The organism is Alteromonas sp. 07-89-2 (genome assembly GCF_013113925.1).
Lineage (GTDB): Bacteria > Pseudomonadota > Gammaproteobacteria > Enterobacterales > Alteromonadaceae > Alteromonas > Alteromonas macleodii.
In genome coordinates, this window is the sequence record NZ_VTYM01000005.1 from 1 (window position 1) to 57,671 (window position 57,671).

At 41.7% G+C, this 57,671-nt stretch carries 48 protein-coding genes (1 of these 48 running past the window's edge); 5 read left to right on the plus strand and 43 right to left on the minus strand.

Features of this window, described 5'->3' with window-relative positions:
• The first annotated feature begins 617 nt into the window (after positions 1 to 617).
• Positions 618 to 1,427 carry a hypothetical protein gene (locus tag F0261_RS05045; protein ID WP_171337366.1) on the plus strand — a complete coding sequence of 270 codons (810 nt, stop codon included), beginning with the start codon at positions 618 to 620 and terminating at the stop codon, positions 1,425 to 1,427.
• Between the two features lie 166 nt (positions 1,428 to 1,593).
• Here the strand turns inward: F0261_RS05045 and F0261_RS05050 are convergent, their stop codons facing one another.
• The 3 genes from F0261_RS05050 to F0261_RS05060 are packed head-to-tail and all read right to left on the minus strand — an operon-like array spanning position 1,594 to position 5,798.
• Positions 1,594 to 3,105: a TolC family protein gene (locus tag F0261_RS05050; RefSeq protein WP_367613853.1), complete on the minus strand. Its 1,512-nt coding sequence runs from the start codon at positions 3,103 to 3,105 to the stop codon at positions 1,594 to 1,596.
• Positions 3,018 to 4,070 carry an HlyD family efflux transporter periplasmic adaptor subunit gene (locus tag F0261_RS05055; protein WP_171337367.1) on the minus strand — a complete coding sequence of 351 codons (1,053 nt, stop codon included), beginning with the start codon at positions 4,068 to 4,070 and terminating at the stop codon, positions 3,018 to 3,020. The genes F0261_RS05050 and F0261_RS05055 overlap by 88 nt, the downstream gene beginning before the upstream one ends.
• Positions 4,071 to 5,798: an ABC transporter ATP-binding protein gene (locus tag F0261_RS05060; RefSeq protein WP_171337368.1), complete on the minus strand. Its 1,728-nt coding sequence runs from the start codon at positions 5,796 to 5,798 to the stop codon at positions 4,071 to 4,073.
• Positions 5,799 to 5,995: 197 nt separating this feature from the next.
• On the opposite strand from F0261_RS05060, the gene F0261_RS05065 reads away from it, so the two are divergent.
• Positions 5,996 to 6,886, plus strand: coding sequence for a LysR family transcriptional regulator (locus tag F0261_RS05065; RefSeq protein WP_171337369.1), 891 nt, complete (start codon positions 5,996 to 5,998; stop codon positions 6,884 to 6,886).
• A gap of 46 nt (positions 6,887 to 6,932) precedes the next feature.
• On the opposite strand, the gene F0261_RS05070 is transcribed toward F0261_RS05065, so the two are convergent.
• Together F0261_RS05070 and F0261_RS05075 are read right to left on the minus strand one after the other, a co-directional pair.
• On the minus strand, positions 6,933 to 7,607 hold the full coding sequence (locus F0261_RS05070) for a YkgJ family cysteine cluster protein (protein ID WP_069945023.1): 675 nt from the start codon (positions 7,605 to 7,607) through the stop codon (positions 6,933 to 6,935).
• A 360-nt stretch (positions 7,608 to 7,967) separates the two neighbouring features.
• Positions 7,968 to 10,334, minus strand: a complete 2,367-nt coding sequence (locus tag F0261_RS05075) for an Ig-like domain-containing protein (protein ID WP_171337370.1) — start codon at positions 10,332 to 10,334, stop codon at positions 7,968 to 7,970.
• A 344-nt stretch (positions 10,335 to 10,678) separates the two neighbouring features.
• Between F0261_RS05075 and F0261_RS05080 the strand changes: the two genes are divergently transcribed.
• The gene (locus F0261_RS05080) at positions 10,679 to 12,085 is read left to right on the plus strand and encodes a mannose-1-phosphate guanylyltransferase/mannose-6-phosphate isomerase (RefSeq protein WP_171337371.1); all 1,407 of its coding nucleotides are present in this window, start codon (positions 10,679 to 10,681) and stop codon (positions 12,083 to 12,085) included.
• Positions 12,086 to 12,183: 98 nt separating this feature from the next.
• On the opposite strand, the gene F0261_RS05085 is transcribed toward F0261_RS05080, so the two are convergent.
• From F0261_RS05085 to F0261_RS05145, 13 genes are all read right to left on the minus strand, one after another.
• Positions 12,184 to 13,371, minus strand: coding sequence for a nucleotide sugar dehydrogenase (locus F0261_RS05085; protein ID WP_171337372.1), 1,188 nt, complete (start codon positions 13,369 to 13,371; stop codon positions 12,184 to 12,186).
• Positions 13,372 to 13,530: 159 nt separating this feature from the next.
• Positions 13,531 to 15,210: a glycosyltransferase gene (locus F0261_RS05090; RefSeq protein WP_171337373.1), complete on the minus strand. Its 1,680-nt coding sequence runs from the start codon at positions 15,208 to 15,210 to the stop codon at positions 13,531 to 13,533.
• An 88-nt stretch (positions 15,211 to 15,298) separates the two neighbouring features.
• The gene (gene rfbB, locus F0261_RS05095) at positions 15,299 to 16,381 is read right to left on the minus strand and encodes a dTDP-glucose 4,6-dehydratase (RefSeq protein ID WP_171337374.1); all 1,083 of its coding nucleotides are present in this window, start codon (positions 16,379 to 16,381) and stop codon (positions 15,299 to 15,301) included.
• 35 nt (positions 16,382 to 16,416) lie between these two features.
• Entirely contained in the window at positions 16,417 to 17,286 is an 870-nt protein-coding gene (rfbD, locus tag F0261_RS05100) for a dTDP-4-dehydrorhamnose reductase (RefSeq protein WP_171337375.1), read from the minus strand.
• A gap of 35 nt (positions 17,287 to 17,321) precedes the next feature.
• Positions 17,322 to 17,867, minus strand: a complete 546-nt coding sequence (rfbC, locus tag F0261_RS05105; protein WP_171337376.1) for a dTDP-4-dehydrorhamnose 3,5-epimerase — start codon at positions 17,865 to 17,867, stop codon at positions 17,322 to 17,324.
• 75 nt (positions 17,868 to 17,942) lie between these two features.
• Positions 17,943 to 18,827, minus strand: a complete 885-nt coding sequence (gene rfbA, locus F0261_RS05110; RefSeq protein WP_171337377.1) for a glucose-1-phosphate thymidylyltransferase RfbA — start codon at positions 18,825 to 18,827, stop codon at positions 17,943 to 17,945.
• A gap of 12 nt (positions 18,828 to 18,839) precedes the next feature.
• Positions 18,840 to 20,180, minus strand: coding sequence for a phosphoglucosamine mutase (glmM, locus tag F0261_RS05115; protein ID WP_171337378.1), 1,341 nt, complete (start codon positions 20,178 to 20,180; stop codon positions 18,840 to 18,842).
• A gap of 66 nt (positions 20,181 to 20,246) precedes the next feature.
• Positions 20,247 to 22,079, minus strand: coding sequence for a glutamine--fructose-6-phosphate transaminase (isomerizing) (glmS, locus tag F0261_RS05120; RefSeq protein ID WP_171337379.1), 1,833 nt, complete (start codon positions 22,077 to 22,079; stop codon positions 20,247 to 20,249).
• A gap of 126 nt (positions 22,080 to 22,205) precedes the next feature.
• Positions 22,206 to 24,548 (minus strand): glycosyltransferase, encoded by a 2,343-nt coding sequence (locus tag F0261_RS05125; RefSeq protein WP_171337380.1) that lies wholly within the window; start codon positions 24,546 to 24,548, stop codon positions 22,206 to 22,208.
• Positions 24,549 to 25,032: 484 nt separating this feature from the next.
• The gene (locus tag F0261_RS05130; protein WP_171337381.1) at positions 25,033 to 25,854 is read right to left on the minus strand and encodes a hypothetical protein; all 822 of its coding nucleotides are present in this window, start codon (positions 25,852 to 25,854) and stop codon (positions 25,033 to 25,035) included.
• A 63-nt stretch (positions 25,855 to 25,917) separates the two neighbouring features.
• Positions 25,918 to 28,938, minus strand: a complete 3,021-nt coding sequence (locus F0261_RS05135; protein WP_171337382.1) for a glycosyltransferase — start codon at positions 28,936 to 28,938, stop codon at positions 25,918 to 25,920.
• A gap of 54 nt (positions 28,939 to 28,992) precedes the next feature.
• Positions 28,993 to 29,319 carry a hypothetical protein gene (locus tag F0261_RS05140; RefSeq protein ID WP_171337383.1) on the minus strand — a complete coding sequence of 109 codons (327 nt, stop codon included), beginning with the start codon at positions 29,317 to 29,319 and terminating at the stop codon, positions 28,993 to 28,995.
• Positions 29,320 to 29,349: 30 nt separating this feature from the next.
• Entirely contained in the window at positions 29,350 to 30,621 is a 1,272-nt protein-coding gene (locus F0261_RS05145) for a hypothetical protein (protein ID WP_171337384.1), read from the minus strand.
• Positions 30,622 to 30,795: 174 nt separating this feature from the next.
• On the opposite strand from F0261_RS05145, the gene F0261_RS05150 reads away from it, so the two are divergent.
• The gene (locus F0261_RS05150; protein WP_171337385.1) at positions 30,796 to 31,491 is read left to right on the plus strand and encodes a sulfotransferase family 2 domain-containing protein; all 696 of its coding nucleotides are present in this window, start codon (positions 30,796 to 30,798) and stop codon (positions 31,489 to 31,491) included.
• Between the two features lie 18 nt (positions 31,492 to 31,509).
• The gene (locus tag F0261_RS05155; RefSeq protein WP_171337386.1) at positions 31,510 to 32,835 is read left to right on the plus strand and encodes a hypothetical protein; all 1,326 of its coding nucleotides are present in this window, start codon (positions 31,510 to 31,512) and stop codon (positions 32,833 to 32,835) included.
• Positions 32,836 to 32,842: 7 nt separating this feature from the next.
• On the opposite strand, the gene F0261_RS05160 is transcribed toward F0261_RS05155, so the two are convergent.
• The 25 genes from F0261_RS05160 to rplE all read right to left on the minus strand — a co-directional run.
• Positions 32,843 to 34,150 carry a glycosyltransferase gene (locus F0261_RS05160; protein WP_171337387.1) on the minus strand — a complete coding sequence of 436 codons (1,308 nt, stop codon included), beginning with the start codon at positions 34,148 to 34,150 and terminating at the stop codon, positions 32,843 to 32,845.
• A gap of 93 nt (positions 34,151 to 34,243) precedes the next feature.
• The gene (locus tag F0261_RS05165; RefSeq protein WP_171337388.1) at positions 34,244 to 35,947 is read right to left on the minus strand and encodes an FkbM family methyltransferase; all 1,704 of its coding nucleotides are present in this window, start codon (positions 35,945 to 35,947) and stop codon (positions 34,244 to 34,246) included.
• A gap of 46 nt (positions 35,948 to 35,993) precedes the next feature.
• Complete coding sequence (locus tag F0261_RS05170; RefSeq protein WP_171337389.1) at positions 35,994 to 37,490, minus strand: D-glucuronyl C5-epimerase family protein; 1,497 nt, start codon at positions 37,488 to 37,490, stop codon at positions 35,994 to 35,996.
• A gap of 23 nt (positions 37,491 to 37,513) precedes the next feature.
• Positions 37,514 to 42,070, minus strand: coding sequence for a glycosyltransferase (locus F0261_RS05175; RefSeq protein ID WP_171337390.1), 4,557 nt, complete (start codon positions 42,068 to 42,070; stop codon positions 37,514 to 37,516).
• Between the two features lie 77 nt (positions 42,071 to 42,147).
• Positions 42,148 to 43,365, minus strand: a complete 1,218-nt coding sequence (gene wecC, locus F0261_RS05180) for a UDP-N-acetyl-D-mannosamine dehydrogenase (protein WP_171337391.1) — start codon at positions 43,363 to 43,365, stop codon at positions 42,148 to 42,150.
• Positions 43,355 to 44,485, minus strand: a complete 1,131-nt coding sequence (gene wecB / locus F0261_RS05185) for a non-hydrolyzing UDP-N-acetylglucosamine 2-epimerase (RefSeq protein ID WP_171337392.1) — start codon at positions 44,483 to 44,485, stop codon at positions 43,355 to 43,357. Before wecB ends, wecC begins: the two co-directional genes overlap by 11 nt.
• A gap of 1 nt (position 44,486) precedes the next feature.
• The gene (locus F0261_RS05190; protein ID WP_171337393.1) at positions 44,487 to 44,816 is read right to left on the minus strand and encodes a hypothetical protein; all 330 of its coding nucleotides are present in this window, start codon (positions 44,814 to 44,816) and stop codon (positions 44,487 to 44,489) included.
• A 100-nt stretch (positions 44,817 to 44,916) separates the two neighbouring features.
• Entirely contained in the window at positions 44,917 to 47,214 is a 2,298-nt protein-coding gene (locus F0261_RS05195) for a hypothetical protein (protein ID WP_171337394.1), read from the minus strand.
• Between the two features lie 12 nt (positions 47,215 to 47,226).
• Positions 47,227 to 48,546: a hypothetical protein gene (locus tag F0261_RS05200; protein ID WP_171337395.1), complete on the minus strand. Its 1,320-nt coding sequence runs from the start codon at positions 48,544 to 48,546 to the stop codon at positions 47,227 to 47,229.
• Positions 48,547 to 48,720: 174 nt separating this feature from the next.
• Entirely contained in the window at positions 48,721 to 50,067 is a 1,347-nt protein-coding gene (locus tag F0261_RS20185) for a flagellin (RefSeq protein ID WP_171337396.1), read from the minus strand.
• Between the two features lie 205 nt (positions 50,068 to 50,272).
• Positions 50,273 to 50,674: a 50S ribosomal protein L17 gene (gene rplQ / locus F0261_RS05210; protein WP_012519212.1), complete on the minus strand. Its 402-nt coding sequence runs from the start codon at positions 50,672 to 50,674 to the stop codon at positions 50,273 to 50,275.
• Positions 50,675 to 50,715: 41 nt separating this feature from the next.
• The gene (gene rpoA, locus F0261_RS05215; protein WP_039226687.1) at positions 50,716 to 51,705 is read right to left on the minus strand and encodes a DNA-directed RNA polymerase subunit alpha; all 990 of its coding nucleotides are present in this window, start codon (positions 51,703 to 51,705) and stop codon (positions 50,716 to 50,718) included.
• 19 nt (positions 51,706 to 51,724) lie between these two features.
• Positions 51,725 to 52,345: a 30S ribosomal protein S4 gene (gene rpsD, locus F0261_RS05220; RefSeq protein ID WP_012519214.1), complete on the minus strand. Its 621-nt coding sequence runs from the start codon at positions 52,343 to 52,345 to the stop codon at positions 51,725 to 51,727.
• 24 nt (positions 52,346 to 52,369) lie between these two features.
• Positions 52,370 to 52,762 carry a 30S ribosomal protein S11 gene (rpsK, locus tag F0261_RS05225; protein WP_012519215.1) on the minus strand — a complete coding sequence of 131 codons (393 nt, stop codon included), beginning with the start codon at positions 52,760 to 52,762 and terminating at the stop codon, positions 52,370 to 52,372.
• A 14-nt stretch (positions 52,763 to 52,776) separates the two neighbouring features.
• Entirely contained in the window at positions 52,777 to 53,133 is a 357-nt protein-coding gene (gene rpsM, locus F0261_RS05230; protein ID WP_012519216.1) for a 30S ribosomal protein S13, read from the minus strand.
• Positions 53,134 to 53,308: 175 nt separating this feature from the next.
• Positions 53,309 to 53,425 (minus strand): 50S ribosomal protein L36, encoded by a 117-nt coding sequence (gene rpmJ, locus F0261_RS05235; RefSeq protein WP_012519217.1) that lies wholly within the window; start codon positions 53,423 to 53,425, stop codon positions 53,309 to 53,311.
• A gap of 38 nt (positions 53,426 to 53,463) precedes the next feature.
• Positions 53,464 to 54,783: a preprotein translocase subunit SecY gene (gene secY / locus F0261_RS05240; protein WP_012519218.1), complete on the minus strand. Its 1,320-nt coding sequence runs from the start codon at positions 54,781 to 54,783 to the stop codon at positions 53,464 to 53,466.
• A gap of 5 nt (positions 54,784 to 54,788) precedes the next feature.
• Positions 54,789 to 55,223 (minus strand): 50S ribosomal protein L15, encoded by a 435-nt coding sequence (gene rplO, locus F0261_RS05245; protein ID WP_014950906.1) that lies wholly within the window; start codon positions 55,221 to 55,223, stop codon positions 54,789 to 54,791.
• 3 nt (positions 55,224 to 55,226) lie between these two features.
• Positions 55,227 to 55,406 carry a 50S ribosomal protein L30 gene (gene rpmD / locus F0261_RS05250; RefSeq protein WP_171337397.1) on the minus strand — a complete coding sequence of 60 codons (180 nt, stop codon included), beginning with the start codon at positions 55,404 to 55,406 and terminating at the stop codon, positions 55,227 to 55,229.
• 6 nt (positions 55,407 to 55,412) lie between these two features.
• Complete coding sequence (gene rpsE / locus F0261_RS05255) at positions 55,413 to 55,913, minus strand: 30S ribosomal protein S5 (protein ID WP_012519221.1); 501 nt, start codon at positions 55,911 to 55,913, stop codon at positions 55,413 to 55,415.
• A gap of 9 nt (positions 55,914 to 55,922) precedes the next feature.
• The gene (rplR, locus tag F0261_RS05260; RefSeq protein WP_014999707.1) at positions 55,923 to 56,276 is read right to left on the minus strand and encodes a 50S ribosomal protein L18; all 354 of its coding nucleotides are present in this window, start codon (positions 56,274 to 56,276) and stop codon (positions 55,923 to 55,925) included.
• A gap of 12 nt (positions 56,277 to 56,288) precedes the next feature.
• Positions 56,289 to 56,822 (minus strand): 50S ribosomal protein L6, encoded by a 534-nt coding sequence (rplF, locus tag F0261_RS05265; protein WP_014950909.1) that lies wholly within the window; start codon positions 56,820 to 56,822, stop codon positions 56,289 to 56,291.
• Positions 56,823 to 56,835: 13 nt separating this feature from the next.
• Positions 56,836 to 57,228, minus strand: a complete 393-nt coding sequence (gene rpsH / locus F0261_RS05270; RefSeq protein WP_012519224.1) for a 30S ribosomal protein S8 — start codon at positions 57,226 to 57,228, stop codon at positions 56,836 to 56,838.
• A 13-nt stretch (positions 57,229 to 57,241) separates the two neighbouring features.
• A complete protein-coding gene (gene rpsN, locus F0261_RS05275; protein ID WP_014950910.1) occupies positions 57,242 to 57,547 on the minus strand; it encodes a 30S ribosomal protein S14 in 306 nt (101 codons plus the stop codon).
• Between the two features lie 12 nt (positions 57,548 to 57,559).
• Positions 57,560 to 57,671 carry the 3' end of a 50S ribosomal protein L5 gene (rplE, locus tag F0261_RS05280; RefSeq protein ID WP_014950911.1) on the minus strand. The gene runs 428 nt beyond the window's last position, so only the last 112 of its 540 coding nucleotides appear in the window; its start codon lies beyond the right edge, outside the window; it ends in the stop codon at positions 57,560 to 57,562.

Consider the following 57,671-nt stretch of genomic DNA (forward strand, 5'->3'; position numbering starts at 1 on the left):
GAATCGTCGTTGTGACACTCTTAACGAGTGCCCACACAGATTGTCTTGTCTAAATTTTTAAAGAACATTCACTAAAAGCCGTTGCTTCTTAGTGACTCACCCTGCTCGAGTGAGGTGCGCATTATACGCTGGAAGTTTTCATTGTCAACACTTTTTGAAAATTTATTTTCTGAAGCGCTTCTTCTAAACCCCCGTCTTTACTGACCTATAAAGGTAGTAGAGACTTACTTCAGGAGGGTTGCTGTTTTGCTTTTCCCCCGAAGCGGATGCGCATTTTAGGGAAATGAGCGCTCACGTCAACACTTATTTTGAAAAAGTTGAAAAAACTGAACTAACCGTCTATTTTTCGTTCAAATGTGATAATTAGTAGACAATATGGACTAATTACTAATAGGATAGGAATTCAGATCCTATAAAGTAGTAGTTCTTAAAGTAGTATTTGATCCTGCCGTTATTATATTAATGCTTAATATCAGATATAGATATTCAAGCTTGCGTAAGGGAATGCGTATAAGAATGTATATAAGCGTAATCAATCCACGCTTTGCGTTCTTTGTAAGTGCATTAATACTGGTAGTGTCAGAAATTGACTACGCAATAATTATAAAGGTGGGTTTATGTTAAAAACTCTTACACTGTTGTCAGTGGCATTACTAACTACCCAGGTTAGTTATTCAGCATTGGCACAAGACGCTTCTTCAAATGAAGCCATTCAGCCCCCTGTTTCAACGAGTGTTGAAGTCGTTGACGATTCAAACCATTTCCAAACAGCTTTTTTACGACGCCAGGTCGACCAGACAATGTCTGTTGGCAGAGCAATCAGTTCAATTGCTGGTCATTATCCGCAAGAAATAGTGTCTATTGTGGATATTGCTTTAGATACCTATCCAGACAAATACAGAGAGATCATTTTTGCTGCTATCTCTGCACAACCTGCGTCTACTGAAGAGATTGTACAGCTGGCTATTGAGAAAGAAGTAAGTAGCTGCCCTAACATTGTTCAGTTAGCGATAAAAGCAGAGCCGACTTATGTCGACTTTGTTGTGCAGGCTGCTGCGGTTTCAACACCTGAAGAGCTAGATGAGATTGTACGCGTTGCCGTGCTTACTCAACCTGACGCAGCAGACAGTATTGTTCAGACATTGTCGCAAGAACATCCAAATAAGATTGTCGATATCATGACAAGCGCATTGAATGCTGTTCCTTTTGTTGGTGAGTATGTAGTGGATGCGCTTCTGGCCGTGTTTCCTAACGAAGCAGAAACGGTAGTTGAAACGGCGGTGAGAGAATCTGCGCAGCAGCGTGAACAAGTAATGCGTATTTTAAATACTGCGCAACATGCGGGCGTATCTCAGGATAAGTTAAAAGAATACGCTATGTCTGCCGGACTAAGCGAAGACGACTTTAATAGTGCACTGGGCAATTAACCCCCTACTAATTGATTTTTAAAAAACGGCGTATTGATTTCTCAATACGCCGTTTTTGTTTATAGCTGTACTAGTATCTTCAACCCTTACCTGCTTTTTAACAACAAGCAGCAAGCGATAGCAACCAAGCCTACTTCACAATTAAACCTGATGTTTTCAAAAAAGCTCAGTTGTTAAGGGAGTGCAACATAGCGGCTTCTTTATAAAGGGTTAGTTCTGCCTTTAGTAAGTCCACTTTCGCTTTTATCTCTTTTATTTGGGCCTTAATTTCATTTTGTGCGCGCGCATTTAACACGAACATATCACTGTCACCTGCATCGAAACGTGTTTTTTCTACTTTAGAAAGGGTTTTCGCTAGCGCCGCATTTTCACTTTGAAGAGCAACAATGTCTTTCGCCTGCCCCCAATAAACTAGCGCTTGTTCAAAACGCTGAGTTATCGCTTGCTCAGTAGAGGTTAGCTTGTGCTCTAGCTCTCTTTGCTTTGACTGTAATTGGGCTTGTTCAGCTTTCGCCTTCCTGTTTCCTAAAGGGTAGGAAAACGACAGACCTACTTTTGTTTCGGTACCGTCTAAATTTGACGGACCAGAACCTATATCTCTTGCAACCGATGCTTTTAAATCTAACTTCGGCAATAACGCGTTGCTAGCCAACGCAGCCTTGTTATTTACCACCTGCTGTTCTAATTTCATCACATCAAGTTCAGGGTGATTACGAAGGGCACTGCGAAGAGTCATAAGCTGACCGTTACCAACCCAGAAAGGCCAGTTTATATCTTTCGGCGGGTTCGCTTCATCCACTATCAACATATCTCCCTTAGGTGAACGCCAATAAAAAGAAAGCATTTGAGCATGTGCGTCTCGCTTTTGCTTAAGCTCGGCAAGCAAAAGGCGCTGTTGCAAAATGTTGGCTTTAAATTCTGTCAGCACAACATTGGCTAAATCTCCTTTCTCTACGCGGGTCACCAACGCTCTTTCACGTTGTGTTGCGGTGTTTAGCAACTCTGTAACGGCATTGACCTGCAATGCGCTTTCGTACCACGCAACATATTCACTAACCCCTTTGTAAACAAAGTCATTAATTAAACTTGTCGCTAACGCTTGCCATTGTGAAGTCGCTAGCCCTGCATTGGCTAACTCCGTTCTACGTTTATCCAGTTCTCTATTTTTAAGTAGGGAGATGGCAATGCCCACACTAGCCTCGCCACCAGACAAGGTTTCGTAATCGGCTTCGTACACCGGGAAATCACCGTCTGATATACGGTACTCGGTATAAACCGAGCCATTAAAGTCTTCGAACGGATTAGAAAAGCGCTGCGTTAAATTAGTACCATCGTAATATCCGCTAACGCGGCTACTGGTTTTCTGCTCTATAAACGGATCAAAACTGCTTCTTGCTATTTCTAACTCGGCTGCAGCTTGATAGTTTCCTTCATTTATCGCCCTAACGTAGGGATGATAGTTCACCATACTCTGGATAAGTGCATCGATTGATGGTGCTTGCCTAGTATTTTTGTTTTGCGCTACTGCATCAGAAACATGAGTGCTAATAACCGCAACAGTTGCAAGCACTGCTAATGTAAATCTTCGAATTACCATATTGATGCCCCAGCCCCCTTGGCTCCACCGGTAGTAGGCTCTTGCGTTGGCAATGGCGGGAAGTTGTTCAACTGTCGCCACATCTCGTAACCTAGACGCACCTCTTCTAATAGCACCCACGCTTTAACCCGGCTTCCCAAACGCGCAGAGCTTTCAGCTGGCCATGGAATATCAGACTCGTCAGGTCTAATCCACACGTTAAAATCGCCAGTAGCATTAGCAACAGGCTCTACATACACAACTTCACCACCAAAGGTACCTATTGCACTACCCGGCCATCCACTAAACTGAAAAACGGGCCAGCCATCAAATTGCAAACGCGCCTTTGCACCAGGCTTAACCAGCGGTGCGTCTAACCCTCTCACGGTAACGCGAACGCTGCGTTTTGCATCTGCTGGAATAAACTGCCCAAGAATATCGCCCGACTTTACGAACGTAGACACACCGCCTGATAGCAATCGAACAACCGTACCATCAACGGGTGCGTATTTAGTCTGCGTCGATTGACGAGATAAAATCATGCTTACTTCATTAATTTCCGAAACAGAGGCGGCAGCTTTTGCTCGCAGTTCCTGCACTTTTATCTCGGCCTGTTCTACTTCTTTACGTGATACCAGCCCTTGCTCTTGCAGAGACTTTTGACGCGCCAGGTTGTTCTCAGCATTTCTTACTGCTGTTTCATTTGCTTGATTCTTTAAGTTCGCTGCTGAAAGCTGAGATCGCAGCTTCTCAAGTCGCTGCGCATCAATATCGATTAACGTAACGATTGGCTCGCCGGCTTTTATTTGTTGACCTTCCCTTACGTGCCACTGCTTTACTTGTCCATCAACTAACGCATTTATCGGTTGGGTTCTGTCTTTAGGATCGAGCGAGTCGACCATACCGGTGCCGTAAGCCGTTTGGATCCATGGTGTGAAATACAAAATTAATCCAGCTGCCAACACCAAGAAGATGATAACTCCGGTAATTACACGATGAAGCTTTGGCACTTTCAATGAAGGCAATGAAGTGATGTTGTCTAAAAAGCGACGTTCTGCGTTATTCACTTACTCACCCTCCTTATTGTTCTTTGAAGCCGTGCTGCTCTCGCTTGCGTTAGCAGCACTAATCGGTGACTCACCATTTGAATACTCATTTAACATTGCCGTTGCGTTATCGTGCAGATGCAACACACCTTCGAAACAATCTGGCAGTGGCATATTGGTAAAATACATGACGGTAAAATCATATCTACTTAAGCGTCGCAGGAGTCGCACCCTCAACTCTACCGGTATTGCGTCGAAGTGCTGATTCAAAATGAGCAGCTTAGGTTTACCGATGATAGCGGCGGCAAGTTTAAGCAACAAAAACTCCAATGGCTGCAGCGGTGCCCCTAAAACGGATACTTTAGTCTGCAAACCCTCTGGTAAGCTATCTATCACTTTGGTCATTTCTACTTCCTCAAGCGCTGCGCGAATGTCAGCGATGGTTGCCTGAGGATGTGCCAATTTTAAGTAGCGCTCTACAGAAACTTCGATAATTAAAGAACGATCTAGAATGGTGACAGCCTGCCGTAACTCATGGGTGTCGTAATCGTTTAGACTAAGCTCTCCTAACAAGATGTCGCCCGATTTAACGCGGTCATATTGCTTCAGCAATCCTAGCAGTTGCTTCTGCACCCAACTTTTATCAGTAGTAACAAAATACTTAGTGCCAGGTTCGAAGATAACATTGAGGTGGCACGCATCATTACCATGTTTAAGTTCAACATCGTTAAACACCAATTTAGAAGAAGCCGGTATGTGTTCCGATGCATTAAGCTCTTCCTGCGGCATGGCAAGGGCGCCACCCAGCTTCTCGGCAGCGCCATATAACTCATAGTAAAGTTTTAAATATTGGGTAAAGCGAGACAACCCAAAGAAAACAGCAGACATCACAAGCTCAGCAGCCACTAGCTGACCGATAGAAAGCTCGCCTTGGACAACCAGAACACCACCGATACCAAGTAGCGAAGCACTCGCCACGGCATACATCAATAGAAACATAACCACCTGCGAAAAGGTGTAGTGAAAGTGGCTTTTGTGCTTTTTCACATAATTACTGATATAACCTTCGGTGCTGCGCCCTGCGTATTCAACATGATCAGCTGACTTAAAGAATTCGTGAGCAATTGCAATATCGTGTAGCCACTTTGCAGAATCGTATTTTGCGTTAGACAATTCAATAGCCGTGCGCTTAGCACCACGCCCCCAAATTTTCCAAACCGCATACATGGTAAGTAAAAGCACCACATTAAACGCGAAAAGCGCTGGGTGGTAGAATGATACTAGAGTGAAACCTACCAGCATCTGTAGTACAAGCGCGAAACCATCAATCATTAAAGACGGCATATTCTTTTGAAACGTCATTATGTCGAAGTAGCGCTGTGTAATGCTAACGTTTTGTCGACCTTCAAAAAAACTGTGGGGCGCAAGAATAGTTTTTAGCCCTAAGTCTGCGGTGAGGCGGGCGTAAACTTTACGCTCGTAGAACTCCATCACTCGCATACGCAGCGCGTTAAACACGCCAGATATAAATAAAGTAAGAAATAGAATGACGGCCAATATGATAACTGCCCGAGTTGAACCGATATTGGCGATACTGTTGATCAGCGTTTGAACCGCTATAGGTACCGCAAGGGTCATTAAACTTATTGCTACACCGTATGCGATAGCAACCCAAAAAAAGCCAGCCTCTGGTTTCAATAGCGAAAATAAGGTCTTTCGCGTTTTACGTAAATCAATTGGTTTAGCCATAGTTATGTCTTCAATATACCGCTAGCTTAAAAATCAGTGACGCGCCGTTTTTAATCGTACAAAAACAACGCTAGATAGTGTATTGCAATAGTTAGTTAGAATAAATCTGTTATATTCTTAATAGTTCATCGAAAAAAATGGGGTCAGAGTACATTTTTTGCCCCTAATACCTTAATAATCGAGTAACTTGTTGAAGTATGCATCACCTAAACTACCATCATTTATATTATTTCTATCTTGTTGCCCGTGAGGGTAGCATTGCGAAAGCCGCTAAATTACTCCACGTTACCCCGCAAACCGTAAGCGGGCAACTAAGCACCTTCGAAAATCAGCTAGGTTATTCTCTCTTTGATAGAATAAATAAGCGCCTATACCTAAACGCGAGAGGTAAAGTAAGTTATCAGTATGCCAGCGAAATATTTCATAAAGGAAATCAACTAGCTGAAATACTTAACAATAGCGATGAAGTGAATACGAAAGAATTTGTGATAGGTATTACTAATGGTATTCCAAAAGTGCTTTTTTACGACTTTGTGCATGCCACCATGCGTAGGTTTTCACAGGTTAAATACGTGATAAAAGAGGATAGCTTCGACGGTTTGTTGAAAGAGCTCGCCATCAACGCAATCGATTTCATTCTAGCAGACAGAGGCATAGCCCCTGGTACACAAATAAGCGCCAATAGTTTTTTCTTGGGCGAAAGTTCGTTGAGCTTCTTTGCTAAAGCACCGCTTACTGAAGAACAGACTTTTCCAGAGTGTTTAAATCAAATGCAGTTGCTAATTCAGGGTAATACTTCAGGAATACGGCAAGCACTTACAAGTTGGCTTGAGACAGAACAGCTGTACCCCAAAGTGGTAGCCGAATTTGACGATACTGCTTTGCTCAAACTTTTTGGCAGCGAAGACTTCGGTGTTTTCTGCGCACCATCGGCAATTTCAAAGCACGTAGAAGAGCAATATGGCGTGCACTGTATTGGTAACGCAAGCACACTAAATGAGAGATACTATGCCATTACTGGCAAAAGCCGTGCTGACTACACTATTAGTGAGGCAATCGTAGAAGCCGCTCGCGGAATTCTAACGTAGTGCACTTAATGGTGGGGTCAGAGTACATTTTCTGCCCCCACTTAATTTAAGCAGCAACACCACCATCTATATCTTGAGCATAGAAACTCAGCGTTAGAATTTTTTCTAACACAAAACGTAGTGCGTCATTAATAGGCATAAGTCTTTCCCCCAATTCATAATCTAATTGAGCAAGTTTTTGTCTGCCTTCTGCGATCATTGGCGGCTTTGTCGATGTAACTCGAACCTCACTATTTGCGGCAATATCATCCACTAATCGCTTTTCAAAGATATCTAAATGCTGTGGCTGTATAGCAATCAGCGCGGCCGCATACTTCTCTGGTACAGCTTGCTTAATAGGTTTACACACCGAAAGTGTGGCTTCGCCAGATTTGGTTTTATAACCTGCTGCACCGAACATACGGCAAATGCCAGGTCGGTATTCGTAAATTCCACAGTAGCCTTCTTTACCGTCCAAACTTAAGCGTTGATATTGTTTACAGGCGAAGCCGCTGTAGTTGTCTAGCTCGTCAAACGCCTGTTCAGCCAGTCCTGTATCAAACAGATGAAGTGCTAAAGGCAGCATCTCCAATGGCGACACTTCAATGTCGGGGTTATTGCAACATGCACCACATTTCTCAACACAGTTTAGTGACTGGCTAGATTGATATGCACTGAATTCTTGGGAAAGAGATTGGTAAACATCCATCACTTGGCTGGACAGCTCACGCAGCCTATTCATAACGACTCCGCTAATAAAAGCAAACTAAAACAAATACATGTTCATGCTGGTGTAATGTAATAGGTAGCATGAACTCAACATTCTGATTATTGATTTTGGTAACCAAATTGACAGATCGTACTGGAGGAAGAAATGTATTCTGACCCCAATATTTTAAAGCATGCTTCTTCCCCGCCGGATGTGCGTAAGCTTGAGGCTTAATGGCAGGGGTTGAATTGGTGCGGATTCTATTTTGAATTTTGGGATTTGGGAAGTTTTTTGTACTGAAATTCACTAACTTATTTGATATTAAAGTCAGGATGAATACTGAAATATGAGAGCATAGCGAGCCATTGCAATCTGGCTCGCTACCCTTACACATTAAAGAGTAAGTGATTGAGAAGAGTAACTAATCGACACTGGTGTACTTTCGTTATTTCCCATACCACCTGATGCTGAAAATCTAGCCCACTGCTCGGGATACAGTGTTTCTAAATCAAGCTTCTTGTAGAAATTTAATCGTGGCAATATGAAGTCGGCATATGGGTTTTGCTCATCCCAATACAAGATGAAATTTTCGATAACCATCATGCGCCCGTCTTCGGTTTCCCCCAATACGTGCCACTGACGTTTTCTTCTAAGCATCCAGTCATCACCGCCAATCTGCCCTTCGATGATTACAACATTATCTACAATCGCCCATTGCCAATTGTACGTGTCATAGTCAGTCGTGAACGACGCTTCTTCTTCAGCACTGTTAGGATAGATTCTTCCTGCTGTACCATTTTGCAAGAAATAATAGCCAAAAACATCGTTGTAAAGTGGTAACCCGTCAGGACCGTCATGGTCGAAAATATGAGACAACCACGCAACAGGAAGCTCACTGACTAGCTGTGTTGTATCCACAGTGCCTCGAACCTTATGCATGTCTACTGAGTACTTTACAGTATTACCTTCATCAGCAAATTCCAGTAACGCCAGAAGATAATCATTGTGCTCTTTGAAAGGACTAAGTTTGAAAGTGGTGTCTCCATATTGAAATTGCAGTGTACTTTCTTCGAGTGTCCACATTCCCGTCTCACCTGTTACCAACGTTTCGTAGGTACCATTTGCATTGAAGGTAAAACTATCAGCAATCATGCCATGACCAGTAATTGTACTGCTCTCTTCAAAAGGATGGTCTATCGTCAAAACATCTTGAACGTTTAGCACCCAAGGACTACTCGTTACGTCCTCGCTGGTCAGTTGAATATAGCTGCCGTTGTGATAAGACATCTCACCGGCTTCGGTTAAAGACGCTTCAAAAGTCTGTGTGTAGCCTCCTGAAGCATCCGTTAGAGATAGGTTATAAGTATTCACCTCTGATGCAAAAGCGTTACTGTCGTTGACTGAAACTAGACTAACTTCTGAGCTAACTATTCGACGGGTTAGCTGCCACTGATTTATAAAACCTATGCTCTCGAGTTCAAGTAACTCTGCTTGTGTGTCCTCGTCGAAATGCGCCAGAAGTTCATCTGTAAGAAAAGGGTATGTCACAGTTCCAGTAGCATCAGGAAAAGTCAGTTTAATTTTGCCGTTTTCAATTTCCCAACTGAAGGCATCTACAATATTGTTTGCGAATCTATCTGATGATGTTAAAACGCCATTGCCTTCAGGGTTGAACGTTAATACTTTTTCCCCTTTGACCGCCTGAAAATTTCCTCCGTCATAAATAACAAACTCGCTGCCAGCAATGTCCGCATTGGTGTAGGAAATTTTTAATGTCTCATCTTCTAGGGTCTCTGCTCTTGCGGTATTAACTGCCTCTATATAAGACTCAGAGAAGGAACCGTCTTCTTCTGTTAAGCCCAAACCATCTAAATATCCCCTGATACTTCCAAGTACATCGTCTTCGCTTTGTGTAAAGAAGGTGAGAGTATTAACACCATCATCAAGCGGAAAATCTTCATTGTCAGCCAAAAGTTTTATGAAACTTGCCAAACCAATCACTTCGTCAAAATCGACTTGGGTCGCGAATACGTTAAAGCTCTCGTCTCCTCCTTCTGCGAGATATTGATCATAAAGCACAGCTTTGGCGGTACTGATGTGGGTAATTTTACTGTCAGGTAAAAGTTCATCGGACAATTCTGTAGTTTGATTCTCAGATGCAACAGACAATAAATCAGTGAAGTCTCCTACGCGAGACATCAGGCTAACATGGCTTTGAGCCTCTACCCCCATGGCGTACAGTGCAATATTACCCGGATCAGCACTAACTTTTATTGGTAGAGAGTACTCTCCGGACGCGTCTGCAGCTACCGTTGCTAAAACTTCACCATCGTTATTTGTAGCTGTTACTGTACTATTAGACAAAGGCGCATCTGTTGCAATTCCCGCAATAGTAATTTGCTGTTCATTTGTAATAGTTACGGACGAACTTACCGTTTTTTCTCCGTCTGTTACGTCGTAAGAAAAGGTAATTTCTCCCATAGCTTGAGCTGGCGGCGAATAAACTAATGCATTATCAACAATTGTGACGTCACCGGTGCTTGGCGTACCTACAGCAGAAATAGTTAACGTGTCGCCGTCTGGATCAGAATCATTCGCTAATACATCAATTGTGATGCTTTCACCATTGAGGGTTGAAGCTGTATCAGCAGTAAGAACAGGAGATTCATTAAGATCGGGAGTTTCGTTCTTGTTGTCAGAGCCGCCGCACGCGGCAAGAAAGGTTGCACTTACTACAAGCGCAATTAGGCTTTTTTTCATTTTTAATGTCCCTATTATTTTATTAAATTTTTTGGCGACTTTATTGAAGATTTTTTCTACCTTAAATCAATACTCCGCTGATTTATAGTTAGACTTTTGGATAAAACGCTCGGCTGAAGGTTTCAAGTCTTAGACTTGTTCATTAAGCGATACCAACATCTAGCAATAATACTAGAACTATGAGAGTCAATTTTTCCTTCTGCATTTTCGAAAGAGAGGACAATGTTGATAAATACTTCGGTTGCCCAGCTAAAATAGTGCCACTTAAGCATCCTCTAGTTTAAATATCCCAATAACTTAGTATACTGAGCCGAGAAAAAGCATACCAGAATCAAGGAACGCTAATGAAGCCAGTCATTCTTGCAGGCGGTACTGGAAGCCGCTTATGGCCAAAGTCTCGCGCCGCTTTACCAAAACAGTTTCTATCTCTCACTTCTAATAAGACGATGATTCAAGATACTGTGCTAAGACTTAATGGCATAGAGTCTCTGCCCCCATCTATCATTTGCAATGAGGAACACCGTTTTCTTGTTGCAGAGCAAATGCGACAAATAGGTGTCGATAACAGCGATATACTGTTAGAACCTGTAGGAAGAAATACTGCTCCAGCGATTGCGCTTGCAGCATTCCAAGCGTGCGAAGACGGAGATGACCCGGTTCTTCTAGTTTTAGCTGCAGACCACTTGATCAAAGACAGCAAAACATTTCAGTCTAAGATTAAGGAAGCACAAGTATTAGCTGAGCAAGGTAAGTTAGTTACTTTCGGTATTGTCCCCACTCAGCCTCATACTGGTTACGGCTATATAAAAGCCGGAAACAAACTGAATATTGGCTTCGATGTAAGTGAATTTGTTGAAAAGCCAGATATGCCTACCGCAACACAATACGTAAGTTCAGGTGAGTATTTTTGGAATAGCGGCATGTTTATGTTTAAAGCCAGTGCATTTTTAAAGGCGCTGGAAGTGCACGCACCTGACATATATTCAGTATGTAAAAAGGCGATTGAAAAAACCGAAAAAGATCTCGACTTTGTTCGTGTAGACAAAGACATATTTGCTTCATGCCCGAGTGATTCTATCGACTATGCAGTGATGGAAAAAACATCCGAAGCCGCGATGGTAACACTAGATGCAGGTTGGTCTGATGTAGGCAGTTGGTCGTCTCTCTGGGAGACGGGTGAAAAGGACGCAAATGGCAATGTAACTACGGGCGACACCTTATTAGAAGGTACCACCAACAGCTATGTGAATGCCGAGCACAGCCTAGTTGCAGTTATTGGCCTAGAAGACGTGGTTGTAGTTGAGACCAAAGATGCTGTTATGGTGGCGAATAAGAAAAACGCAGAACACATCAAAACCGTTGTGAACCGTTTGAAAGCTGAAAAGCGCCCTGAATTTGAGTTTCACCGCGAAGTTTTCAGACCTTGGGGAAGTTACGATTCAATAGACAATGGTGGGCGTTTTAAAGTTAAGCGTATTACCGTGAAGCCAGGTGAAAAGCTATCAGTCCAAATGCATCACCATAGAGCTGAACATTGGGTGGTAGTATCAGGTACTGCTAATGTGACTATTGGTGAGGAAGTCCAAATGCTTACAGAGAATGAGTCGGTTTATATACCGATTGGGGCTGTTCACGCATTAGAAAACCCAGGAAAGATTCCTCTAGAGCTAATTGAAGTACAATCAGGAGCTTACCTAGGGGAAGACGATATCGTTCGTTTCTCAGATAGATATGGGCGTTCTGATAAATAAACGCAGTGTAAGGCAGTTTGTCTAACTAAGAAAAGCCAGGTTATGAACCTGGCTTTTTTAATTTACATGGAAAAATGTACTCTGACCCCGAACTTGGGTTAGTCAGCGTTGAACAAGTCGCGGCTGTAAACTTTATCTAGCACGTCTTCGATATCGCCCGTAACACGGTTTGCTACGATTACGTCAGAAATTTTCTTAAACTCCTCTAAATCGTTTACCACACGAGAACGGAAGAACTCCTCTTCCTTAAGTACTGGCTCGTAAACTACAACTTCAATACCTTTCGCCTTAATACGCTTCATGATGCCTTGAATAGCACTTGCTCGGAAGTTATCAGAACCAGACTTCATGATAAGGCGATAGATACCAACAATTTTGGGGCCACGGCTAACAATTGAATCGGCAATAAAATCTTTACGAGTACGGTTAGCATCTACAATGGCCTGAATCATGTTATTAGGCACTTCACTATAGTTAGCTAGTAGCTGCTTGGTATCTTTTGGTAAGCAATAACCACCGTAACCAAAACTTGGGTTGTTGTAATGATTGCCGATACGTGGGTCTAGACCGACACCTTCGATGATTTGTTTAGTGTCTAAACCATTACGCTCTGCATAGCTATCTAGCTCGTTAAAGTACGCTACACGCATTGCCAAGTAAGTGTTGGCGAAAAGTTTGATAGCTTCTGCTTCAGTACTGTCGGTGAATAAAACATCGATATTCTCTTTTATTGCACCTTGCTGAAGCAGTTTTGCAAAAACCTCCGCGCGTTCACTACGCTCGCCTACGATGATACGGCTTGGGTAAAGATTGTCGTAAAGCGCTTTGCCTTCACGTAAAAATTCTGGCGAAAAGATAATATTGTCAGAACCAAAACGGGCTTTTGCGTCTTTGGTAAACCCTACCGGTACGGTCGATTTTACAATCATCACTGCATCAGGGTTAATTTCCATCACCGTCTTTATAACCGCTTCCACACTACCTGTATTGAAGTAGTTCGTTTGCGGGTCGTAATCCGTAGGTGTAGCAATTACCACATAGTCAGCATCTTTATACGCTTCTTGCGCATCCAAAGTTGCTTTTAGATTTAACTCTTTTGTTGTCAGGTATTCGCTTATCTCTTTGTCTTCAATTGGAGACTTTTTGTTATTCAGCATTTCGACTTTTTCAGCTACCAAGTCAACTGCTTTCACTTCATTGTGCTGCGCAAGTAACACTGCATTTGAAAGCCCTACATAGCCTGTGCCTGCTACGGCTATTTTGAGCTTCTGCATAGTACTATCCATTTAAATTCTCTCCAGTTTTGTACAAATAAAATTCGATAACTACACAACTAATATCGCATAGTAATTTTAAACAATGATGAACACTACGCCTAACTTCCCTAATTCTTGAAATAGTGTATCAAAACTATGTTTTATGCACATGCATCAACTATGCCTTTGTCACTCAATCTTTAACTCGGCAGCATTTTTTATTGAAAAGTTCTCTCGCTTAAGAGTCAAGTTTGGATTATAAGCCGGATCACACTTTATAAATGCGCGCCATGTAGTTTGTAAAAACGATAATTCTCGATTAAAACGCGCAGCCTTTTCGGGCGAGATATCTAATCCTCTGCTAACCGACTCATGATGGAAAAGCTCAGCTTCTGCACAATAGACGTTCTGAACACCTAAACTTTTTACTTTCAAACAAAAGTCCACGTCGTTAAAGGCAACAGAAAGGTTCTTTTCGTTCAACCCGTGTACCGTATCGAAGTGTGCGCGTTTAACTAACAAACAAGCGGCTGTAACGGCACTATAGTTATTTGTAGCGACGATCCTATTTAGGTAACCCGCATGAAACCGAGGAAAATTCTTATGTGCGTGCCCGGCTCCACCACCATACCCTAATACGACACCAGCGTGCTGGATACGCGTATCGGAATAAAGCAACTTTGCACCAACACAGCCAACGCTTTCCCGCTCAACGTGACCAGCCATATATGTTAGCCAATTAGGCGATATGACCTCAATATCATTATTTACTAACCCAAGAATGGAACCTTTTGCATGTTCAGCACCGAAGTTATTAATTGCAGAGTAATTAAATGGCGCTGGATAACGAAGAACTCGAACCTTGTCCAAAGTGTCTAAATAGTCAAAGTACTCAATACTTTCCTGCTCGTCAGAGCCGTTATCAATGAGCAATATTTCGTAATTGTTATATGTTGTTTTTTCTAGAATTGATTCAATACAAGCTTTAACCAGTGCTTTCCCATTTTTCGTGGGGATGATTAAGCTCACCAGTGGATTTGTATTGGGCCAGCAAAGTCGATTTACGTTAAACTTTTCATCCAATTCAACTGTAGCTCTTGAATGTCTTTCTATCACCATCTTCACACGTTCTAGCGGTTTTGCTTCAATATTTTCCGTGACTGAAAGATGCACCAAGGGTAACGGCATATGATTGACCACTAAACCATTGATAGATAAGGAAAGCTCAGTAATTACCTCTGCAATCGTTGTTTGTTTAGAAATATGTAGCGACTTTAACAGCGAAGTTTTGACCATTACCCCGCTATTGATGTAACCCGTAGAATATTGAAGCTCAGGGTTCCAACTTGGTAAGAACCTTGGTGACGTTTTAGTCCCGTTGCTACTAATTTCGTCAGTATCACAATACACTAAATCATTATCTTTTAACGCTTCAAAAAGATGGCGAATAGCAGAGCTCTCTAATAGGTCACCACCATTTAGCAATAATGTAGGTAACCTGTCGTCTAACAGTGAAATTTTCTTCTCTAATGCACCCAGCTCCCCTTCGCCCGTTATTAAGCAAGCTTTGGCACCAAGGGATTTAATATTTCCCTCTGTTACGCCTTGGTAGTCGGTGCCAAATATTACCGCTTGCCATTCACCAATTTTAGTCATTGAATCTGAGAAAGCAGATTCGTTCACTTTAAGCCAGTGATTATATAGCGCCTGGGTTTGTTTAGGCGTTGGAGCATCAAAAAATAGCCCAGATTTTCTTACCGACCTCACGTAAAACCCAGTTAAGCGTTCGTTTTGTTTAAGCTTGTCTTTCAGAGTTTTGGGAATTAATTGAAGGGCGGCGCGAACAGACCGCATTACTATTTTTTTCATGTAGACGATTTAGAGCCTCAAAAATAAAGAAAGCCGCTTTTATATAAAAGCGGCTTATTAGTTTAACACTTGTAAACTTGTATGGGTATTAGCTACCAGTACCTAAGCGTTCACCTTGGTAACTTCCATCAAGGACAGCTTTCCACCAGCCTTCATTCGTTAAATACCATTCAACAGTTTTGCGAATGCCACTTTCGAAAGTTTCTTGTGGCTTCCACCCTAATTCACGCTCAATTTTGCTAGCATCGATGGCATAGCGCATATCGTGGCCAGGGCGGTCTTGTACGTAGGTAATTTGATCAGCGTATTTAGTCTCTTTTGGTTTAACTTCATCCAAAATTGAGCAAATAGTTTGCACCACTTCAATGTTCTGCTTTTCGTTGTGGCCACCAATATTATAGGTTTCACCAATCTCACCATTAAGCGCCACCACCACCAATGCACGTGCGTGGTCTTCAACATACAACCAATCGCGAATTTGATTACCTTTACCATATACAGGAAGTGGCTTTCCAGCTAGCGCATTTAGAATAACCAACGGAATAAGCTTTTCCGGGAAGTGATACGGCCCGTAGTTATTCGAGCAGTTAGTAACTAGTGTGGGTAACTTATATGTACGAAGCCACGAACGCACTAGCTGATCTGAGCTCGCTTTACTTGCTGAATAAGGGGAGCTAGGTGCATACGGGGTAGTTTCTGTAAAGAGTGGAAGCTCTGTTCCTGGTTCAACCTCATCTGGGTGAGGAAGGTCACCGTATACTTCATCGGTAGAGATATGATGGAACTTAAAGCCTGCTTTCTTATCGCCTTCTAGTACAGACCAATACGCTCTTGCTTGTTCAAGTAAGGTGTACGTGCCAACTACATTAGTCTGAATAAATTCGCCTGGGCCGTCGATAGAACGGTCTACATGTGACTCGGCCGCTAGGTGCATAATAATATCGGGCTGGTGCGTATTGAACACGCGCTTTACTTCTTCAGCATCACAAATATCAACTTGCTCAAAGCTATAGCGGTCGCTATTTGAAATTGATGTTAATGACTCTAAATTGCCCGCATAGGTCAATTTATCCAAATTGACTACAGTATGGTCTGTATCGTTGATAAGATGGCGTACTACTGCAGAGCCAATGAATCCTGCACCACCTGTTACTAAAATTGTTTTACTCATTTTATTTACCAAAAGTATAATTCTATTTAGACCATTTAGGCTTTCAATTCATCAAGCATATCGGACAACTGCTTTCGCCAGTGAGCGGGCTTGCACGAAGTAAATACTTCGCGCGCAGTTTGTTTATCCAACACGCTATAGTGCGGGCGCTTCGCTGGGGTTGGGTACTGGCTAGAGGGAATTGGTAATACTGGAATAGCACTACTGAGTAACCCTTTTTCAATTCCAAGCTCTTGAATAGCTATAGCAAAATCGTACCAACTTGCTACGCCCTCGTCGGTCCAATGATAGACACCCGCTGCTTTATTTTCAGCAGCCGATACACACACTTCGGCCAACCCTTTAGCCCAGGTAGGTGTACCAATTTGATCGTCTATAACAGAAAGCTGTGGTTTATCCGCCATTAAGCGCAGCATGGTTTTCACAAAGTTATTGCCATGAGATGAATAAACCCAAGCGGTTCGAATTAGGCAGCTAGCCTTTGGTAAAATTTCAAGCAGGGCTTTTTCGCCTTCCGCTTTTGATTTGCCATACACACCCTGAGGTTCAATAGGGTCGTCTGTTAAATAAGGTGAACCTTTGTGACCGTTAAACACATAGTCGGTCGACACATGCACCATAAAAGCGCCATGTGCTTTGCAGAAATTCGCCAAATTCTTAACGGCAATGGCATTAATGGCATTACACGCTTCCGTGTCTTCTTCAGCTTTATCAACAGCGGTGTACGCTGACGCGTTAATCAAAACATCTGGTGATAGAGGGGCTAAAGAAGCTTCAATGATATCGCTATTTGTAATATCAATATCATCGCGCCCCAACAGTGTAACTTGATGATCGCTATTTTTTAGTTCACGAGAAAGCTCAAATGCTAGCTGACCAGACTTGCCTATAATTACAATATTCATTAATTGCTATTACCCACAAAAAGCCCCAATAACAATTAGAATGTAGGAGCGTCTACAAATGCTAAACCCGCTTCGTCTTTACCAGACAGCGAAGGTTTCTCACCGTTTACCAACGGCCAAGCGATATTTAATGTAGGGTCGTCATACTTAACCGACACCTCAGAATCTGGGTGGTAGTAATCAGTACACTTGTACACAAACTCTGCTGATTCACTGGTGACGTAAAAGCCATGCGCAAAGCCTGCAGGCACCCAAAGCTGACGCTTGTTCCCAGCAGAAAGTATTACCCCAACCCATTTACCATAAGTTGGTGAGTCTTTACGCATATCTACGGCTACATCGTACACTTCGCCGCTAACTACTCGTACTAACTTACCTTGGGTTTGCTCCATCTGGTAATGAAGGCCACGAAGAATACCTTGGCGAGATTTAGAATGGTTATCTTGAACAAAGTCTACATCTGCGCATTCTTTTTTAAACCAATCGGTACGAAAGGTTTCTAGAAAGAAGCCGCGCTCATCGCCAAACACTTTCGGTTCAATAATTATAACGTCAGGGATATCTGTCTTGATTACTTGCATTTACTTTCCGTACTAACGTGCAAATGAATATAAGAAGAAAGGTGGCAATGCCACCTTCTATAACTTGAATATAGGTTAAACTTTTACTCTGTCTTTAAGAACTTTCAATAGGTAATCACCATAACCGCTCTTCTTAAGTGGAGCTGCAAGCTTTTCTAGCTGCTCAGCGTTGATATAACCCATTCTGTAAGCCACCTCTTCTGGGCAGCATACTTTTAAGCCCTGGCGCTTTTCTATTGCAGCCACAAAGTTTGCGGCATCAAGTAAAGAATCTAGAGTGCCCGTATCAAGCCAGGCTGAACCCCGTCCCATTAACTCAACTTTAAGAGAGCCATCTTTTAGATAAAGATTGTTTAGATCGGTAATCTCAAGCTCACCACGAGGAGATGGTTTTACCTCTTTCGCGAAATCAACAACTCTGTTGTCGTAGTAGTAGAGCCCTGTAACTGCGTAATTAGATTTGGGAACAGCAGGCTTCTCTTCAATAGAAAGGGCGTTCCAGTCATCATCGAAGCTAACTACACCATAGCGTTCTGGGTCATTGACATGGTAACCGAATACAGTAGCGCCCTGCTCTTGGTTATAAGCGCTCTGGAGAGAGCGCTTTAGGTCATGTCCATAATAGATGTTGTCACCAAGAATGAGCGTGCAACAATCATTACCAATAAAGCTATCACCTATAAGAAATGCTTGAGCCAAGCCATCAGGTGAAGGCTGAACTGCATATTGAACATTAATTCCCAGTTCGCTCCCATCGCCGATAAGCTCAATGAAACGACTCTGCTCTTCTGGTGTTGTGATAATTAAAATATCCTTTATCCCAGACATCATAAGCGTAGCCAGGGGATAATATATCATCGGCTTATCGTAAACCGGCATCAGTTGCTTGCTCACCACTTTCGTCAATGGGTGCAATCGAGTGCCAGAACCACCTGCTAAAATTATGCCCTTACGTTTCATTTTCTGTCCTTACTAATTTGCTCGAATTACCTCTGACAAACTATTTGCCAGCGCGGCAGCAGTTTCTCCATTTTTTGCTTCAATCATTACTCGAATTAACGGTTCTGTACCAGATTTCCTAAGAACCAGACGTCCGTCCTTACCTAATGATTCTTCTACGCGACTGACCTCATCTTTTACTACATCTAAATCAAGCACTGAATCTAGGTCGCTATGACGAACATTCACCATGCATTGAGGAAGTTTTGTCATTCCTGACTTCAATTCATGCAAGGGATACTCGCTTTTCACTACCACTGTCAAAATTTGAAGCGCGGCTATTATTGCATCGCCGGTAAAAGCGTAATCCAAATTGAGAATATGCCCCGAAGTTTCACCACCAATTCGCCAGCCAGTCTCTTTAAGCTTTTCAACGACATACCTGTCACCCACTTTCGTTCTTACGAAAGGTATATCTAGTTCTTTTAAAGCTAGTTCAAGGCCTAAGTTGCTCATTAGCGTGCCAACGACACCGCCTTTGTAGCCTGCTTGCTTTGCTTCACGAGCCATTAAAAAGAGAATTTCATCTCCGTCGACTACTTCGCCTTGTGAATCAACAAACATAATTCTGTCTGCATCTCCATCCACAGCAATGCCTAAGTCGGCTTTATTAGTTGTTACCGCTTTACTTAAAGAGTCTAAAGAAGTGGCACCGCAGTCATTGTTAATGTTTATGCCATTTGGTGTGTTCGCAATATTTATCACTTTTGCACCAAGCTCTTCGAATACACTAGGCGCGACTTTATATGCTGCACCGTTGGCACTATCGACAACAATTGTAAGCCCTTCCAAACTAAGTTCACTCGAAAAGGTACCTTTACAAAACTCGATATAACGACCTGCAGCGTCTTCAACTCTTCGTGCTTTACCTAAATGCTCAGAGTCGACACATTCAATACCATGTTCAAGCGCATATTGTAACTTCTCTTCGATAGCTTGCTGCTGCTCACTTCCTAGTTTAGCTCCGCTACGGCCAAAAAACTTAATACCGTTATCGTAATAGGGGTTATGAGATGCACTAATAACTACGCCAGCGTCAGCCCTAAACGTAGAAGCTAAATAAGCCACTGCCGGTGTGGGGATAGGCCCCGCCAAAGCAATATTCACCCCGGCCGCTGACAAACCTGCTTCCAGTGCAGACTCCAGCATGTAGCCACTGGCGCGTGTATCCTTTCCTACTAGTACCTCTTTTGTGCCGTCCGCCGCTAAGACTACACCTGCAGCCCAACCAAGTTTCATTACAAAATCGGGGGTCATTGGAAATTCGCCCACTTTTCCGCGAATTCCATCAGTGCCAAAATATTTTTGAGACATTCTTACTTCCTAAAAAACGAAAGGCCACAACTTAAAAAGTCATGGCCGATTATCAAGACATTAGCGCTATTCTACTGTAACTGACTTGGCTAAGTTTCGTGGCTGGTCAACATCAGTCCCTTTGATCAGGGCTACATAGTAAGAGAGAAGCTGTAAAGGAATAGTGTAAACAATGGGGGCAATAATATCTTCACAATGTGGGATATCAATAACGCGCATTGTTTCGTCACTTTCAAAGTGTGCGTCAGCATCCGCAAATACGTACATAATACCGCCTCTAGCACGTACTTCTTCAACATTAGATTTTAACTTCTCAAGTAACTCATCATTTGGTGCAACCACGATGACAGGCATTTCATCATCTATCAACGCTAAAGGGCCATGCTTGAGCTCTCCTGATGCATAAGCTTCAGCATGAATGTATGAAATCTCTTTTAGTTTAAGCGCGCCTTCCATTGCAATCGGATATTGAGCGCCGCGCCCTAAGAACAAGCTATGGTTTTTGTCTGCAAACTCTTCTGCAAGTGTCTCGATAGCATCGGCAGTGCTGAGAGCCTCCTCAATCTTGCCAGGAAGGGTTTTAATCGCAGTAATTATTGAGCCCGCCTTTTCACTAGACATGCCATTAAATTTGCCTAGTGCTAATGTAAGCATTAAAAACGCTGTGAGCTGAGTTGTAAACGCTTTGGTCGATGCAACGCCAATTTCAGCACCGGCAAGAGTCATGAATGCAAGATCTGATTCGCGTACTAACGATGACCCTGGCACATTACAAATTGTAAGTGCAGACATGTATCCCAATTCTTTAGCTAGGCGTAATGCTGCTAATGTATCTGCTGTCTCTCCACTTTGAGAAATCGTGACAAGCAAACTGTTTTGATGAACGGCTGACTTGCGATACCTAAATTCTGAAGCTATCTCTACTGAACAAGAAACATTTGCATGCTCTTCCAGCCAATATCGCGCAGTCATTCCAGCATGATAACTTGTGCCACATGCGATAATTTGCACATGCTTAATTTGTTTTAAGATGTCTTCTGCGCCATCGCCAAATAGCGCATCAATGTTGTGAACATTATCCACTCTATCTTGAAGCGCATTTCGAATAACCGCAGGCTGCTCGTAAATTTCTTTTAGCATGTAGTGGCGGTAACCAGCTTTGTCACCCGCATCATGCTCAACTGTCGATTCGATAATTTCGCGTTCTACCCGAGCACCAGTTTTATCAAAGATCGTTACTTCTCTACGGGTAACTTCCGCTACGTCACCTTCTTCTAAAAAGATAAAGCGGCGTGTTACAGGTAGTAATGCTAATTGATCTGAAGCTATAAAGTTTTCACCTAAACCAAGACCGATGACTAAAGGACTACCTGAACGCGCTACTACCATTTTATCCGGGTCTTCTTTATCGATAACTACTGTTCCATATGCCCCAGTAAAATGCGTTACTGCACTCTGAACAGCTTCTAATAAAGACTTACCGTCGTTAAGCATTTCGTGAACTACATGCGCAATGGTCTCGGTGTCAGTATCGCTTGAAAAGGTGTACCCTTTTTCAGAAAGGTTCTTACGCAACGAAACGTAATTTTCGATAATACCATTGTGCACTACCGCAACACGGCTTGAAGAAAAGTGTGGGTGCGCATTGTATTCAGTCACGCCACCATGAGTAGCCCATCTTGTGTGGGCAATCCCCGTGGTCCCCAGAGCTGTTTCACCTTCTACAGCTTCAGCTAAGTTTTTGACCTTACCTACTTTGCGAATGCGCTTTAAATTACCATCCTTGTCCAACAAAGCTACGCCAGCAGAATCATATCCTCTGTACTCTAACCTTTTTAATCCTTCTAGTAGTATTTCAACCACATTCCTTTCGGCTACTGCGCCTACTATTCCACACATCCTTCATACTCCGTACTTCGCGAGTTATTTATTATTAAGTTTCTGCGCATATTCTAAAGCAACTCATCACCAAGGCAACTAAGCGCGACTACTAAAATCAGAATTAAACATGTTTGACACATAACTCTATGATTTACACAAAAATGTTTCTAGGGCTTCATTAAGCTTTGAATTATAAACATCACCAGAGAAGCGCCTAAGCGCACTAACTCTAGCTTTTTTTGCTATTTCAGTTAGTGATTCATTATTTTTCTGGAGGTGCTCAAGTGCATTGGCTATCGCTTTAACATTCTTATATTCGACCAGAATACCTGTCTCCTGGTCTATTAACTCTGGAACAGCGCCCCAATCATATGCAACAACCACTCGTTCGTTTAACATTGCCTCAGCCACAGTTCGACCAAAAGACTCTTCAAACCAAGACAGTGAAAGCACAACATGGTTTTGCTGCATCGCAGCATTCACGTCCGAAACATACCCATGAATCTTTATATTTTTCGTATCTAATTCTTTTTGTGCTTTTTTGACTTCGTCAGTAATGGGGCCGTATAAGTTAAATTGGATACCACCATTTATTTTGCACAAGCTTGCTACTTCAAAAAAGTCGTTCACGCCTTTTTTCTTTATATTACTGCTGACCATACACACGTTAAGTACTTTTTCAGACATAATCTCCTTGATTAATTCCGGCGACGAGACCTTGTTATAAACAACAGATGTACGATGGGGCACATTCAGCCAACTCTCAGTTTTTTTAGAGTTGGCGATAAAGAACTCACTGTTTTTTAGCAACCGTTCTCTACATTCTTCCGGAGTTTCGCCAAGTATCTTCATTAAATCAGGGTCGTATTCAGGCAGCTCTCGAACATGAACGATGCTCGGAATGTTACTTTGTTTTGCAGCAATTAGCGGTTCATGCATAACTATTGTATTTACATATACGGCAACTACAGCGTTTTCCTTAAAGTACTTAGACAGGTAATTTACGAGTGCAGCGCTTGTTTTGCGTGATTCGTTAAACCATGGGAGAGGTAAGAACTTAATAGTATCAACTAGTTGACTGCACTTGTCGATATAGTCTGTATTAATCGCGGAAGGTAAAATAAGCGTAATTTTATACCCCGCATTGCTTAATGCGAAGAGCATATCGAGAAGGCTTCGCTCGGCTCCAAATATTTGAGATGTCACCTGATGCCCCACAAGAACGACATGACGCCCCGACATATTTCTCACATCTCCCTGGAGAGTTAAAGGCCGATTAAACTCCCACCCATTTGTTAAGGCATGCCACGTGGGGCTTCTTTCCTGTGCATACTGAGGAAAACAGTATTTATAAGCGCTAGGTATAAAAAATGGAGACGGCGCTCTATCTTCTGCCTCTCCGCTTTGCCAGAAATGCTCGTGTATACCGATACCTTGAGCATTAACATCGTTGTTAGACAATAAATACCACTCTTCGTCCAACGCCGTTAGCCAACGGTTATATTTAGCTTCATTAACTTCGTTAGCGGTATTAGCGGCGTTTTTCAGTAATACGGGAGGGATGGGAAAAGGTAAGCCTACATTATGATCATCGCTATTTATGCTTAGATCGTTTGTATTTTTATGCCATGCTCTCGCAAAATCAATATACTGTTTCCTAGCACCGCCGTACTGGGTAACAAGATGTGTACTCGACTGCTGAGTAAGTGACGACTTACTAACCCTTCCAAGTGAAAGCGGCGTACCGGGCAGCACCTCTCTTATGCTATTTTCACCTTTAAGCGCTTGTAGACGATAATAAAATTCTGTATCAGCATTGGCTTTAACATTATTCCACCCGCCTAGTTCTAGAGCTATTTGTCTATGCACCATCAGGGAAGATACATTCCTATGTACCCATCCATTTTGAGGCCTAAGTCGAGTAAATTCCAACGAGCTATTACATCTTGCCCAATGCGATACAGAGGCCGCCAGGCTCCTCCTCCAGATGAGCGGCCAAACTTGTTTTTCTATCTTTTGAGGATGAGCCCAATCATCAGCATCCATAACCGTAACAAACTTACCGGTCGCTAAAAATAGGCCTCGATTACGCGAGAAATAGGCACCTCTATTAATATCGTTTCGAAAAACACTGATTCTAGCATCTTGCTCCGCAAGCACTTTTAATTGCTCAAAAGTGTTGTCCGTCGAGCAGTCATCAATAACAATTATTTCAAGATTTGCCCAGGTTTGTGAACGCAAAGAACGAAGCGCTGTTTCTGCGGTTGTTGCCCCGTTGAATACTGGCACAACAACTGAAACCTTGTGAAATGGAAAAACAAAAGATTTAAGTTTATGGAACAGCTTTGTTTCCTTACTACTGCCGAGGCTATCGAACAAAGCTGGATCTTCGGCGATAATTTCTACATTTTCCAAATGTTCAGATGAGTAAATCTGATTTAGTCGCTTTATTTTACCGTACTTTTGCTCGAGTAAAGAGCGCGCCATTAAAGACTCAGTTGGTGAGAAAACGGCTTCCCACCTTCGCAATGCACTTTCGGCACCTTTGATATCACCTACTTTTATGTAGCTTTCAAGCGCAACAACATACCCCCCCTGCTCTGCTATAAGTTCTGGGAATAAAGTGAGTAGCTTCGTATTGCTCTCTATTAAAGTGATGACCTCTTTGAAGGCTCCTAAAGAGTGATAGTACGAGGCTATGTTAGCTAACGCGTAGGCGCCATTAGGCCCTTCACCTTTAACGTGCTCTCGCAAACGAACTAGCGAAAAATTGTCGATTGAATGAGGAGCGCCCCAAAGCGCTCTTATGTCACTTAATACTGGAAGGGCGCAAGGTAGACGCCCTTCTTTTATTCCGAATTTTTTGTAGTGTGTTAGCGCATCTACACCCGCATTTGCTACATCAGGGTAGGTCGCTAAATACCAACTTTCGTCAAAGTAATTAATAAGCACGCTAAGTTTTTAAACTGTATTAAGACACTAATAGAGGAAATTTTTCTTTTGCCAAAGAAGCTTCTTCAAGGGAGCACTTGAAATGTTTCACAAAATGAACCATATGATATTCACCATGTCTTTCGGAAACATCATTCTCACCGTGGTTGACAAGGTATAAAACAGAAGAATCAAATGAAAAATAAACCTTGCGTGATGCCTCTTTAGCTCGCAAATGAAACTCGATGTGATTTTTTAGCCTATGTATAAAACCTTTACTTTGCAAATCTTCCAACGTTATCTTCGAAACAAATGACGAACCACAATTTCTGTAAAAAATCCGCTCGTTTCCGTCCAAATAACCAAACGTTTTATTCTTGTAGTCGTACAGATAACCCGCCATAATTGCAATATCGTCACATTTCTGCTGGTCAAAAGTGGGCAGTATATAATTAAAAAAATCTTTTGAAACTAGATCGTCAGCATCAAAGAGCATTAAAAAAGCTTTGTCATTATCACTTTGAGCGATAAAACTCTCAACATGTGAAAACGCAGTAGTTTTCTTCAACTCCTTATCTTTCATATACAAACTTTTGTCAGCTGGTCGAGGGAAGCTATTTTCTACGAAATAGATAGAAATACATTTCCAATCTTGCGCAACACTTTCTAACGGGTTCTCATGGCCACTTATGAATACAGTTACCTCAATTGCTTCGTCGGCGACACTAGCTGCATTGTCGATTGACTTGAGAGTTCTCATCAAGTTGAGGAGAATTAAGCCCCGCTTTTTTTCACTATCTACCCACTTATTATCTTCAAAAACTCTTGTTGTTTTTAAAGGAATGACAAAACAAAATCTCACTACCTATCCTTCATAGATTATATAGTTATAAGTTGGCGTTCGCTCTGAACTAACGTAGGAACATTAAAAATCCACTATATTTTCATTTAAATGGTCTGCAACGATTTCGGTCTGTTCGCCAGTCAAGAAATACTCATCTGTTGCATCCCAAGTATGAGCTTCAACGTTACCCCTCCATACAATGAAGTTAAAAGGATCCGAGGCGTAAATTTTAATGCCATCTGCCTTTAAACGATTCAATAGCTCGCTATCTTCACCTCTATTAACCGCTTTAAATTTGTACTTGTGAAAAACATCAGCCTTGAATACTAGCGTAGCCCCTGCTACAAAATCTGCTTCTTGATGTTTTTTACCCGGGAAGCGTTTTATTAGTTTGTCAGAACCAGATAAATACATATAAAGCTCTTTCTTACCTACAACGCCATAATCACCAAAGGTAAACGGTATTAGCATATCTTTCAGGTAATTAGCGAAATAGAAGTCATCATCATCCATTTTAGCGATATATTCGCCGCTCGCTTTTTCTGCCGCTTTGTTAAACCGCTCGCCCAGCGTCTCTTCACTATCATTAATCATTGCTGTAACACGCTTAATTTTAGAAGCGACAGACTTCAGTTTACCGATTAGCTCTTCTGACTGAGATTGGCTAAACCCTTGAAGTACTAAGATGAGCTCAATATTCGAATGGTTTTGGCGCGCCATATTAGTGACAATACGATCAATCATTTCAGGCCGTCTTGTGCAAGTAATAATGCTGACTAGTGGCTCTTCTCGCTGATTGTCAATGCCTATCGCTTTTTCAATATTCACTAAACGGTGAGCATAGGTATGCTTAGTCATGACTTCTCGATAGCCGAGGTGAGACGTTTTCTCCCAGTAATGTTCGTCAGTCAACAAGCGCTCAATAATCACATTTGCTTCATCGGCATCCTTTGCAACTTGTACTATGCCTGGGAACTGTTCTTCAATTGCTTTTGAAGGCGTAGATACAACAGGTGTGCCGCAAGCGAGCAACTCATAAACACGACGCGACATCATTGTGGGTGACTCCACTATCGTGTTTACGTTCAAGAAAACTTTAAATCGCTTGTATAGCTGCACAACTTCGGTAAAAGGTACTGCATCGCGTATAAACGGTGTGTATTGTGGCGGGAACTTGTATCTGTCGCTATCTACCTTCGACATTCTGTCATAGATAGCGCCTTCAAATTCTATAATTGATGGTAGCAACGCATCCATTTGGCGTTTACGTTCGTCATGGCCAACACCGTAGTACGAGCCAGCGAAGCAAACTGACTCAGCCTCTGACTTAAATCGATCTGAAGGGTTGCAAATTTTCTGTTGAGCGGCAAAAGGCACGGCATAAACATCCGCATCAGGCACGTCTGCTTTATAACTAGCAACTTTTTCTGAATCAGTTGTAAAAATAACGTCCGCATATTTAGCTATTGGTAAATACTTATCATAGTGCATTGGGTCTTCTTTGTTCCAAAACACAATAGGCATTTTTTGCTTAACTTGAGGAATTAGGTCTAACAACGCTTGGGCATTGTTGTGTTTCAAACCCGGTGATGTAAATGCGTATTCCCATGTGCCCTTATTGCCTTTCCAACAACTTTCCAAGAAGCAAAAATTTGCCGTAGATGAAGCAATTTGCTCTACATAGTTAGCCCTGCTAATTGGATAGCTTGTCATTTCATAGCGCCAGCACTCTTCAGATATTTCATCCATAATAGAAATAGCTTTAAGTTTTGGCTTTTTGATATCAAAAGCAGGACTCTTAGGCATAACAGCGTTAGACGCGCTTTTCTTCGCGTTATCTTTCTCAGTCCACTTATTAAACTCGTTTACCATTACTTCAACATGATTTGAGAAGAGTAAATTGGTAACAGGCTGTGGTACTGGAAGAGATGCAGAGAGCTTCAGCGCTGAAAGAAGACTTTCAACATTGCCAGCATTAAAGCTTAATACCGAGTCATAATTATCTGCATACTCTTGAAGCGGTGGAACATTTGAAACCACTACCTTTTTACCAAAAGAGATGGCCTCAACTATCTTCATAGGGGGTACTATCGTACAGACCTGCTCATTTCTACGAGGAATAACAATGGTATCTATTACAGAAAAGTATTTTATTACGTCGTCGTGCGGAACTCTTCCCGTTTTTATCAGCCAAGGTGCCGAATCTACTGAATCGCTGCTTGCACCAAGTTTAGTAATTGCTGACGCATCGCCTACAAGCAACAACTTCACAGTTTGTTCAGTCGCATTTAATTGAGCCACAGCTTCAATAAGGTCTTCAATGCCTTCGTAAGAATTGAAGCTGCCAACGTAGCCTATTACGTTGTCGTTCGCATCTATGCCTAAACTTTCTCGCAGTTCCTGTGAAGTTACATTTAACTGAGAGACACTCGAGAGCCCGTTAGGCACTAACCGAATTACATCGCTTTGTACTCCTCGCGCAATCAATTCCTGCTTCATTGTACTATTTAAAGTAAAGACGCCCGTCGAGTGAGCGGCTACGAAGGTATCGCGGGCCGACTGCGCTACATATTCTTCTGAATCTACATATGAAGGTTGACGAGTGGCTTGAGAAAGCTCCCAAAACCCCCTCACCTCATTGAAAAAAGGTAAGCCTAACTGAGAAGCAGCCACTAGGGCTGGCAAACCTACTTTATAATCGCTGCCAGCCATAACAAATTGCGGGCGAAATAGCTGAAACATTTGTACATAGTAGTCTACGGACTTACGCAAAAACTCTTCTTCACTTTCAGGTAGAAAAATTCCGTCTTTGCCTGCATGGATATAGCGCACGCCGTTTAAAACTTCTTGAGTGTTTACCTTTACATTTTCATCCAATTCCCATGGGCGGCCAGGGCGCACGAAGCACAAAGTTTCAAAGCCTTTTATATTTAATGCTTCGGCTACACCTTGCGTTCTTATTGCATAACCGTTGCTTGCATAACTAGCACCATGGCTAACTATATATGCGATTCGACCAGCTATGTGTCGTTTAATAGGGTTGAGTTCAAATGCAGCTAGGCTAGATGCGACTTCAGTTAATCTATCTTGTGCTAAGTCCATGGCAATACTTTTATAATTTGAAAATTTGAAAAAAGGCAATGACGATATTTGTTCTTACTGCATATCGAACAGTTTGTTGCGCAAGTTCTGCGCTTCAAAGTAGTATTTTTCTAAGTTAGCTTGAGTTTCCTCTAGCTGCTCTTCTGCATATGAAGGAGAAGAGGCACTACTTGCTGCAAAGTTCGGCGCAGGCACTTTCACGGTTTCTTCTCCATTTTCAAGCTGCGCAAGTCGTTTAGTACACAACCAAACATTTGCTTTAAACAAATGCTCGCCATACTTCTTGCCTGCCTTTTCATACAGTGCTTTGGCCAACTCATACTGACCTTGAGAAAATAGAAGACTAGCTTGCTCTATAATCGAGCCTTTCTCATTATTCATAGGTATAAAGTTCCTTTAATTCGAAATGGCCTAAAAAGAAGAAAACCTGTTCGGCGCTCTCTTTTCGTCTTTTCCGTATTTCAAAAAGTGTAATAGTGGATTCATTCCAGACTTAGCTACATCAGTATTTCTTTTCAAATACCAATCTCCATCGAACTCAGTAGAGGGTCGTCGCCCTTCTTTTGCCCCGAAGACCAAATAATGCTCAGCTGGGTCTACACCAGACTCCTTTACATCTTTGTAAGTCGAAAGGTACCAATCTGCGTCAAAGTAATCACTGCTGTAAACAAGAGCCACATTCTCAAGTAACTCTCTTCGTTGCTTAGCATTCCGGCTCACTTTGGCATTCAACTTGTCTATGCCCTTAGTTACTTTCCAAGATGGTGACTGTTTAATTGAGCGCAGCTCAGCGACTTGCAAGCGCAACTGTTTTTCCGCTTGAGACTTTCGCTTAAGCTTTGCATTAAGCTTCTCGTTTTCTAGCTTTAGTTCTTTGTTTTTTGCGGCTTGCGCAGCGATATCTTTCGATTTATTAGAAGAAGTGAGCCCTCCGCCCATTTCTAACTGATGCTGCAACACAAAAAGTTGTGAGGTTAGTACCGATATATCTTGCTCTAGTGAAGCTTCTTTAGCGCGCTTCAAACTCGTTAATTTAGCAACTTCAATCTGCGTGCGAGTTAATTGCTCAATTAAGATTTGGCTTTCTTCTTTGCTTTGATATAGCTCTCGCATACTTTCTATGAGGAGGTTTGCAGCATCTTTATGAGAGGAGTCAGCATATGGTTGAGCATCACTACCAGTCACGAACAACTGTTTAATTTGGCTGTATAAAGACTTTATTTCAGGCGCTAGTTTTAATATAGACTTTGCGCTGTCGATTGCACGCACAGAGAAGTCAGGCGTTTGTATATCAGAAAAGTAATGTGCAATTGCCTTTCCTGCGTCGCTACTGCATAGATCGCTCGCTAGGTTATCGACAGAAAACACATGGTCAACCAATTCACTTTCAGCAAGTAAATGCGTTGCTTTTAGGTTGTTGATCACGGCTTGTAGGGTAAATTCTTCTTTACTACACAAAGCTGCAGCTAGTTGAAACTCAGGGGGAAAAGTAACCAGCGCTACCTGAGCACTTTCTAGTGTCTGCTTCTGCTGGCTGAGATCTGCTTTCGTTACAGGCTTTACGACAACATTAAGCACTTTCGAACTATCGGAAGAAGCAATTGAGTTGACCGTGTACAAAGATAAAGATTTACACAGCGCTTCCCACAACACCGAGTGTTCAGCTGTACAAACTAAAAACATTAAATTCCTCTCAAACCTAGCAAAGGGATACGTTTAGTCAGTGACCCTTCCGTGTTATAAGCTATTCATGATAACAAACTGGAATGTATAACTCATTTAAAACTTTGTTTGGCCGCGTGTGGTAGAAACAAAAGTTCTGTTATACTGAGCCGCTAGCAAGGTTTCAGATGTACTATGACATTAATAAGAACGCTTTCATCACTATTTCGATTTAGATACGGAACAGCACAGCCCGAAGACATACAGTGGCTTTCATATCACATCCCTAAAACGGCTGGCAGTTCTCTTCGCCAAATGTTTTACAGGGAATTTGGTCGTTCTAGTGTTTTTGATGTTTACCACCCTGACGAAGCAAGGTCTCTGGGGCAAGGAAACGCGATTCAAGTTTCTGCACGCTCACAAGTGGTACACGGCCATTTTAAACCTCACCCTAGACATAGCGAGCTTTTTCCTAACGCTAACAGCATGGTCTGGGTGCGCGACCCCATTCAGCGTATTTGGTCTTTAGTGGGACATTTGCTAGATCTGCAATGGAAACACCCTCACTATGAAACCATTCATAATTTATATATATCGAAGGGTATCGAAAACCAATCTGACATCGTAGAAAGGATAATAAAAGAGCGCTCGATACCTTATATGGTAACTACCTACTCACGATTTTTTTCGGAGATTGGTATTCAAGAGTTTAGTTTTGTAGGCTCGATGCATAATTTTGCGTCCTCAATTGAGTTATTAAATAAAGACTATAATTTGTCGTTGAAACCACTGCATCGAAATAGCCGCACTAAAGCAGGAATCCCTAGCACTTTAAGCAATTTGAAATATTTAATGGAAGATGAATATAGTCTGGTTGATGACTATCTTTGATAGGATGATAAGAAAGTAATGGCAGTTTTTACAATTTCTGTGAAGCAGACGAGCATTGACGTCAGTGATAAATTCAAATGGTGTTTGGATGAGCCCAGCAATGGTGCTGAGCACGAAGGAAATCTTATTGAAAAAGAAGGCATTAGAATAAAAGGCTGGCTTCTTAAAAAACTTCAGAATAATGCGTCTTTAGTGTTACTCGACGGATACGAGATTTTTCCACTTGATTTGAATACTGAAAGGCCTGACGTAATCGAGAAAGTGGCCTTGATAGAACGCGACTTTCAACAAGAAGCACTTTGCGGTTTCGACCATACTTTAATTCCCAAATCGTCTAATATAGCTATAGCAATTGTTCACAATAGCCACTTTCACGTGATTTACGAATTGAGTATAGAGGGCGTGTTTAAAATTTTGGAGGGCGAAGATAATTGGTTGTACCTTGATAACGACACCAACAAAAGCGTTGAACAGTTTACAGGTAAAACAAAACTCAGTTGGGCAGAAAAGAAAAATTGGGCTGATTACGCCAACACTTTTAGCACCTTGCCGCTGAGTCAAGCTGGAAAGAGTGCATTTCTTATCGCTCCTTCTAAAGAATTCGTTGTTGAAGAGCACTACCCTTTCAAAAAATCAAAACATACACCGCTAGACCAATTAACTAAGCTTGTTGATGACTCTTTCAGCTTAGTTACACCAATTGATGCTCTAAAGCACTTTGAAGAACGAACCTTTCGAGTTTGTGACACGCATTGGAGTTGTCATGGTGCTAGAGTAGCTACAATGGAAGTAGTAAAAAAATTAGGCTTAGACTGCACTTCCATAGAAAATCTCTTCGAAAATGATATATACGTAGAGCGTGTAATGGCTGGCGACCTTGGCTCTAAAATTTACCCAACTCAAAGGCATGCTGAAGATTTTCTTACTACGTTTAATTATAACCGAGTGGTTGTTTACGATAACAATCTTCCCAATTTTGGCAGGGCTTTTATTTTAGATAACCCTGACGCTTTGATTGATCAAACCTTATTAGTATTCGGCTCGTCTTCTGTTTATTCCATGTTTAACTATTTAGCCAGAATTTTCAGAACCGTAGTATTTTTCCATACCGCAGGTAACATTGATAAAGAGTTGGTTGATAAGATAGCGCCTGACTTTTTGTTAGCTCAGTCTAACGCAAGGTTTGTAGTAAAAGCGCCTTCGTTTGATATTAAGATTTCGGATTATATAAAGGACAAAAAGCGCAGGTTAACTCATTTACGCGACGTAGTTCATAATACTGAGAAAACGTCTGCCATTGTAACCAGCCTTGCTCGAGTACTTGACGAAATGAGCGCAAAGTAAAGACAATTTAGACATTTGTGCTGTACAGCGTTTTTAACGCCGCATCTTCTAAAGCAGTAGTTGGTAAGTCTTTATCCATTGTTAATTCAACGCGAAGTCCCTTAGGAGGCTGAGTAAACTCGTTGACTAACCTGAATGTTGTGTTGCTATTAGTTTTTAATAGGTAAGGGTAAAGCGCGCTCTCATTTACCATGTTTACCACAAGCCGCTTGTTTCTGTAAGTCTGGTTAGTGAACACCGTATAAGCGTGTTCTGCTTCATTTATGTTACTGACATTAGCAACCAAATGAACGTTCGGTAAGTGATCGGTAATAGCTATACCAATTCTACTGCAAATTTGCTCTAGCCTGTCTGCCACCGTATGTTTGCTTAGCACCTCACGCACGCCTTTCTCAACTACTTTTCTGTATTCGCTTTCATCTTGCATTTTCTCTAGGAAGCTTACTATTTCATCAGGGTCATCGCTAGCACAAACAATATCGCCAAATTGCTCGACAACGCCTTTAGAATAATTGCTAACTACAGGTGTTCCAGAAGCTAACGATTCATATACACGGCGAGCAAACATAGTAGGGCTTTGTTTAACTGAATTCATGTTGATTGTGTACTTATAGCCTTTATAAGCTTTCCACATTTCATCTGGCTTTAAATGACCAACCACGTTTTGCTTGAACCTTTCAGGAAATTTAAGGTTTGACTCTTTTCTATATAAGCATCTGTCAAAAATATCGTATTCAACATTTGCTGTTTTTAGTGCGTCAATTAATACGTCGAAATCGGCGCAGCGTTCTTTTTTAGTTGAATAATAGGAACCGGCGAAAGCAGCTTTATTTTTTCGAGGAATAACTTCGGAAGGGTTATGTATTACGGGCTGGCAAAAGAAACATAGGGGCTCTGCATCTATCCCGAAGTCTTTCTTATAGCTTTCGACCATATTTGCATCTGTAGTAAATACAAAATCGAATAACTTGGCTGTGGGGGCAAATTTGTCGTAATGAACGGGATCTTCTTTAGACCAAAAAACTGTAGGGATTCCTTTCTTTCTGCAGTATTCAACGACCTTAGTTAACTCATCCATTCGATTTGGCGCATTGTATGAATTGCCATATATGAGACTGCCCCACTGGTTATTATTTCCAAACCAGCAACTTTCAACGAATAGGAAGTCGGGTTGAGCTTGCTTTACTTCTTCTTTCCAATTCGACGGTGAAATTGGAAATAAATTAGTGTCTTTTTCAATGCATATAGAGGAAAATCCATCAAGTATCGCTGCAACTCTAATGGAATGTAAAGTCGGCATTGTTTCAATAATCAATTTTTAACCTCACAGACTGCCCAGTTTTTATAAGATACATAATTTGCTAGATCAACTCTAAAATTAAAAACACCATCAGATTATTTTTAATAGTTAAAAATCATTAAAGTTAAGCTCACGCCCAGAAGATAGAAAATATATATACCCTTCCTTATTGCTCTCCACTGCAATACACTTTTCTTTTTCCGAAAAACCACTTATCTTTGACTTTGGAATCAGAGAAATAAATTTAAACCCCGTTTCTTGCAGAGTAATGCGAAGCATTTTTGAGTAATTATCATTTACGAGTTTTTCAGCGAAAAATATCTTATCATCACCATATCCTGTTAAGATATCTCTGAAGGACGCCAATGAAAAGTTGAGGTCACTATAAAACTGGTCTAAAAATAATATGTATGTCCGTCCAATCAAGTCAATTTTTAATTCTGAAATTAAAGAACCAATCTCTAGGTCATTTTCTACATGATAAATTTTAACTTGACTATTTTTCCCATGAGTAAGGATTTTACTGAAGTTAACGAGACTTAAAACGCAGTTTTTGGAATTAGAAAATACATGGCAATTTTTAACCCTAAAGTCAACAGCAGCCTCTAGTGTTTTTGTTACTGTTGGACCACTTCCTAAGATTATAAGATTGTTCGGGCAGCTTTGTTTTAAAGTATGGATAAGTGGACTTATATCAATATCAAAATATCCGTGGTCTTTATTCTTCTCCATTTTATTGATATATGATAAATACTTACTTGGACTACCATAAGAATTTGGGATTGCAGATTCAGCCCTGTAACCTTTTGGCGCTTCTTTAATAAACTTCCCTACTACTACTTTTTTTTCCGGGATAGCAGCTTCTCTTACAAACGCTTTTACCTCAACTTCTTTTTCATAATCAGGAAAAGAAAAAGAAGCTTTTCTATCCAGAGAATACCACCTCTCACTAATTTTTTTTCCATCGACTAACAAATAAAAGGCAACCTCTGGATTATCAAAGTATCCCTCAGATAAGGTCACTGTAGCTTCGATTTTCTTTTCAGTTTCTAGCGTTAAATCTACTGAATTTTTTATTGTGTCAACTTTAAGGTGTCGCTCTGATCTTACCTCAGTAAAGTACGATACAGCATAACCTATGGCTTTGTTCACAAATGCTAAATCGGAAAAGTTGTTGATATTGCTGAAATAAAAATCTTGACCGGCAGTAAAGAATTTAAAATAACCCAATTCCCTGAATACTTGCTCTATTTTATCACTTAAGAAACACTCTATTTGAACGATGCATGGCGAACTTGAAAGAAGCTCCCTCGCTCCTTCAAGCACAGATATTTCATGCCCCTCCACATCAATCTTTAGCGCCAAAACTCGGCCTCTTAGGTCCGTTAGTGAATCGAGCTTAATACTCTTTAACTCTCTAACTTCTTTGTAGAGTGAAGCTTCGTGTATAGAAGTTTCAACGACACCATTTATTCCCGACATAGGAGAGTGGCTACCAAACTTAGTCGTTCCATCCATATTTGAAACTATGACTTGATGTGGCGAGACCTTTCTTTGAATAGCGTTTAAAGTTAAATTTTTTTCCATTTCTTTAAATGCGTGTGTATCAGGTTCAAAGGAATGAACTACTTCAACACTCTCAGCTAAAGTGGAAACAAGGCTGTAATAACCCACGTTCGCGCCAATATCGATAACAACCTTGGCGCCAGCATGATGGATAAAACTCAAAAAAAGAAAGGGTTGCAATGCTTCATGCTGCTCCGTCAATTCATTTCTTTTGATTGAGTTTTCGCTCCAAATAAAACAGTTCATCCACCTTCCTCTAAAGCTAAGTGCTAAGTCACCTTAGTCATTTTCATCAAAATACTACTGTTTGTGTTCTTCTAATAACAGGGTTTAACTCTAAGCTTTTTACGTAACATTCAAATTGATACTCGCCAGGCTCTGTTGGCTCAAAGTAGAAACTGTTATTCTTATCGTAAAGGTATTTTTTATAAATTTTCCCATTCAGAAACACATAAAAAGCAAATTTTAATTTTATACCAGTTGCATTTACTTCAACTTCAAATGCATTCATACTTCGGTTAAGCGATATATCATGAATTTCAGTTTTCGGAGGTTCCTCTAGCGCAATGATTTTTTCGCTGTTTGCCCCAGTTTTATTACCGAAAACGTCTCTTATGTAAATTGCAACATAATATTCTCCTGGTTCCTCAATCTCAAAACTCTTAAATGACTGTTTTCCGAAACCTGAACGCTTGAATTTCTGTCCATCCTTCATTAGATAAAATGCATACTCAATTTCGTCTTTATCGATACTAGGATCGTTATAATTTACGTTCGCAGTAACGTGACTACCTAAAACAATGAATCCATCATTACTGTTTATCTGTAAATCTATATTACTTTCCACCAATCGAAAATAAGATTTATTTCCTTGTGAATAGCTAATCCAACGCTCCAAGACCTTTCTAATAATTTGATCTTCTTCAATTGACAATAATGCACTCAATAACCGAATGTGAGTAAAGTGATATCCAATATGATACTTTGCTGGATTTCCGGGAATTGTTATGTGGGTCAAGTCATATGCAGAAATATCCTTCAAATCAAACATTGAAAGGCAGTGACGGAGGGACTCTAACCCTATTTCGAACCTATCACTATATTTGGTTGAACCGGTAAGCATAAACCCGTCATATAACCCAAGTAGTGAAAACATAAAACCGTTGAGGATATGAGACTTATTTGGCGTTGTATATTCCTCATACCATGGATATTTATCAAAAATACGACTTAATACACCGCCATTCTCAACATCTTCATAAAATGGCAATACACCTTTTTCAACAGCCGCTAAGTAATCAATATCATCAAATAGATAATAGGCTCTTACTAAACAGCTTATACAAAATCCCTGTGCTAATGCCGATGTCCAACCAGGTTCAAGTTTTCCGGTCTCGCGTACGGCGTAAAAATATTCAAAGTCTGACTTCCACGCGCCAGATTCTGTGTTTTGTGTCTGCGCTAGAAAATTAGCAACTGCTCTCACTTTTTCCAAATGTCGAGGATCTTGAGTTTTGTAATACTTGCTAACCTGTTCGAGACCATATATCGCTATCGTTATTGGGTAGTAGTGATACTCGCCTCTTCTAGAGATATTTAATTTTGGTATTCCGTTACAATCAAAAACAACGTCTTTTCCTTCAACACTCTGCATGTCAAAGTTCAAATATGCTTTATCATATGAATAAGAGTCTAAAAAAACCATCGTGCCAAGCTTAGTCTCTTTTACTTGGTACTTCACTTCCCTTCTAGAAATTTGTTTGGTAGTTGTTTTGGAGGTTTCTTTCATATTGTAGTCTTCTTTAATTCAAATTAGTTGAGGAGCAATAGCTCTTGATTAACTATTTTTTGTTTAGATACTTGATATCTAGCACGTTTGGAAGCTCCATCTGACAAGCTTAAAAATCTACTATGGTCGAGATAAAGTGATGCTAGCGCATCTGCCATACCACAATAATCTTCTCCTTCAACTAAAATACCAGAATCGCCATCTATAAACTCCGGGATGGCCGTTACGCCATTTGATATAACAACTAACCCCGATGACATGGCTTCGTCTTTCGATACACCTTGTGCATCCATTCGAGTTGGGCAGAGAAATATTCCAAACTCTTTGTGATATTTAGCAATGTCAGTTTGAGCCAAAAAGCGTCTTTCTATCTTCACATTATCAAAATCTGCAATCGGTGCTAGGGTTTCATCAAAAAGTTTACCGTCGCCCATGAAAAGAAACTCAAATTCGTTAAAAAATGGTTGTTTTGAAAGCTCTAGAACTGCATTCACACTCAAATCATTGGCATACTTTCTTGAAGCATATGGTCTTATCGAAAGAACTTTAAGTCTCTGTTCTGGCGGTTTTGGAATATAATCGAACAGGTCGGTATCTACAGGGTTATGAATAATTTCATACTGGTCAACTGGTAGCCTAAATCCAATATCCTCCATAACTTCTTCCGCAAAGTAATTGGAAACGAAAATGAGCTTAAGATTTTTGTGCATTTTATTCAGAATACTTCGCCAAAAACCTAGTCGTATATCACTTTGTTTTTTCGCTAATTCTAGCTGTTTCTCATCTGTATAATTATATTCCCTACGCCACCAAGGTTGTATCTCTGCGCCGTGAATCCACACAAAGACATTAATTTTGTGAATGTACTTTTCAATCACCTCCCACATGTCAGAGTCGAGGAAGTGAACAAGTAAGTTTTTATACTGACCACTACTCAGCATGCGTTGTAACGCAACTGCAGAACCTGAAGTAACGTCGACGTTTTGGAATTCATGCCATGTTACAGGTTGATCCTTTCTAAATCTGAAGGTATCAACGCGAACTCCGCGCTCCCTATAAGCAGCAACTCTACTGTGAACAAATCCATTTCTGTAAAGATCGTCGTAGCTAGGATAGTGGTTTGTAAGGAGTAATGTATCTGAACTACCTATCAATCTTGTGGGCGACAGATCTTTTTCCCCCAACAACAAGCTTTTCACGGTGCACTGGCCAGACTGGTACACCCTGAATCCTAGCTTTACGTATGCAGCTCCATCTGGACGTGAAAGAACGTTGTTTTTGTTGGGTTTAATTATCTCATGGTGCAAACGCGTCATGTTGACGTCAAAGAAGATAACTACAAACGAAAGATTTAACCCAGGAGTAACCTCTAAATGGAAAGGGATTTCATCTAATTTTTCGCTCTGAGAGAACAACACATCTATTGAAAGTATCTTTTTATCAATGGTATAGATATATGTATGCTTTCCATCTTCTAATGATGAAGATATCTGCATCCCTTCATTGTCTAACGTTATAGTGCAATCCTTAGTAGACGTTTTAGAAAACATTTCAAACAGTGTTTTAGCATCAAAATGAGGAGCAGAATCTTCAGAGTGAACAACGGCTTCAATCTTTTCTGAAAGTTCTTGTAATTCTCGTGCGCTACATCCAGTATCGAAGTCATCGTCTTCAACTTTGCTCAAAAAGCTCTCTTCATTTTTGAGTGTCACATTTTTGCAATAATTGAATATATCGATTGATTGTGAGTTATCTTCTTTGTAGGAACCAAATGTAACATCACTTAACCAATCTTTAAGTCGAATATCTTGAGCAAGCGGTGAAATTGCACAGCATCGTTTGGGAATGTTGATCGCACTTTTGTAACTACTTCCTTCATGTCTTAACACTAATTTGTTTTCGGCCTCTTCAAAATAACTGCTTTTTCCGATAAATAACGCATCAGTGAAACGCGTCGCAAGAAAGATATCCAAGAGGTAATTGCTGCCATATAAGTCCAATGACGAAAAATAAGTAAGCCAACTAGAAGAAGAATGAAGCTTAAACAGAGACTGCCCTGAAACATCGTCTAAAGTTAGGACACTGAAATTCACAATTGCGTTTTCAGTTAGCTTTTCTGCTATACCCTTTGTACTAAAACGATCAACAAGTACAACAACTTTCTTTATCTCATAGCTTTGACGCTTGACGTTGTCGATAAACCTAGATAAATCGCTCTCTTCTTGAACTAATGTAAAAACAACTACATCAGGCAATACATGTTCTGCGCTATTTGCAAATACTTTCTGCAAAATGTAGTTAAATCTGTCTTCATAGGTGTGCTCTGAAAGAATTTTTCTAAGTCCTGCGAGCCTCAATTTGTCTGTTTGATAGGCATTGCTCTCTAAAGCTTTAAGCCTTCTAACAATCTCATTTCCACTATCGCTAACCTGAACTAGGTCACCGAACATTAATCTCACGCCTCTCGAAAAATTACTTACTGTGACAGTATTACTACCCAACAATTCATAAACGCGGCGTGCAAACATTGTTTGGCTTTGCTTTATTGAGTTTAGATTTATTGCGTACTTGTAACCTTTGTATGCTTTCTGAATTTCAGCAAACGGTAAAGTACCGACGATATGCTTATCAAAACTCTTTGGAAATTTGTAGTTTGGATCATTTTTGCCGAAGTTTCTGTCATATATCTCGACCGGCTTAAAGTTGGGGAAAGACTCTATGAAATCTTCTAGGTCTCTTGTTCTATCTGGATACTTAACATAATAAGCTCCAGCAAATGAGAATGCGTCCTTTCTCTCAAAAGTTTCAATTGGATTAGTAAGTTTTGGCTGGCATGCAAAGGGCAAAAAATAAACCCTATCGTGTCCTAATGCGGCTTTATACCGTTCTACACAATCAAGATCTGTTGTAAAGACCAAATCAAACAACTTGGCCGTATTTAGGAATGTTTCAAAGTGAATTGGATCTTCTTTATTCCAGAAAACAGTAGGTATTTTTCTCTTATTGCACCATTCGACAATGTTAATAACTTCTTGCGACCGGTGACCAACTTTTGAGCCCCATAGATCGTCTTTACCTCTCCAAGCAGACTCAATAAAGAGAAGCTCTGGTTCAAATCCCCTTAGTTCCTCTAAATAGTCGTCAGGGGTTAACTGACAAAGGTTCGCTTCTGGGCTATACGATTGAAACGTAAAATCGTCCATGATACAGGCAACTTTTGTCTTCCCTGCATTATTTTTATGAGGTTGCGAGAATTTAAATGAACCGGCCAGATTCAAAGCCATTGGCTCTACTACACAATCCCAAGTAAGTTTTTCTTCAATTAATTTCCGTGCTGCGGCAAGCTTTTCCTCAATAACTCTTTTATCTTCGCTTCTCAACTTTGTTATTGATTCACAAAGAGATTGGACATTTCCTTTTTCATACAACCAACCAAACTTTCCGTTCGCTAAAAGTTCTACTTGCGGTGCAACATTCGAAGCAATTACGGGTTTATTGAATGCCATGTACTCCAAAGGCTTTAATGCACTTACGAGTTCACACACTAGGTCAGGCTTTCTTGGAACAACGCATGCGTCTACAGCTCGAATATAATTCCCTACCGCTTCATGAGCAACTCTTCCAGTAAAGACTACTTGGTTTTGCAGACCTAACTCAATCGCTTGCTTCTTAAATCTCTCTAAGACTTCATCACGCTTGTCAGAATCATTTACTGGATTATTACCACCTACTACAAGCAATTTTATTTTCTCATCTTTAAGAGACGCTATGGCTTGCAAAAGAGTATCTATACCTTCGTAGTCTGTAAGCGCACCAACGTAGCCAAGAAGGAATGTATCTTCATAGTCATTAAAAAGTTCATTACGGGGTTTTATATTCTTGCTTTCAACATTGGAAATGGACGGAGCTGCGTTAGGCACTAAGCTTATGCTCGCTCGATTAGCTCCACGTTTCACTAACTCTTGCACCATCGAGGTATTCAACGTATAGAGCTTATCGGCGTTTGACACCAAGAAGCTTTCTAGTTCTACTTGTTCGTGATAACCATCCGAGTCCTCCCAATCAGGGTCTCGGGATAATCGCGATATTTCCCAAAAGCCCCTTACTTCGTAATGAAATGGAAGTCCTAACTTTTTTGCTGCAATATAGGCTGGGAAAGCAACTTCATAATTTGAAGCTGCCAAAACGATTTCTGGCCGATATACTTTAAATAGCTCCTCATACTTTAGTGCCATCACTTTAATTCTTTCAAACACATCTTTAGGTACTAAAAAGTTTTCCCATGGTGAGTGAATGTAAGTAACGCCATCTACTTCTTTTTGGAGTTCTGAAAACTCTCTCTTTGCACCAAAATCCCAAGGTCTACCAGGCCTTATTAAGCACAGAGTATCAAAACCGCGCTTATTGAGTGCGGCTGCAATTCCATGAGTGCGAATAGCATAACCATTACTCGCGTAACTTTTTCCGTGACTTACTGCATAAGCTACACGCTTATTAATTGGCGCATCCAATGTCGTTTGTGAGGAACTTTCGATTATTGCTTGCTTGGCAAAGTCAATTATTTGATTAGCTTTATTCATTGAAAAGAGTTTCTTAGCGTGGAAAATGACAAGTATGAAAAGCGACGTGGTGAGTTTGCTCTCACCACGTAAAGAATTTATTTAAACAAGCCAGCAAAATCTAAAGTTTTGCTACTCTTGCTATGCGCTTTAAATTGGCTATGAGCAACTAAGTAGACAAGAATATCTGCGTTGTCTGCTTGCTCTTCTGATACAAGTTTTAGCCCATCAAAACTCTTAATATTGGGCTCAACGGCTACCACGTCATTAGTTTCACTTAAAGCTTGAGTAATGTATAACGCTGGTGATTCACGCAAGTCATCAATATCAGGTTTGAAAGCTAACCCCATACATGCCACTTGTGGCTTTCTACCGTTTTCTTTTTCAAACTCAAGTACGGCGTTTTTAACTTTTTCAACTACCCACTCAGATTTGTAATCGTTAGTTCTGCGGGCTTGCTCAACCATTTTGGCTTTGCCATTAGCAGAGTTAACAATAAACCAAGGGTCTACTGAGATACAGTGACCACCTACACCACAGCCTGGCTGCAGAATGTTTACGCGCGGGTGATGGTTTGCAAGTTTAATCAACTCGTAAACGTCAATATCCATGTCGTCTGCAAGCATTGAAAGTTCGTTAGCAAATGCAATATTTACATCTCGAAACGCGTTTTCTGTCAGCTTTGCCATTTCGGCTGTTTTCGACGTAGTTTCAAGCACTTCGCCTTCAACAAACGTTCTGTAGAACTCTGCAGCGGCTTTAGTAGACGCATCGTCAACACCACCCACTACACGATCGTTCTCAATAAGTTCTCGCATTATGTGGCCAGGAAGAACACGCTCTGGAGAGTGGGCTACGTGAATTTGTGATAAATCAACACCGGCCGCTTCTAGTTCTTCAGCCATCATTTCTGTTGTGCCTACCGGCGATGTAGATTCTAGTAAAACTAGGTTCCCTGGCTTAACATACGGCGCTATCGCTTTGGTAGCACTCTTCACGTAATCTAAGTTAGGAACCGGTGAGTTCGTCACTTCATTAAGTTGGTCGTGATGAAACGGGGTAGGCACAGCAACCAAAAAGATGTCTGCTTCTGCTGGCTCTAGGTGAGCACTTAACATACCGCTATTAACCGCTGAAGAAACGAAAGTGTCCAATTCTGGTTCAACAATATGTATTTTACCTTCATTGATAGTGTCTACAGCATGCTTGCTAACGTCTACACCATGTACTTTATAACCGCGGTTTGCCAAAAGCGCAGCCGTTGGTAAGCCAATATATCCCATACCAACAACGCATACTGTTTTATTAATTTCCATTAACTTTCTCTCTTAAAACTTCAATAATTCTTTCACATGCTTTGCCATCGCCATACGGATTGTGAGCAAAGCTCATTTCTTCGTAGGCTTTTTCATCAGTTAATAACTGATTTAAGCTTGTAGTAATTTTATCTACGTCAGTACCTACCAATTTAACGGTACCAGCGCTAACCGCTTCTGGTCTTTCTGTTGTGTCACGCATTACTAGTACGGGTTTACCTAAAGACGGCGCTTCTTCCTGAATACCGCCTGAATCGGTCAGGATAATGTGAGCCTGATTCATAAGATAAACAAAAGGCAGGTAGTCTTGCGGTTCAATAAGCGTAATATTTGGCACGCCTTTTAGCAGGCGATTAACAGGTTCTTGCACATTTGGGTTTAAATGCACTGGGTAAACAATCTGGCATCCTGGGTGTTGCTCTGCTGTATAGGCAAGTGCTTTACAAATGCGCTCGAAACCACCACCGAAGCTTTCTCTTCTGTGGCCTGTAACCAATATCAACTTTTTATCTTTATTTAAGAAGCTGAAACGCTCTGCCATTTCACTATTCAGCGCTGTGTCATTTTTTAGCTTATCGCTTACATCTAATAAAGCATCGATTACCGTGTTACCCGTTACCGTAATATTTTCTAGGGCCACAGCCTCATTAAGTAAGTTCTGCTGCGATGTCTCTGTAGGCGCGAAATGATATGTAGTAATAGCACCAGTCAGCTTTCGGTTTGCCTCTTCTGGCCACGGAGAATAAATATTCCCTGTGCGTAAGCCAGCTTCCACATGACCTACCGCAATTTGCTGATAATATGCTGCTAAACTAGTAGCAAAAGTGGTTGCCGTGTCGCCATGAACTAAAACCACGTCAGGTTTGAAATCGGCTAGTATAGGCTTAATACCTTGCAGAATATTAGTGGTTACATCCGTCAGATCTTGACCTGGCTTCATAATATTTAAGTCGTACTCTGGCGTAATTTCAAACAACCCTAGAACCTGGTCTAGCATTTCACGGTGTTGCGCTGTAACACAAACGCGTGCGTCAATTCCCTCTTGTTCTGCAAGTTTTATTGCGAGGGGTGCCATTTTTATTGCTTCAGGCCTTGTGCCAAAAACGGTTAATACTTTCATTTTAATTTCTCTGCATTAGCTGAAGTTTTAGGGATTGCGATTGCTGGTAATACTCTTCAAGCAATTGTTGCGTTTGCTCTAGCTGCTTTTTTTGTTTTAAGAAATTTTCAGCAGTATAAGCGTCAGAACTTACCAAATTTGATCTTAAGGGATTACTGGTAGCAATACTTTGTTGACTTTTTCGCTTCTGACAAAGCCAAATGCTCGTTGACACTAGTTCAGAACCTAGCTGGTCGCCAGCGCGTTTGTAAAGCTGTTCAGCTTCTTCAAACTTGTTCTGTTTGAAAAACTTATTCGCTTCTTTAATGAGGGATCGACTTTCTTTACTCATATCCATTTTCTTATCATTTACGTCCAGTGTACAAAGAGCGAAAAAGCGGCGCGAAGTCTATCAGGCGCACGTCAATTACTCAATAACTGGCACTTTTACGCTACGATTGTATAGTTATTATTGTGACACCTTTAGGAGTCTTTAACTTTTTAACATTTGCCGTTAACTGACGGCGTTCACATTCATTTTCCCATTGCGGTATCAGGTCGCTTATCTGTTCTGAATTCGTACCGTTGGTAAAAACAGTTATGTCAGCTTGCGAAAAGTAGTCTAATACTAAAGGCAATGCCCAATACTTGGCTTTATTATTGTCGTCTAAAAACGGACCATTAATTACTACCAGTAGGTTAGCATGTCGATTGTTAAGAATGCGCTTAAGCTCTAGTAGCTTTTCAGTGCAGTCATAAAACAGCTCCCCGCCTTTAGCGTTATCTGTGTGAGCGACAGAAATCAGGGGGGCGTGGCACAAATCTACGTAAGCTTCCACGCCCGCATTGGATAAAAGCCCGGTTGTTTCTTTGAGGCGTTCTGAGCTTTGCTCAAAACCAACAATGTGCTTTGGCAATGCCTTTTCTATTTCACTATTATTGCCTTTATCTTCCAAATACTTACCGTTATTAAAGCCTCTATCAGCTTTGTCTTGTAAAGTGCTTGCAGAGACTACCGTACTCAAACCACTACCAAATTCTATGATCACATCGTAAGCATTCTGGCTAACCAACGACGAGAGTTCAGCTAAATTTGCTGAGTCCATATCATAAGAGTTTGTTGAAATAGGTATACGAGAAAACCCAGTTAGTTTTCGTAATTCAAATTGGCTAGCGATATTGCTTTTTTGTTCTTCATGGCAACGCGTTACATGCTTACCAAGTGCGTTTGCTATCTCAATACTATCTTCATTTTGCTTGTTCAACATGGCAATTAGCTTACTCTCAAGTTCGCTAACTGCTAGTGCCGTTTCATTGTTTGATGCTAACAGTGCATTTTCTCGCTTAAGCACTTCAAGCTCTTCGGTTAGTGCCTCGGCTTGCTGCCTACGGCTTGCGAACCAACCGTATGTTTCTTTTTGTTTTTCTTCGCTTTCTTTAAGCTTGGTTTTAAGCTCTTGAAGCTCATTTTCATAGGCTTCAGATGTTTGTTTATTACGCGACTCTTGTTCAGATAATGTAGCTTTTAACGACTGCTCGTTAGCGTGCGCTTTATCTGCTCTCGCTTTTTCCTCTGCTAGTGTAAAAGTAAGCTTTTCATTATCTTTTGTAAGTGTATCGATCTCTACAGTCGCATTATCGCTAACTGAGCTTAACTTCGTTTCAAGTGACGCTATGCTATTACTCTTAACCTGTATTTCAGCTGTTAGACTTTCGATGCGCTCAGTGAGTTGTTTAGACTTACTCAGCTCTTCAAGTAACTGGCTTTCTAAGCGCTCAACTGTCGTTACTTTGGCAGATAGATCGCTTTCTACCTGAAGCAGTTGGCCTTCTAGGTTCTCTTTATCAAGCTTCAGGTCGTTTACCTGCTTTGAGTGGGACTCTACCTTATCATTTACAGATTGCAGGTCACTTTCCAATATTTTGATTTTATCTAAGTAAACCTTTTCACTAGCGTGCAAATTTTCAACTGTTTCTTGAAGATGTTTTGCTTCCTCATTTGCAACATGGAGTTCTGCTTGAACTTCATTAAATGCAATCTGAGAGTTAGTTAACAAGGTTTTCAACTCTTCCTTATCATTCTCTAAATCTTGGTGTGTGTTAACGACTAGTTTTAATTGAGCCTTTAAATCTAAAATCTCGGCTTTTTGTATGTGAACGCTTTCTAAAAGAGGGTTAAACTTAAACTGGTGCGTACAAACGTCAGTATCACTATTCCACTCACTTACGAATTGATAAAACGCATTGTTAAGCAATTCGGTAACTGTCTTAATGTCGCTCTCGCTACTAAACAAGGGCTTCTTGCCAGCACATACGTAAATTTGTTGGAATAACGGTAAGATATCGTTAGATTTTAGTTCATTTAATATCTCTAAAGATAAGCAAGGAAGGTCTAGAAATAACGAATTCTCACTACCAGTTACCTGAAGCTCTTTAATAAGCTCGATAATACTCACTGTTTCAACATCAAGAACTTCTTCTATCATTAAGTTCGGATAGATTTCTTTAAGGCCAGTAGGCTCTAAAAATGAAGAAAACTCTTCGTTATTAAAAAGCTTAAATGGCTGCTTGCCGACAGTTTCAGTAGTTACGGCTTTTTTTACTGTTACAAATTTCGCTTCATCGCTGAACTGTTCTTGTGAAGCTACCTGCAGTAACGGATCAACAAGAATAACCTTGGAGTATTCGGAGTAGTCGAAGTTGAATGATTGAGCCGCACCAGCTCCAATCCATAGAAGATGTTTAGACATTATGCTGCTCTTTTACTTTTTCTTATGGGTTATCATTACAGGCGACATGGGTCTTTTTTCTTCCCGACCAAATTTTATGTAGTGAATTAACGGATTAGTATTTTCACTCGCCACATCAGGGTTTGCCTGTAAATACCATTTACCGTCAAAGTAAGGCGATGGTTTTCTCCCTTCGTTTGCACCATACAATAAGTAGTGTTCTGCGGGGTCAATGCTGTCTTTTTGAACGTCAGAGTAAGTTTCCAAATACCAGTCTGCATCAAACAGTTCACTGGTATAAAGCAGGCTCATGTCTTGTGACAACTTTTTGCGTTTAGCTGCGTGTTTGTCAACTGCATTTGATAGCTTCTCAACTTTACTTGAAACTTTCCAGAGCTTGCTCGATTTAATCGCTCTGAGTTCGGCTAATTCCGCCCTTAGCGTTTGTTCAACCTGTGACTTTTGCTCTAACTTACTTTCTAATTGCTTAATTTCACGGTTTTTAGTTTTCTCTAAAGCAGTTAATTCTTTTTTGCTGCTCTGGACAAAATTTGCATATTCAATCTGCTGTGTTTCACGTTCCTTTCGCAACGCCTTTATAGCTTTTTCTACGTTTTCGTTTTCTTTGCGCATAGAGTTAAACTGCGCCAGCTGTCGGTCGGCCTCTTGTGTATGCTTTTCTTTTTGAGAAGATAGTTCTGCCACTTTGTTTTCTAAAGAATCTAAAAGCAGTAAGTTTTGCTCTATTACTTTCCCATTCTCAATTGCAAGCTCGCTTTTATCTAGCTCGTCTTGCGTAAGTGCTTGCTTCAACTTGGCAATGTCGGGGTAAAATACTGACTCTTCGTCTCTCAAAGAAAAACACGATTGAAGCTTTTTATAAGCTTTAATCATATTTGCATTTTGGTTGAACAAACTGTGACAGATTACTGAGTCGAGGTTATGAGATACTTTACTGCTATCGAGGCTCTTTTCAAGCCAAGGTAAAGAAGAAGTATCAATTGAAGAGCTAACGCAGAAGGCTGATAGCGGTATCAAACCCATGGCACTTCTATGCTTTTTGTACAAAGAATATAAATCATCTAGTAACTTTTGAACTTTACTTTGTGCTTGTTGGTGATCTTCATCAAGGAATTCTTGTAAAAGAATAAAAGGTGGAGGGACTACCACCGTCACACTATGATCAGTGCTAATTAGTGAGATTATTTCATCTATCGACAAAGCTTTTTGTACATAACAAAAACCGGTAGTCGTATTCGTTAGGGTTGAAAGTGATTCAATGACCTGGTTTTGAGCAATACCACATAGTTGCTGCCAATATTCAGATCTATCCACTGTGCAAATCACAGACATCCATTGCTCCAATTCTTAATAACTTCCTGATGCCTTTATGAGGCAAGCTTATTAGATAAATACTATCAGATAGAAAAAATATACGCACTCACTGCTGCGGTTTTTAATGAATAAACGGTTTCCTAAGAAATTTTGGCTATCTTTTGATAAGGAAAACTTTAAGTATGATCGGGGTTAGGCTGCGACCGTTTCATTCAACAGTCCCAACACCTGCTCATCGCTAGATTTAGCCTGGGCCCGAACAGATATACTCGCTTGTTCGACTATTTGCGCTTGAGTAAGCAGTGCAGTTTCTGACGCAAAGTCTGCGTCCGTTATTTGTGAATGGGCGCGGCTTATATTTTCGAAGCCTATCGCATTGTTTCTAATGGCTGATGCCATTTGATTAATTTTCGCGCCGTAAAATGCTCGGCTTTCGCTTACGGACTGCAAAGCGCTATCTATTCGCTCGAGTGCGCTTTCTGCATCGCTTTCGTTCTGTAGTGATGTGCCATCTAACCCAAGGTCAGCTAACGTAGCGGGTGTTTTACTTAGTTCAATGAAATCAGTGCCAACACCGAGTTGGTTTGTAGCGGTAATGTCTACCGGGCCTAATGTGAAGGTTGGTCCGCCTTCATTTCCAAGCGACGTCCACGACGCAGTTACATTGAAAGCACCAGAACCAATTACAGAGATTATTAACGGCTGAGCATTGCTTGCAATGGTCAAAGTTTCGTTGAAATTCCCACTTGCGTTTTGGTCACCAGTAAATGAAATACTGTTTCCATCTATCGTTGCTGAACCTATGGTTAGCAAATTGCTGTCATCATAGCTCGCTGTTGGTTCATACCCATTAGTTGGTAAAAAGAACGTACTTTCAATGGATGTGCTATTTGAAATGCCGTTACTATTCCATGTGCCAGCAGACAAAGGGGTGCCTGCTAAGTGTTTACCGTCTACAGTAAACACTTGGATATCGTCATTAGCACCATTATCGTTTAAGTTAATCTGTATGTTGGTAGAGCCTGCGGGAATATAAGCGATAGAGCGCAACCCGCTTGTCATACTTTGAGTGACACCGTTAGTAAATGTGCTACTAAGAGAGGGAACGTTAGCAGAAAGCAAATCGCTATCATCCACTAGGGGTAAACGATTAAACGCTTCGGTATTGTACGCAATGCCATTCAGTGCATTTTTTAGCTGCTGGAATTCTTTATCCAATGCTGCACGGTCGTTGACATTATTGATTCCGTTCTGCGACTGTATTGCCAGCTGCCGCATTCGTTGCAGTATAGCGGCAGATTCTTGCAGTCCACCCTCTGCAATTTGTGCATAGCTTATACCGTCATTTAGGTTACGATTCAGTTGCGTATAGGCTTTTTTCTCTGAAGCAAGTCTATTAGATATTTGAAGTCCAGCACTGTCGTCAGCAGCGCTGTTTATTCTTAACCCAGAACTTAAGCGCTCTAGGCGTGTTGATAACGCTGTATTTTGTAAAGTTGAAAGACCTAAAGACTGGTAATTTCCTGTAACCGATAGCACGTTTTTTCCTTAACGCTCTTCGCTTTGTTTAATACAGATGTAAACTTAGCTTTGAATAAGTTCTTGCCCTAAATAAATGTTTACAATAAGCATGCCAAATAAATGATGATTACGGTACGAATAGATAATATTGAGAACAAAACAACAGACACAAAAAAAGGGGCCTGAGTTTTCACTCAGGCCCCTTTTTCTAATCGAGTATTAATTACTCTTCAGTTGCTTCTACTGCTTCTTCTTCAGCTTCTACAACTGGACGGTCAACTAGCTCAACATATGCCATTGGGGCATTGTCGCCAGCACGGAAACCGCATTTAAGAATGCGAGTGTAACCGCCTGGACGAGCTTCGTAACGAGGACCAAGCTCGTTGAATAGTTTACCTACAACCTCTTTGTCACCAGTGCGGGCGAAAGCTAGACGGCGGTTTGCAACGCTGTCTTCTTTAGCCATAGTGATTAGAGGCTCGATTACGCGACGTAATTCTTTCGCTTTTGGTAACGTAGTTTTGATCACTTCGTGCTTGACCAAAGAACCGGCCATGTTTTTGAACATAGCTTGACGATGGCTGCTGTTGCGATTCAACTGACGACCACTCTTACGATGGCGCATAGTTTTATCCTTCTCTACAAATCAGTTTGATAAAAACCTGATTAATCTTTTTCAGCGATGCTCTCTGGCGGCCAGTTTTCTAGGCGCATACCTAGAGAAAGACCACGAGATGCTAGAACATCTTTGATTTCAGTTAGCGATTTCTTACCAAGGTTTGGCGTTTTAAGTAGCTCAACCTCAGTGCGCTGTACCAGGTCACCAATGTACTGGATAGCTTCTGCTTTCAAACAGTTTGCAGAACGTACTGTCAGCTCTAGGTCATCTACTGGACGAAGCAGAATCGGATCGAATTCTGGCTTCTCTTCTTTCGCTTCTGGCTCAGACACATCACGTAGGTCTACGAATGCATCTAGCTGTTCAGCTAGGATAGTAGCAGAACGGCGGATCGCTTCTTCAGGATCCAAAGTACCGTTCGTCTCCATGTCGATGATTAGTTTGTCTAGGTCTGTGCGTTGTTCAACACGAGCAGACTCTACACTGTAAGCAATACGTTCAACTGGGCTGTATGAAGCGTCTACTAACAAACGACCAATTGGACGATCATCTTCTTCAGAGGAGCGACGGGTAGAAGCTGGTACATAACCGCGACCCATTTCTACTTTAATGCGCATGCTGATTTCAGCTTCGCCAGTTAAAGTACAAATAACGTGGTCAGGGTTTGTAATTTCTACGTCGCCATCATGCTGAATATCACCAGCAACAACAGGGCCAGCGCCAGATTTCACTAGAGTTAGGGTTGCCTCAGTTTTACCTTCAAGGCGAACCGCTAAACCTTTAAGATTTAGCAAGATTTCAATTACGTCTTCCTGAACACCTTCTTTGGTGCTGTACTCGTGAAGAACGCCGTCAATTTCTACCTCGGTAACTGCACATCCTGGCATAGATGACAGTAAAATACGACGTAGGGCGTTACCTAGAGTATGGCCAAAGCCGCGCTCTAGTGGTTCCAAAGTTACTTTGGCACGAGTAGGAGAAACGTTTTCGATCTCAACTAATCTCGGTTTTAGGAATTCAGTCACAGAACCCACAATGCTTCCTCTTTAGTTAGCTTTACTTAGAGTAAAGTTCGACGATCAACTGTTCGTTAATTTCCGCAGACAGGTCAGTTCTTTCAGGAACGCGCTTGAAAGTGCCTTCCATTTTGCTGCTGTCTACTTCAATCCAGGTTGGCTTCTCACGTTGGTCAGCCAGTTCCAAAGCAGCAACGATACGCGCTTGCTTCTTAGCCTTTTCACGAACAGAAACCACGTCTTCGGCAGAAACGTTAAACGATGGGATGTTCACAACTTGACCATTTACCATGATCGCCTTGTGGCTAACTAGCTGACGTGCTTCTGCACGAGTGCTAGCGAAACCCATACGGTAAACTACGTTATCAAGACGCTGTTCTAAAAGCTGTAGCAAGTTTTCACCTGTGTTGCCTTTTAGACGTGCAGCTTCTTTATAGTAGTTGCGGAATTGCTTTTCCAGAACGCCGTACATACGACGAACTTTTTGTTTTTCACGCAGCTGAACACCGTAGTCAGACAGACGGCCACGACGGGCACCGTGCTGACCAGGCGCTGTATCGATTTTACATTTAGAATCGATTGCGCGAACGCCGCTTTTTAGGAACAGGTCTGTTCCTTCGCGACGGCTAAGTTTGAGTTTTGGACCCAAATATCTTGCCATGATCTTTCTCCAACTGTCCGTCGATTAAACGCGACGTTTTTTCGGTGGACGACAACCGTTGTGAGGAATAGGGGTCACATCGGTAATGTTTGTGATCTTATAACCTGTAGCGTTAAGAGCACGGATCGCAGACTCACGGCCTGGACCTGGACCTTTAACGAAAACTTCAAGGTTCTTAAGACCGTATTCTTGTGCAGCAACACCTGCACGCTCAGCAGCTACCTGTGCAGCAAATGGGGTAGATTTACGTGAACCACGGAAACCTGAACCACCAGATGTCGCCCATGCTAGTGCATTGCCTGAACGGTCTGTAATAGTCACAATTGTGTTGTTGAAAGACGCATGGATATGAGCCATACCGTCTGCAACCTGACGTTTAGCGCGCTTACGCGTGCTACGAGCTGGTGCTTTAGCCATAACTTACTCCCCGTTTACTTCTTAATTGGCTTACGAGGACCTTTACGGGTACGCGCATTAGTTTTAGTGCGCTGACCACGTAGAGGCAAGCTACGACGGTGGCGAATACCACGGAAGCAACCCAGGTCCATCAAACGTTTGATGCTCATAGAGACTTCACGGCGTAGGTCACCTTCAACGGTGAATTTAGCCACTTCGTCACGAAGCTTATCAATAGTAGCTTCGTCTAGCTCTTTGATTTTTGTATTTTCTGCAACACCAGCACCCGCACAAATGCTTTTCGCACGTGTGGGACCAACGCCATAGATCGCTTGGATAGCGATTACAGCATGCTTGTGCTCAGGAATGTTAATGCCAGCGATACGGGCCATTAACAGCACTCCTCTTGTTTATTTGTCGACGACCTAAAAAGCCCGATAGGATACTTACCCGTCGACTAAATTGCAAATTAAGGTTCAAAATACTTTTAAACAAAACTAGCAGAACCTGACAAGTATAATCCAGGTTCTGCTCACTTAGTCTTGCAAATATTCTGTTCCGCTTTGATTAGCCCTGACGCTGCTTATGCTTTGGGTCAGAACTGCAAATTACGCGCACAACACCGTTGCGCTTGATAACTTTACAGTTACGGCAAATCTTTTTTACTGATGCACGAACTTTCATTACATCTTTCCCCTTTCTATCAATATTAAGGGGCTAACTTATCGGCCGTAGCCTTTAAGGTTAGCTTTCTTCAGCACAGACTCATATTGACTAGACATCAAATGTGTCTGTACTTGTGCCATAAAGTCCATGATAACTACTACGATAATGAGAAGCGACGTACCACCGAAGTAGAACGGCACATTCCAAGCAATTAGCATGAATTCAGGCACTAAACAAATAAAGGTTATGTACAGTGCGCCAGCCAGTGTAAGGCGAGTCATTACCTTGTCAATGTATCGTGACGTTTGCTCACCCGGGCGGATGCCTGGGATGAACGCGCCAGACTTCTTCAAGTTATCTGCTGTATCACGCGGGTTGAAAACCAACGCCGTGTAGAAGAAGCAGAAGAAGATAATCGCAGCTGCGTATAACATCACGTACAGCGGTTGACCAGGAGATAGCATAAGCGCTACATCTTGCAACCACGCTGTTGATTCATTCTGTCCGAACCATCCTGCGATGGTACCCGGGAACAGAATAATGCTAGAAGCAAAGATTGGTGGAATTACACCAGCAATGTTGACTTTCAGCGGTAAATGGGTGCTTTGCGCAGCAAAAACCTGACGGCCTTGCTGACGTTTTGCGTAGTTTACCACAATTCTGCGCTGTCCGCGCTCTACAAATACAACTAGGTATGTAAGAGCAATAACAATTGCGCCAATCAACAGTAGGAACAACAAGTTAATGTCGCCCTGCCTTGCTTGTTCCGCAGTCTGACCTATCGCTGTTGGCAGACCGGCAACAATACCAGCAAAAATCAATATAGAGATACCGTTACCAATACCTCGTTCGGTAATTTGCTCACCTAACCACATAAGGAACATAGTTCCTGTGACTAGGCTCACTACTGCCGTAAAGTAGAATCCGAAGCCAGGGTTTATCACCAATCCATTAATCAGGTTAGGCAAACCAGTCGAAATTCCAATTGATTGGAAGATAGCCAATACAAGCGTTAGGTAACGCGTGTACTGACTAATTTTACGACGGCCTGCTTCGCCTTCTTTTTTAAGCTCCACCATCGGTGGGTGAACCACCGAGAGCAACTGCATGATAATGGATGCAGTAATGTATGGCATAATGCCCAAAGCCAGAACGGATGCACGCTCAAGCGCACCACCAGAGAACATGTTAAACATTTCTACAATGGTGCCTTTTTGTTGCTCGAACAAGTCAGCAAGTACAGCTGGATCGATGCCAGGGATAGGAACGTAAGAACCTAGTCTGAATACAACAATCGCACCAAGTACGAACAACAATCTTGCCTTAAGCTCACTCAAGCCGCTTTTAGCGCCTGAATCCAATCCTGGTTTAGCCATCTAGCTTATTCCTCTACTTTACCGCCAGCAGCTTCAATCGCTTCTTTAGCGCCTTTAGTAACCTTTAACCCGCTTACTGTAACAGCGCGTGAAACTTCACCGCTCTTAACAACTTTAACGAACTGGATTTCTTTCTTAACGATACCAGCTGCTTTTAAAGTCTCAAGAGATGCAGTATCACCATCAACCTTCGCGATTTCAGCAAGAGTTACTTGATCAGTAACAAAGCTCTTGCGTGAAGTGAAACCGAACTTAGGAAGACGACGCTGGATAGGCATCTGACCACCTTCGAATCCTGGCTTAACGCGGCCACCTGAACGGCTTTTTTGACCTTTGTGACCGTGGCCACTCGTTTTACCAAGACCTGAGCCGATACCACGACCAGAACGCTTACCAGTAGGCTTTGAACCTTCGGCTGGAGAAATTGTGTTTAAACGCATGTCTTACTCCTCCACTATCTCAACCATGTAATATACACGGTTGATCATGCCACGAACGGCTGGGGTATCTTCCAGTTCACGAACATGGTTGATTTTACGAAGGCCTAAACCTTTAAGCGTAGCTTTGTGCTTTGGCAGACGGCCAATTGCACTTTTAGTTTGCTTTATTTTAATCGTTGCCATGTCTGATTACCCCAAAATTTCTTCTACAGACAATCCACGCTTCGCAGCAACTTTCGCCGGGCTGTTCATTTCTGTCAGCGCGTTGATTGTTGCACGTACAACGTTGATTGGGTTTGTAGAGCCGTAACATTTTGAAAGTACGTTTTGTACGCCAGCTACTTCAAGTACTGCACGCATCGCACCACCGGCAATAATACCGGTACCTTCAGATGCTGGCTGCATGTAAACTTTAGAGCCAGAGTGACGACCTTTAATCGGGTGCTGTAACGTGTGACCGTTAAGGTCTACGTCAACCATGTTGCGACGTGCCTTTTCCATTGCTTTTTGGATTGCAGCAGGTACTTCACGTGCCTTACCGTAACCAAAACCAACGCGACCGTTACCGTCACCCACTACTGTCAATGCAGTGAAACTAAAGATACGACCACCTTTAACCACTTTAGATACGCGGTTTACGGCGATCAATTTCTCTAGAAATTCACCATTTTGAACGTCTTGTTTAGCCATTATAAACTCCTAGAACTGAAGACCAGCTTCGCGAGCTGCATCAGCTAATGCTTTAACGCGACCGTGGTATTGGAAACCACTGCGATCGAAAGCCACTGTTTTAATGCCTTTCTCAAGAGCGCGCTCTGCGATTGCTTTACCGACTACCGTCGCTGCTTCAGCGTTACCTGTAGACTTAAGACCTTTTGCAAGATCTTTCTCAACAGTTGAAGCCGCTGCCAACACTTCAGAACCGCATGGAGCGATTAGCTGAGCGTAGATGTGGCGAGGTGTACGGTTAACTACCAAGCGATGCGCGGCCAGTTCACGAATTTTTGCTCGTGCGCGAGTTGCGCGACGAATGCGAGCTGTTTTCTTATCCATCGTATCACCCACCTACTTTTTCTTAGCTTCTTTACGACGTACGTGTTCGTCAGCGTAACGTACACCTTTACCTTTGTAAGGCTCTGGTGGACGGTAACCGCGAATGTTCGCCGCAACCTGACCAACCACCTGCTTATCGGCGCCTTTAACGACGATTTCAGTTTGGCTAGGAGTTTCAACCGTAATGCCTTCAGGCATTTCGTATGCTACAGGGTGAGAGAAACCTAGTGTAAGGTTTAGTTTGTTACCTTGTGCTTGTGCACGGTAACCAACACCTAACAACTGAAGTTTTTTCTCAAAACCTTCTGAAACACCTTGAACCATTGCGTTAAGGATAGAGCGCGCAGTACCAGCCTGTGCCCAACCGTCAACAAAGCCTTCACGTGGAAGTGCTTTAAGTTGGTTCTCTTCCTGTGCAACTTCTACAGCGTCATTGAAAACGCGGGTCAAAGTGCCTTTACTACCTTTAACAGTAACTTCTTGACCAGAGATAGAAACTTCTACACCTGATACAACGTCTACTGGGGCTTTTGCTATACGTGACATTTCAACTCCTCCGTTATGCTACATAACCGATGATCTCACCGCCCATGCCAGCGTTACGCGCTGCACGGTCAGTCATCACACCTTTAGAAGTCGACACGATAGCTACGCCTAAACCACCCATAACCTTTGGAAGCTCATCTTTTTTCTTATAGATGCGCAGACCAGGACGGCTTACACGTTCGATAGTGTCAATTACTTGCTTGCCTTCGAAGTACTTAAGCGTAACTTCTAAAACAGGCTTAACGTCACCAGAAGCAGCGAAGTCAGTAATATAACCTTCAGCTTTCAATACTTCACAGATTGCAACGCGAAGTTTTGAAGAAGGCATAGTTACAGAAACTTTCTGTGCCATCTGGCCGTTACGGATGCGGGTAAACATATCCGCGATAGGATCTTGCATGCTCATTATCAGCTACTCCTTACCAGCTGGCTTTCTTAAGGCCAGGGACTTCACCGCGCATCGCTGCTTCGCGAAGCTTAATACGGCTAAGACCGAATTTGCGTAGGTAACCATGTGGACGACCAGTAACACGGCAACGGTTACGTTGACGAGACTTACTAGAGTCACGTGGCAGTTGTTGTAGCTTCAGAACAGCGTCCCAACGCTCATCTTCAGAAGCGTTAACATCGCTGATAATCGCTTTAAGTGCGGCGCGCTTTTCAGCATACTTAGCTACTAGCTTAGTACGCTTAGCTTCACGTGCCTTCATTGATTCTTTTGCCATAACCCTACACCCCTACTTTTTGAATGGGAAGTTAAACGCGTCCAGCAGAGCACGTGCTTCTTCATTTGTATTCGCACTGGTAGTGATAGTGATATCCATACCGCGAACCTTATCCACTTTATCG

What these genes read in the sequence shown, in the direction of transcription:
- F0261_RS05045 (WP_171337366.1), top strand. Translation starts at nt 618, where the DNA reads ATGTTAAAAACTCTTACACTGTTGTCAGTGGCATTACTAACTACCCAG.
- F0261_RS05060 (WP_171337368.1), bottom strand. Translation starts at nt 5,798, where the DNA reads ATGGCTAAACCAATTGATTTACGTAAAACGCGAAAGACCTTATTTTCG.
- F0261_RS05065 (WP_171337369.1), top strand. Translation starts at nt 5,996, where the DNA reads ATGCATCACCTAAACTACCATCATTTATATTATTTCTATCTTGTTGCC.
- F0261_RS05070 (WP_069945023.1), bottom strand. Translation starts at nt 7,607, where the DNA reads ATGAATAGGCTGCGTGAGCTGTCCAGCCAAGTGATGGATGTTTACCAA.
- F0261_RS05075 (WP_171337370.1), bottom strand. Translation starts at nt 10,334, where the DNA reads ATGAAAAAAAGCCTAATTGCGCTTGTAGTAAGTGCAACCTTTCTTGCC.
- F0261_RS05080 (WP_171337371.1), top strand. Translation starts at nt 10,679, where the DNA reads ATGAAGCCAGTCATTCTTGCAGGCGGTACTGGAAGCCGCTTATGGCCA.
- F0261_RS05085 (WP_171337372.1), bottom strand. Translation starts at nt 13,371, where the DNA reads ATGGATAGTACTATGCAGAAGCTCAAAATAGCCGTAGCAGGCACAGGC.
- F0261_RS05090 (WP_171337373.1), bottom strand. Translation starts at nt 15,210, where the DNA reads ATGAAAAAAATAGTAATGCGGTCTGTTCGCGCCGCCCTTCAATTAATT.
- rfbB (WP_171337374.1), bottom strand. Translation starts at nt 16,381, where the DNA reads ATGAGTAAAACAATTTTAGTAACAGGTGGTGCAGGATTCATTGGCTCT.
- rfbD (WP_171337375.1), bottom strand. Translation starts at nt 17,286, where the DNA reads ATGAATATTGTAATTATAGGCAAGTCTGGTCAGCTAGCATTTGAGCTT.
- rfbC (WP_171337376.1), bottom strand. Translation starts at nt 17,867, where the DNA reads ATGCAAGTAATCAAGACAGATATCCCTGACGTTATAATTATTGAACCG.
- rfbA (WP_171337377.1), bottom strand. Translation starts at nt 18,827, where the DNA reads ATGAAACGTAAGGGCATAATTTTAGCAGGTGGTTCTGGCACTCGATTG.
- glmM (WP_171337378.1), bottom strand. Translation starts at nt 20,180, where the DNA reads ATGTCTCAAAAATATTTTGGCACTGATGGAATTCGCGGAAAAGTGGGC.
- glmS (WP_171337379.1), bottom strand. Translation starts at nt 22,079, where the DNA reads ATGTGTGGAATAGTAGGCGCAGTAGCCGAAAGGAATGTGGTTGAAATA.
- F0261_RS05125 (WP_171337380.1), bottom strand. Translation starts at nt 24,548, where the DNA reads ATGGCGCGCTCTTTACTCGAGCAAAAGTACGGTAAAATAAAGCGACTA.
- F0261_RS05135 (WP_171337382.1), bottom strand. Translation starts at nt 28,938, where the DNA reads ATGGACTTAGCACAAGATAGATTAACTGAAGTCGCATCTAGCCTAGCT.
- F0261_RS05140 (WP_171337383.1), bottom strand. Translation starts at nt 29,319, where the DNA reads ATGAATAATGAGAAAGGCTCGATTATAGAGCAAGCTAGTCTTCTATTT.
- F0261_RS05145 (WP_171337384.1), bottom strand. Translation starts at nt 30,621, where the DNA reads ATGTTTTTAGTTTGTACAGCTGAACACTCGGTGTTGTGGGAAGCGCTG.
- F0261_RS05150 (WP_171337385.1), top strand. Translation starts at nt 30,796, where the DNA reads ATGACATTAATAAGAACGCTTTCATCACTATTTCGATTTAGATACGGA.
- F0261_RS05155 (WP_171337386.1), top strand. Translation starts at nt 31,510, where the DNA reads ATGGCAGTTTTTACAATTTCTGTGAAGCAGACGAGCATTGACGTCAGT.
- F0261_RS05165 (WP_171337388.1), bottom strand. Translation starts at nt 35,947, where the DNA reads ATGAACTGTTTTATTTGGAGCGAAAACTCAATCAAAAGAAATGAATTG.
- F0261_RS05170 (WP_171337389.1), bottom strand. Translation starts at nt 37,490, where the DNA reads ATGAAAGAAACCTCCAAAACAACTACCAAACAAATTTCTAGAAGGGAA.
- F0261_RS05175 (WP_171337390.1), bottom strand. Translation starts at nt 42,070, where the DNA reads ATGAATAAAGCTAATCAAATAATTGACTTTGCCAAGCAAGCAATAATC.
- wecC (WP_171337391.1), bottom strand. Translation starts at nt 43,365, where the DNA reads ATGGAAATTAATAAAACAGTATGCGTTGTTGGTATGGGATATATTGGC.
- wecB (WP_171337392.1), bottom strand. Translation starts at nt 44,485, where the DNA reads ATGAAAGTATTAACCGTTTTTGGCACAAGGCCTGAAGCAATAAAAATG.
- F0261_RS05190 (WP_171337393.1), bottom strand. Translation starts at nt 44,816, where the DNA reads ATGAGTAAAGAAAGTCGATCCCTCATTAAAGAAGCGAATAAGTTTTTC.
- F0261_RS05195 (WP_171337394.1), bottom strand. Translation starts at nt 47,214, where the DNA reads ATGTCTAAACATCTTCTATGGATTGGAGCTGGTGCGGCTCAATCATTC.
- F0261_RS05200 (WP_171337395.1), bottom strand. Translation starts at nt 48,546, where the DNA reads ATGTCTGTGATTTGCACAGTGGATAGATCTGAATATTGGCAGCAACTA.
- rplQ (WP_012519212.1), bottom strand. Translation starts at nt 50,674, where the DNA reads ATGCGCCATCGTAAGAGTGGTCGTCAGTTGAATCGCAACAGCAGCCAT.
- rpsD (WP_012519214.1), bottom strand. Translation starts at nt 52,345, where the DNA reads ATGGCAAGATATTTGGGTCCAAAACTCAAACTTAGCCGTCGCGAAGGA.
- rpsK (WP_012519215.1), bottom strand. Translation starts at nt 52,762, where the DNA reads ATGGCTAAAGCACCAGCTCGTAGCACGCGTAAGCGCGCTAAACGTCAG.
- rpsM (WP_012519216.1), bottom strand. Translation starts at nt 53,133, where the DNA reads ATGGCCCGTATCGCTGGCATTAACATTCCTGAGCACAAGCATGCTGTA.
- rpmJ (WP_012519217.1), bottom strand. Translation starts at nt 53,425, where the DNA reads ATGAAAGTTCGTGCATCAGTAAAAAAGATTTGCCGTAACTGTAAAGTT.
- secY (WP_012519218.1), bottom strand. Translation starts at nt 54,783, where the DNA reads ATGGCTAAACCAGGATTGGATTCAGGCGCTAAAAGCGGCTTGAGTGAG.
- rplO (WP_014950906.1), bottom strand. Translation starts at nt 55,223, where the DNA reads ATGCGTTTAAACACAATTTCTCCAGCCGAAGGTTCAAAGCCTACTGGT.
- rpmD (WP_171337397.1), bottom strand. Translation starts at nt 55,406, where the DNA reads ATGGCAACGATTAAAATAAAGCAAACTAAAAGTGCAATTGGCCGTCTG.
- rpsE (WP_012519221.1), bottom strand. Translation starts at nt 55,913, where the DNA reads ATGGCTAAACAAGACGTTCAAAATGGTGAATTTCTAGAGAAATTGATC.
- rplR (WP_014999707.1), bottom strand. Translation starts at nt 56,276, where the DNA reads ATGGATAAGAAAACAGCTCGCATTCGTCGCGCAACTCGCGCACGAGCA.
- rplF (WP_014950909.1), bottom strand. Translation starts at nt 56,822, where the DNA reads ATGTCACGTATAGCAAAAGCCCCAGTAGACGTTGTATCAGGTGTAGAA.
- rpsH (WP_012519224.1), bottom strand. Translation starts at nt 57,228, where the DNA reads ATGAGCATGCAAGATCCTATCGCGGATATGTTTACCCGCATCCGTAAC.
- rpsN (WP_014950910.1), bottom strand. Translation starts at nt 57,547, where the DNA reads ATGGCAAAAGAATCAATGAAGGCACGTGAAGCTAAGCGTACTAAGCTA.